The 47,970-nt window shown below is 54.5% G+C and carries 43 protein-coding genes (1 of these 43 only partly in view); 27 read left to right on the top strand and 16 right to left on the bottom strand.

What is annotated here, in order from left to right; genetic code table 11:
* The 16 genes from BBD38_RS12410 to BBD38_RS12335 all read left to right on the top strand — a co-directional run.
* The coding region (locus BBD38_RS12410; RefSeq protein WP_147568165.1) for a sugar phosphate isomerase/epimerase family protein at window positions 1-394 on the top strand (394 nt) is incomplete at its 5' end.
* Between the two features lie 29 nt (window positions 395-423).
* Window positions 424-1,497 (top strand): sugar ABC transporter substrate-binding protein, encoded by a 1,074-nt coding sequence (locus BBD38_RS12405; protein WP_066688717.1) that lies wholly within the window; start codon window positions 424-426, stop codon window positions 1,495-1,497.
* Between the two features lie 153 nt (window positions 1,498-1,650).
* Window positions 1,651-2,589: an ABC transporter permease gene (locus BBD38_RS12400; protein ID WP_172807840.1), complete on the top strand. Its 939-nt coding sequence runs from the start codon at window positions 1,651-1,653 to the stop codon at window positions 2,587-2,589.
* A 10-nt stretch (window positions 2,590-2,599) separates the two neighbouring features.
* Complete coding sequence (locus BBD38_RS12395) at window positions 2,600-4,105, top strand: sugar ABC transporter ATP-binding protein (protein ID WP_066688716.1); 1,506 nt, start codon at window positions 2,600-2,602, stop codon at window positions 4,103-4,105.
* Window positions 4,105-5,073 carry an ABC transporter permease gene (locus tag BBD38_RS12390; protein WP_066688714.1) on the top strand — a complete coding sequence of 323 codons (969 nt, stop codon included), beginning with the start codon at window positions 4,105-4,107 and terminating at the stop codon, window positions 5,071-5,073. Before BBD38_RS12395 ends, BBD38_RS12390 begins: the two co-directional genes overlap by 1 nt.
* Before the next feature lie 11 nt (window positions 5,074-5,084).
* On the top strand, window positions 5,085-6,497 hold the full coding sequence (locus BBD38_RS12385) for an L-fucose/L-arabinose isomerase family protein (protein ID WP_066688712.1): 1,413 nt from the start codon (window positions 5,085-5,087) through the stop codon (window positions 6,495-6,497).
* Window positions 6,498-6,698: 201 nt separating this feature from the next.
* Window positions 6,699-7,547, top strand: coding sequence for a DUF5685 family protein (locus BBD38_RS12380; RefSeq protein WP_066688710.1), 849 nt, complete (start codon window positions 6,699-6,701; stop codon window positions 7,545-7,547).
* A 10-nt stretch (window positions 7,548-7,557) separates the two neighbouring features.
* Window positions 7,558-8,142 (top strand): J domain-containing protein, encoded by a 585-nt coding sequence (locus BBD38_RS12375; protein WP_066688708.1) that lies wholly within the window; start codon window positions 7,558-7,560, stop codon window positions 8,140-8,142.
* Between the two features lie 9 nt (window positions 8,143-8,151).
* Complete coding sequence (locus BBD38_RS12370) at window positions 8,152-8,688, top strand: hypothetical protein (RefSeq protein ID WP_147568164.1); 537 nt, start codon at window positions 8,152-8,154, stop codon at window positions 8,686-8,688.
* A gap of 84 nt (window positions 8,689-8,772) precedes the next feature.
* Window positions 8,773-9,231, top strand: coding sequence for an FHA domain-containing protein (locus BBD38_RS12365; protein WP_066688705.1), 459 nt, complete (start codon window positions 8,773-8,775; stop codon window positions 9,229-9,231).
* On the top strand, window positions 9,221-10,471 hold the full coding sequence (locus BBD38_RS12360; RefSeq protein WP_082989669.1) for an FtsW/RodA/SpoVE family cell cycle protein: 1,251 nt from the start codon (window positions 9,221-9,223) through the stop codon (window positions 10,469-10,471). Before BBD38_RS12365 ends, BBD38_RS12360 begins: the two co-directional genes overlap by 11 nt.
* Window positions 10,468-11,850: a peptidoglycan D,D-transpeptidase FtsI family protein gene (locus tag BBD38_RS12355; RefSeq protein ID WP_066688704.1), complete on the top strand. Its 1,383-nt coding sequence runs from the start codon at window positions 10,468-10,470 to the stop codon at window positions 11,848-11,850. The genes BBD38_RS12360 and BBD38_RS12355 overlap by 4 nt, the downstream gene beginning before the upstream one ends.
* Window positions 11,851-11,972: 122 nt before the next feature.
* Window positions 11,973-13,799: an excinuclease ABC subunit UvrC gene (gene uvrC / locus BBD38_RS12350; RefSeq protein ID WP_066688730.1), complete on the top strand. Its 1,827-nt coding sequence runs from the start codon at window positions 11,973-11,975 to the stop codon at window positions 13,797-13,799.
* A 100-nt stretch (window positions 13,800-13,899) separates the two neighbouring features.
* Complete coding sequence (locus BBD38_RS12345; RefSeq protein ID WP_066688702.1) at window positions 13,900-15,207, top strand: sensor histidine kinase; 1,308 nt, start codon at window positions 13,900-13,902, stop codon at window positions 15,205-15,207.
* A complete protein-coding gene (locus BBD38_RS12340) occupies window positions 15,182-15,979 on the top strand; it encodes a response regulator (RefSeq protein WP_066688700.1) in 798 nt (265 codons plus the stop codon). Before BBD38_RS12345 ends, BBD38_RS12340 begins: the two co-directional genes overlap by 26 nt.
* 101 nt (window positions 15,980-16,080) lie before the next feature.
* Window positions 16,081-17,991 (top strand): sensor domain-containing diguanylate cyclase, encoded by a 1,911-nt coding sequence (locus BBD38_RS12335; protein WP_066688697.1) that lies wholly within the window; start codon window positions 16,081-16,083, stop codon window positions 17,989-17,991.
* Window positions 17,992-18,220: 229 nt separating this feature from the next.
* Here BBD38_RS12335 and BBD38_RS12330 read toward each other — a convergent pair whose 3' ends face one another.
* The 7 genes from BBD38_RS12330 to BBD38_RS12300 form a co-directional block, all read right to left on the bottom strand.
* On the bottom strand, window positions 18,221-18,484 hold the full coding sequence (locus BBD38_RS12330; protein WP_066688695.1) for an HPr family phosphocarrier protein: 264 nt from the start codon (window positions 18,482-18,484) through the stop codon (window positions 18,221-18,223).
* On the bottom strand, window positions 18,481-19,440 hold the full coding sequence (gene whiA / locus BBD38_RS12325) for a DNA-binding protein WhiA (protein ID WP_066688693.1): 960 nt from the start codon (window positions 19,438-19,440) through the stop codon (window positions 18,481-18,483). The genes BBD38_RS12330 and whiA overlap by 4 nt, the downstream gene beginning before the upstream one ends.
* A 13-nt stretch (window positions 19,441-19,453) precedes the next feature.
* The gene (gene rapZ, locus BBD38_RS12320; protein WP_066688692.1) at window positions 19,454-20,317 is read right to left on the bottom strand and encodes an RNase adapter RapZ; all 864 of its coding nucleotides are present in this window, start codon (window positions 20,315-20,317) and stop codon (window positions 19,454-19,456) included.
* Window positions 20,318-20,392: 75 nt separating this feature from the next.
* Window positions 20,393-21,100 carry a PHP domain-containing protein gene (locus BBD38_RS12315; RefSeq protein WP_066688686.1) on the bottom strand — a complete coding sequence of 236 codons (708 nt, stop codon included), beginning with the start codon at window positions 21,098-21,100 and terminating at the stop codon, window positions 20,393-20,395.
* Window positions 21,100-22,014, bottom strand: a complete 915-nt coding sequence (murB, locus tag BBD38_RS12310) for a UDP-N-acetylmuramate dehydrogenase (protein ID WP_066688684.1) — start codon at window positions 22,012-22,014, stop codon at window positions 21,100-21,102. Before murB ends, BBD38_RS12315 begins: the two co-directional genes overlap by 1 nt.
* Window positions 22,011-22,931 carry an HPr(Ser) kinase/phosphatase gene (hprK, locus tag BBD38_RS12305; RefSeq protein ID WP_066688682.1) on the bottom strand — a complete coding sequence of 307 codons (921 nt, stop codon included), beginning with the start codon at window positions 22,929-22,931 and terminating at the stop codon, window positions 22,011-22,013. The genes murB and hprK overlap by 4 nt, the downstream gene beginning before the upstream one ends.
* 13 nt (window positions 22,932-22,944) lie before the next feature.
* The gene (locus BBD38_RS12300) at window positions 22,945-23,733 is read right to left on the bottom strand and encodes a Cof-type HAD-IIB family hydrolase (protein WP_066688680.1); all 789 of its coding nucleotides are present in this window, start codon (window positions 23,731-23,733) and stop codon (window positions 22,945-22,947) included.
* Between the two features lie 488 nt (window positions 23,734-24,221).
* Here BBD38_RS12300 and BBD38_RS12295 point away from each other — a divergent pair, with 488 nt between their 5' ends.
* From BBD38_RS12295 to xylB, 5 genes are all read left to right on the top strand, one after another.
* Window positions 24,222-27,668: a DNA polymerase III subunit alpha gene (locus BBD38_RS12295; protein WP_066688678.1), complete on the top strand. Its 3,447-nt coding sequence runs from the start codon at window positions 24,222-24,224 to the stop codon at window positions 27,666-27,668.
* Window positions 27,669-27,971: 303 nt separating this feature from the next.
* Window positions 27,972-28,943, top strand: coding sequence for a 6-phosphofructokinase (gene pfkA / locus BBD38_RS12290; RefSeq protein WP_066688676.1), 972 nt, complete (start codon window positions 27,972-27,974; stop codon window positions 28,941-28,943).
* Between the two features lie 65 nt (window positions 28,944-29,008).
* The gene (locus BBD38_RS12285) at window positions 29,009-30,073 is read left to right on the top strand and encodes an iron-containing alcohol dehydrogenase family protein (RefSeq protein WP_147568162.1); all 1,065 of its coding nucleotides are present in this window, start codon (window positions 29,009-29,011) and stop codon (window positions 30,071-30,073) included.
* A complete protein-coding gene (locus BBD38_RS12280; RefSeq protein ID WP_066688674.1) occupies window positions 30,060-30,893 on the top strand; it encodes an HAD-IIA family hydrolase in 834 nt (277 codons plus the stop codon). The genes BBD38_RS12285 and BBD38_RS12280 overlap by 14 nt, the downstream gene beginning before the upstream one ends.
* A gap of 16 nt (window positions 30,894-30,909) precedes the next feature.
* Window positions 30,910-32,409 (top strand): xylulokinase, encoded by a 1,500-nt coding sequence (xylB, locus tag BBD38_RS12275; RefSeq protein WP_066688673.1) that lies wholly within the window; start codon window positions 30,910-30,912, stop codon window positions 32,407-32,409.
* Between the two features lie 182 nt (window positions 32,410-32,591).
* Here the strand turns inward: xylB and BBD38_RS12270 are convergent, their stop codons facing one another.
* From BBD38_RS12270 to BBD38_RS12260, 3 genes are read right to left on the bottom strand one after another with little or no spacing between them, the layout of a single operon-like run.
* The gene (locus BBD38_RS12270; protein ID WP_066688672.1) at window positions 32,592-33,164 is read right to left on the bottom strand and encodes a hypothetical protein; all 573 of its coding nucleotides are present in this window, start codon (window positions 33,162-33,164) and stop codon (window positions 32,592-32,594) included.
* Window positions 33,157-33,945: an ion transporter gene (locus BBD38_RS12265; RefSeq protein ID WP_066688670.1), complete on the bottom strand. Its 789-nt coding sequence runs from the start codon at window positions 33,943-33,945 to the stop codon at window positions 33,157-33,159. Before BBD38_RS12265 ends, BBD38_RS12270 begins: the two co-directional genes overlap by 8 nt.
* 12 nt (window positions 33,946-33,957) lie before the next feature.
* The gene (locus BBD38_RS12260) at window positions 33,958-35,052 is read right to left on the bottom strand and encodes a ligand-gated ion channel (protein ID WP_066688668.1); all 1,095 of its coding nucleotides are present in this window, start codon (window positions 35,050-35,052) and stop codon (window positions 33,958-33,960) included.
* A gap of 259 nt (window positions 35,053-35,311) precedes the next feature.
* Here BBD38_RS12260 and BBD38_RS12255 point away from each other — a divergent pair, with 259 nt between their 5' ends.
* The 4 genes from BBD38_RS12255 to BBD38_RS12240 all read left to right on the top strand — a co-directional run bounded on the left by BBD38_RS12255 (window position 35,312) and on the right by BBD38_RS12240 (window position 37,972).
* Window positions 35,312-35,818, top strand: coding sequence for a GNAT family N-acetyltransferase (locus tag BBD38_RS12255; protein ID WP_066688666.1), 507 nt, complete (start codon window positions 35,312-35,314; stop codon window positions 35,816-35,818).
* A 34-nt stretch (window positions 35,819-35,852) separates the two neighbouring features.
* Complete coding sequence (locus tag BBD38_RS12250) at window positions 35,853-36,362, top strand: DNA-deoxyinosine glycosylase (RefSeq protein WP_066688665.1); 510 nt, start codon at window positions 35,853-35,855, stop codon at window positions 36,360-36,362.
* A 129-nt stretch (window positions 36,363-36,491) separates the two neighbouring features.
* Entirely contained in the window at window positions 36,492-37,232 is a 741-nt protein-coding gene (locus BBD38_RS12245; protein ID WP_066688664.1) for a cation:proton antiporter regulatory subunit, read from the top strand.
* A 17-nt stretch (window positions 37,233-37,249) separates the two neighbouring features.
* Complete coding sequence (locus tag BBD38_RS12240; RefSeq protein ID WP_066688663.1) at window positions 37,250-37,972, top strand: lysoplasmalogenase family protein; 723 nt, start codon at window positions 37,250-37,252, stop codon at window positions 37,970-37,972.
* Between the two features lie 60 nt (window positions 37,973-38,032).
* Here BBD38_RS12240 and BBD38_RS12235 read toward each other — a convergent pair whose 3' ends face one another.
* The 3 genes from BBD38_RS12235 to BBD38_RS12215 form a co-directional block, all read right to left on the bottom strand.
* The gene (locus tag BBD38_RS12235) at window positions 38,033-39,706 is read right to left on the bottom strand and encodes an outer membrane protein assembly factor BamB family protein (RefSeq protein ID WP_172807839.1); all 1,674 of its coding nucleotides are present in this window, start codon (window positions 39,704-39,706) and stop codon (window positions 38,033-38,035) included.
* Window positions 39,707-40,220: 514 nt separating this feature from the next.
* Window positions 40,221-41,615 (bottom strand): NADPH-dependent glutamate synthase, encoded by a 1,395-nt coding sequence (gltA, locus tag BBD38_RS12220; protein ID WP_066688654.1) that lies wholly within the window; start codon window positions 41,613-41,615, stop codon window positions 40,221-40,223.
* A 1-nt stretch (window position 41,616) separates the two neighbouring features.
* On the bottom strand, window positions 41,617-42,468 hold the full coding sequence (locus BBD38_RS12215) for a sulfide/dihydroorotate dehydrogenase-like FAD/NAD-binding protein (protein WP_066688646.1): 852 nt from the start codon (window positions 42,466-42,468) through the stop codon (window positions 41,617-41,619).
* Window positions 42,469-42,741: 273 nt separating this feature from the next.
* Here BBD38_RS12215 and BBD38_RS12210 point away from each other — a divergent pair, with 273 nt between their 5' ends.
* Window positions 42,742-44,139, top strand: coding sequence for an MATE family efflux transporter (locus BBD38_RS12210; RefSeq protein ID WP_066688645.1), 1,398 nt, complete (start codon window positions 42,742-42,744; stop codon window positions 44,137-44,139).
* A 13-nt stretch (window positions 44,140-44,152) separates the two neighbouring features.
* Window positions 44,153-44,776, top strand: a complete 624-nt coding sequence (locus BBD38_RS12205; RefSeq protein ID WP_172807838.1) for a TetR/AcrR family transcriptional regulator — start codon at window positions 44,153-44,155, stop codon at window positions 44,774-44,776.
* 98 nt (window positions 44,777-44,874) lie between these two features.
* Here BBD38_RS12205 and BBD38_RS12200 read toward each other — a convergent pair whose 3' ends face one another.
* From BBD38_RS12200 to BBD38_RS12190, 3 genes are all read right to left on the bottom strand, one after another.
* On the bottom strand, window positions 44,875-45,390 hold the full coding sequence (locus tag BBD38_RS12200; protein ID WP_066688640.1) for a ferritin: 516 nt from the start codon (window positions 45,388-45,390) through the stop codon (window positions 44,875-44,877).
* A 73-nt stretch (window positions 45,391-45,463) separates the two neighbouring features.
* A complete protein-coding gene (locus tag BBD38_RS12195; RefSeq protein ID WP_172807837.1) occupies window positions 45,464-46,408 on the bottom strand; it encodes an alpha/beta hydrolase in 945 nt (314 codons plus the stop codon).
* A gap of 211 nt (window positions 46,409-46,619) precedes the next feature.
* Window positions 46,620-47,970 carry the 3' portion of a bifunctional metallophosphatase/5'-nucleotidase gene (locus tag BBD38_RS12190; protein WP_066688636.1) on the bottom strand. Its footprint extends 851 nt past the window's final position, so the window shows 1,351 of its 2,202 coding nt (coding positions 852-2,202); its start codon lies beyond the right edge, outside the window; the stop codon is at window positions 46,620-46,622.

The raw sequence follows: 47,970 nt of genomic DNA, 5'->3' as shown, positions 1-47,970 counted from the left end.
CATCAACAGCGCCGCGGAGGCGGTGCGGTTTGTGGAAGACATCGGCAGGGAAAACGCCAAGGTGATGCTGGACTGCTTCCATATGAACATCGAGGAGGATTATCTCGGGGACGCGATCCGCGCGACGGGAAGCAATCTCGGGCATTTCCACATCGGGGAAGCGAACCGGAAGGTTCCGGGGAAAGGACACATGCCGTGGGCGGAAATGGGCGAGGCGCTGCGCGACATCGGATACGGGGGCGCGGTGGTAATGGAGCCGTTCGTGAAGCCGGGGGGCACGGTGGGAAGCGACATCAAGATATGGCGGGACATCTCGGAAGGTGCAAGCGAAGAACAGATGGACGCGGACATCCGGGAATCGCTGCAATTTGTGAAAAAAGTATTTTTGGGGTAATCCAAAATAAAAATACCAGGAGGAAAAAAATGAAAAAGTTATTGATTGTAGTATTGGCAGTTGTGATGGCAATGACCGTATTTGCGGGTTGCTCCTCGGGCGGGGGCACGGCGGCGACGGAATCGCCTGCCGCGGCAACAGAACCGGCTGCGGGCGCGGATGCGGAAACAAGCGGCGCAGCGGCAGGCGGGGATGAAATGAACGTGGGCTTCTCGTTCGCATCCAAAGAGACGACAATTTACCAGGCGTTTGAAGATTATGCGGTAAAACAGGGCGAAGCGAATGATCCGAAGATCAGCTATTCCTTTACGGTTGCGGATGCGGACGTCAGCAAGCAGGCGAACAACATCAAGGACCTGATCGCCAAAAAGCCGGATGCGATCGTGATGATGCCGCAGGACTCCAAAGCAATTGTTTCCAGCATCAAGGAAGCGCACGCGGCCGGAATCCCGGTTATCACCTATAACCGCGCGGCAACCCCGGATGCGGATGAAAAAGCGGACGCGCATATCGGCCTTGACGCGGTAGACCAGGCATATACGACGACAAAGTATTTGATCGAGCTGATGCAGAAGGACGGCGTGGAACCGAAGCTGATTAACGTCATGGGCGACCTGGTTGACGAAAACGCGATCAACCGCGACAAGGGCTTTAAACAGGCCTGTGAAGAAATGGGCATTACCCCCCTGCAGGACGTTCCTTCCGAGTGGGACCCCGATAAGGCGCTGTCCGGCCTCACGGCGGCCCTCCAGGCACACCCGGACGCCAACGGAGTATTCGTTGCTTCCGATATGCTGATGCCCGCCGTACAGTCGGCGCTCGAACGTGTAAACAAGTGGGCTCCCTACGGTGAAGAAAACCATATGTATATCGGCACGCAGGACGTTGCCCCCAACGGCGCGGCAATGCTTGAACAGGGCTATAACGACGTCAGCACGGCGTTCGATATCGACGCGATGACGGTGGCCCTCACAGAGGCGCTTACAAAAATCCACAATGGCGAAGACCTCGGGAATGAGGAAATCCTCGTAAAAGGCAAGGTATGCACGCCGAACAACCTGGACGAATGCCAGAATGTATGGGGCTTTGTATACGACGAATAAGGGACCGGGGGATGCGCGGGGGAAGCTTTTCCCCCGCACATCGCCGCATTTTGGATCACCCACAAAGATTTGGAATTATTTTCGGGAAAGAGAGGAATAAGGCATATGAGCAATTTACAGGCAAATGCAGCGGCAGGCCGCAGGAGCTCATTTTTGTCAAAACTTCGGATCAGCAAAGCAAACATGGTCATGCTTGTGGTCATTGCGGGCCTGATTATCGCGATGGCGATTGGAATTAAAGGTTTTTTTGACCCAACCAACCTTCTTAATATTGTGGTGCAGACAAGCGCGGTCGGCGTTCTTGCGGTCGGCATCACCTTCGTACTGGTCACGGGCGGCATGGACCTTTCATTGCCCGCCGTGATGGCGGCGTCCGCAGTCATCGGCGGCGATATCATGATTAAAACGAACAATATTGCGCTCGGCTGCCTGACGATGCTGGGGGTAGCGGCTGTTTTCGGCGTTATCAACGGCCTTGCGGTGGCCAAGGCAAAAATGGTGCCCTTTATCGTAACGCTCGCGACGCAGGTAATCGCGAACGGCCTGGCGGTATTTTATACCAATGCGGAAAGCATTTACGGCCTTCCGGACGAGTTCGTCTCCACACTGACGGCAGGGATCGGCGGCGTACAGATCGCGCCTATCGTCATCCTGATTATCGTAGCGTTTATCGCGAATTTCCTGCTTGCCCGCACGATGTTCGGGCGGTGGGTTTACCAGCTCGGCACCAATGAAGAAACGGCGCGCGTTTCGGGCACGCCGGTGGTTAAGACGAAATTCATGGTATATATCGTAAGCGCCCTGATGGCGGGCGTAGCGGCAATTCTACTGACGGCGCGGCTCGGGAGCGCATCTGCCTCCATGGGCGGGGACACGATGGTGCTCGACGTCATCAGTTCGGCGGTCATCGGCGGCGTCAGCATCTATGGCGGAACGGGCAGCGTGGTCGGCGCGGTTATGGGCGCGCTTTTCATCACCCTGCTGTCAAACGGCATGAATCTTCTGGAAGTCTCCTATTATGTCCAGATGGTCATTAAAGGCAGCGTAATCGTGGCCCTGACCTTTGTGGATACGCAGAGAAAACGGTTGTAGGAGGGGAAAAATGGAAAATGCATCGTTACAGCTCAGGAATATTGTAAAACAATTCCCCGGTGTGCGCGCCCTCGACGACGTGACGGTATGCGCAAATGCGGGGCAGTCGATGGGCCTCATCGGCATCAACGGCGCAGGGAAATCGACTCTCATGAATATTATCGCGGGTGTCCTGAAACAGGATTCGGGCGAAATTATACTCGATGGAAAAAAGGTGGAGATCAATAACCCCCGCGACGCGGAAGCGGCGGGAATCGCATTCATCCACCAGGAGCCGGTGGTGTTTGAAACCATGACGGTTGCGGAAAATATGTTTATCTCCCATCTGGTCAGCAAAGAAAAATCGCCTTTCCTCGATTACGCCTATATGGAAACCGAAGCGAGGAAATACCTGGATATTCTCGGCAGCACAATTTCACCCAAGGCGAAAATCAGCAGTATCCCGATCGGCGACCGGCAGATTATTGAAATTGCCCGCGCGCTTGCGGCAGGCGCAAAATACCTGCTGTTTGACGAGCCGACATCCTCGCTTACCTTCAAGGAGAAGGAAAAGCTGTTCGAGGTGATCGGCTCGCTGAAAAAGCGGGGTGATACCATCATATTCATCTCCCATTTCCTCGACGAGGTCGCCGAAATCTGCGAGACCGTAACCGTGCTGCGCGACGGCAGGGTATCGGGCAGCGGAAACATGGCGGATTTCTCACGGGAGGATATCATCAAGTTTATTATCGGGGAATCCAAGGAAAAGGAAATTCCCAAGAGAACCGCACAGGTTGGGAATGTGGTGGTAAAGGCGGAGCATATTTCGGGGGAGAAGCTCCCGCACGATGTGTCTTTTGAGGTACACAGCGGGGAAGTGCTCGGAATTTGGGGGCTTATGGGCTCCGGCCGTTCCGAGACCATCCGCGCGATGTTCGGGCTGGACGCGCGGGCCGGCGGCAGGGTGTCCCTCAATACGGACGGGGAATTGAAGCAGGTCTCCAGCACGAAATTGCTTGAAAAATCAGGATATGTTACGGAGAACCGGCACAAGGACGGCCTTTTCCTCACGCAGCCGCTGTGGAAAAACAATTCCGCGGCAAGCCTGCGGCAGTTTGCAAGCAAAGCGCTCAAGGTGCTGAACCCCAAAAAGGAAATGGCGGCGGCGGACGAAATGAAAGAGCGGCTTAATATCAAGGCGCCGGATATGAAGATACTGGCCTCCCAGCTTTCGGGCGGAAACCAGCAAAAGGTTGTGTTCAGCAAATGGCTGCAGAGGCGCCCGGACTTTTTCGTACTGGACGAGCCGACGCGCGGCGTGGATGTCGGTTCAAAAAATGAAATTCATGTAAAGGTGGCCGAGCTTGCAAACGACGGCGCGGCGGTGCTGCTGATTTCTTCGGAAATAGAGGAAATCCTCACGCTTTCGGACCGGGTGCTTGTCATGAATAAGGGCAGGATTGTCGCCGAGGTCGGCAAGGAAAATATGGAACGGCAGAACCTGATGGCCTTGTGCGTAGGGGAGGAGGAACAATAATGGGACGTGATTTAGGTACGGCAGCCCTGACGGGAGGCAAAGGATTCGGAAAAACGCTTTCCAATTACGGGTTTTATATTGTGTTTGTGGTGGTTGTCGTCATTTTCGGATGCGCGACGCCCACCTTCCTGACGGCGTTTAACATCCAGCAGCTGCTTCTTTCAAGCTGTGTATCGTTCATCATTTGCACAGGGCTGACATTTATTATCTTGACGGGCTCGCTCGATATGTCCGTCGGCTCGAATGCGTTTGTATCGGCGGCGACCGCGGTGATCCTGATGAAGGCGGGCGTGCCCATCCCGGCGGCGCTTATCGTATGCATCCTCGTAGGCGCGGGCATCGGGGCGGTGAACGGCCTTATGGTATCGAAGCTGAAAATGAATTCCATGCTGACGACGCTCGGCATGATGATCGGCCTGCGGGGCGTGGCCCTGCTGATTTCCAAAGGACGGCAGGTGTTCTTTGACAGCTCCATCAAGGAAGCGGGGATGTTCCAGGTGTTTGGCTTCCTGCCGGTGATTGTGCTGATCGGCATTGTGATGCTGATCGTCGGGCAGGTCGTGCTGTCGAAAACGCGGTTCGGGCGCAATGTGATCGCCATCGGGTGTTCGCAGCAGGCGGCGGAAAAAATGGGAATCAAGGTTGGAAAAACCATGATGACACTGTTTGTATTCTCGGGCATCTGCTCGGCCATCGGCGGGATTGCGGCCATGATTAACGTCGGCGCGGTACAGCCCTATATGGGCGTGGGCCTTGAATTCACAACGGTTACGGCAATTGTGCTTGGCGGCACAAGCCTTTTTGGCGGCAAGGGCTCCCTCATTCCGGGAACCATCCTCGGCATCCTTATGCTGGTGATTATCGAGAACGGCCTGGGGCTCCTCGGGGCAAGCCCGTTTATCTATCCGTTTGTACGCGGCCTGATTATATTTATCGCAATGTTTGCAGATTCAATTAAAAACAGATAAGGAGAAAGACAATGTATAGGAAACCGAAGCTTGGGCTTTTAACGATTTCGGACAACCGGGAAAAAGCGCATAACAATCTGTATGCGATGAACAAGGAGTTTGAAGAAAAGGTCGTCTCGCAAATCCGCAGTACGGGAGAAATTGACCTTGTGGTGGCGGACGTCATTGTTCATACCGCGAAGGAAGCGGCGGACGAGGCAAAAAAGCTGATGGCCGCGGATGTGGACGGCGTAATCTTCAACTTTACGATTTGGGTTTATCCGAACCTCGCGGTGATCGCGGCACGGTTCATCGACAGGCCGCTGCTGATGCTTTCCAACCTGAACCCCGAATATGCGGGGCTTGTGGGTATGATGGCAAGCGCGGGCAGCCTTGACCAGCTTGGCGTCCGCAATTACCGCGTGTGGGGAGACGTCGCCCAAAAGGAAGTGATGGATAAGATTTTGAGCTTTGCGAGGGCCGCCAAGGTCGCGACTTCCCTCAAGGGAAGCGTATACGGAATGATCGGCGGGCGCAGCATGGGTATGTACACGGGCGTTGCCGAGCAATCCGTATGGATGAAAAAGTTCGGCATCGATTGCGAGCATATTGACGAGATGGAAATCCTGCGCCTCGCGGAGCTGATCGATAAAGACCGGGAACAGCATGCGTTCGAGTGGCTGACCGAAAACATCGGCTGCATCCATTATGACGGGGAAGGACTCACGGAAGAAAAGCTGCGTTTCCAGATACGCTGCTACCTGGCGACAAAAGACATGGTGCGGGACCGCGAGCTTTCCTTCATCGGCATCAAATGCCAGCCGGAAATGGGCAACCATTTCGTGACGCAGTGCCTGTCGCAGGCGTTCCTCAACGACCCTTACGACATGGAGGGGGAAAAGGATATTACGCCCACGGCCTGCGAAAACGATATGGACGGCGGCCTTACCATGTATATTATGAACCTGCTGACGGGCGCGCCGCCCCTGTTCTTCGATTTCCGCCATTACGATACGGAAAACGACGTGTTCGTATTCTCAAACTGCGGTTCACAGTCCACCTATTATGCGGGACTGTCGGACGACTACCGGGAAAACCTCAGGAATGTTGAATTTTATGCGCAAACCCCCGACTTTTTTGAGGCCGGCGGAGCGACGGTGCAGTATATGGCAAAGGCCGGGGAGCTTACCTGCGCACGGCTGACGCGCAGCAATGGAAAATACCGGATGGTTATTTTCCCGGCAAAAACGCTGGAATTCCCGCGCGAAAAGATGGAAGAGACGCAAATCAACTGGCCGGCGGCGTATATCAAAATCGGCGTATCGGCGGAGGAGTTGATTAACCTCTACGGTTCCAATCACGCGCACGGCGTGCGGGGGAACTGTGTGGAAGAACTGGTTAAAATCTGCGAAATGCTGGATATTGAACCGATTGTCCTGCAATAAACAAGTCCTCTTACTGAATGGGGAGAACGGTGCCGCCCAAAAAGGTTAACCTCCTATGGGAAGCGCGGCGGCGTTCTCCCTGTTGATTTTCTGTTATTCCGGAAACCGGGAAATATGAACAATCTTTTAAAAAATGCGTGAATAAAGCGCATTTTTTTTTGAAAAGTGGAAACGCTGATTTTTTGATGATATAATAACTCTATGTTTGGATATATTGTGCCTCTTACCGGGGAGCTGAAAGTGCGTGAGCTGAATGTGTACCGTGCGTACTACTGCGGACTGTGCAAGGCGCTGAAAAGCGAGTACAGGAAGACGGCGGTGCTCAATTTCGACAGCGTTTTTTTATACCTGCTTGCGGACGGCCTGCGCGGGGAAGCGGGGGAGCCGCAAATGGAGAAATGCGCGCTGCATCCGGTGAAAAGGCGTCCGGCGATTGTTACACCGGCGGCAGGATATGCCGCGGATATCAATATCCTTATGGCGTATTACAGCGCGGAAGACCACGAGCGCGACGGCAGGCGGGGCATGCGCTTTGCGCGGATGTTCCTGAAAAAGGCGTATGCAAAGGCAAAAGAGCGGCATCAAAACGTGGTGCGCACCGCGGATGAAACCATCGCGGAGCTTGTGAAGCTGGAGCAGGAGCATTCCCCCAACACGGATGCGGCGGCGGATTCGTATGCGCGGCTCCTTGGAACGGTTATGACGGACGCGGACGTGCTGCAGTCGCATATCCTGTACGACCTTGGATACAGCCTCGGGCGGTGGATTTACCTCATCGACGCGGCCGAGGATTGGGAAGAAGACGTAAAGCGGGACAATTACAACGTATATGCGTGCAAATACGGCAGGCCGGACGATGCGGTGCGCGTGCAAATCGAGCAGAGTTTATATTATACGCTGGCCCAGGCCGCGGAAGCGCTTTCGCGCCTGGAACTGAAACGGAACAGGGAATTATTGGAAAATATCATCTACCTCGGGTGCAGGGAACAGACGCACGCAGTCCTTACGGACGGGCGCAGGCTCACCGCTCCGGTAGAAAATAAGATATAAAGGATACGGGATGAATCCATACGAAGTGCTTGGCGTTTCGGAAAACGCCACAGACGAAGAGATCAAGGCGGCGTACCGCAGGCTGGTCAAAAAATATCATCCGGACCGATTTGCAAGCGATCCGGAAAAGCAGGCGGCTGCAAGTGAAAAATTAAAGCAGGTCAATGCGGCGTACGATATGATTACAAAAATGAAGCAGGGGAATTACACCCAGGCGGGCGGTTCGCCGCAGTTTGCGGCTGTGCGCGCGGCCATCCAGCGCGGCGAGCTTGCAAACGCGGAAGCCATGCTGAACCGCATGGGCGAGCGCCCTGCGGAATGGCATTTTTTGATGGGCGTAATCCTGTTCCGGCGCGGGTGGTATGACGGCGCGGCGGAACACTTCAATATCGCCTACCAGATGGAACCGGGAAACGCGGAATATGAACAGGCCATGCGCACGATGACGCAGGCGACGGGCATGTATATGGATTTTGGAGACAGTGAGGGAGCGGACGGCTCGAGGAAGATGTGGGGCATCTGTTCAACCTGCCTGTGCATTGGGTGCCTGGCGGGCGGAATGTGCTGCCGGCCGGCGCTGTGCTGTTATATTTAAGGGGTAAGCATGATAAGAGGTTATGGCAAGAGAACAAACAAGGGAAGCCTTGTGGTCATGTTTGCGGCGTTTACGCTGCTTACGTTATATTTGGCGGATATATTGCCCGTCCTGCGGATTACGATGTATTTCATTTCCTCGTTGTTTGTTATGGGCGTCATGGTGGAGCGCATGCCCGCCGCGGCGATTATTTCGTTTATCTGCATCGTATTTTTGGGCTTTTTGATCCTGCCTGTGAAAACGGGCGTTTTGCCGTACCTGTTCTTTTTCGGGCATTATGGAATTTTCAAATATTTTGTGGATGCGGACCGCAGGGGCAACCTCAATCTTTTGAAAAAGCTGGTATATTTCAACGTATTTGCGGCGCTGATTTATTTCCAGGCCGGTGCGTGGATGACGGAGCAGTTCCCCTTTGCGGTGCCGTGGTGGGGGCTCGTGATTGCCGGAGAGCTTGTGTTTTTGCTTTATGATTGGTTATTTACCAAGATTACGCAGTGGTATTACGGGTCCGTGCGGAACAAGCTGCTGAACACGGGCGAGTTCTGACGCATATGCGGAAACGGCTTTTCAGGTTATGGAATGAAGCGCCCTTCCAAAGAAAAGGAACGGGGCTAAGCAAAGGAGTTTTCTATGGAATCGGCTTATGAAGTTGCGGCATATGCGCTGCGGTATTGGTTTATTGCCGCGGTGCTCGTGATTCTCATTGCGGTGATTTATATTTCCTATAAGGAATACCAGCAGAAAAAATTCGTGATGACGGAAATCAGCCAGTTCGGCGGCTATATGAAAATCATCGGCGGGCCGCGCGAGTTTATCGGCGACCGCTTCGGCCTGCGCGAAAACAACACCATCGGCAGTGATTCGCGCTGCGATATCGTCCTGCCGGACAGGACCGTGAAAAGGAACCATGCGGTTATTTTCCAGGATGGGGATGATTATTACCTTGAACCTGTGGCAAAGGCACCCACTAAAATCAACGGGCGCAAGGCGATCAATGCGCACAAGCTGAAAACGGGCGATTCGGTGTCGTTCGGGGATGTGGAGCTGCGCATCTACTTCAAGAGGACGAGGATAGAGCATGATAATTAAGAGATTCGGGGCGGGGATTATCCTTGCCTTCATGATATTGTTTTTATTGTCGGGCATGTTCCTGCTTTCATTCGCGGGCGGCACGTTCAATATGGAGGCGGTAATCCTCGGTATTATTTTCGCCGTATTCATTGTTGCGCAGTATAATATCCTCAAGGGGATATTCAAGCATCTGGAGCGCTTTGCGCTGCTGATCGCGGACTTCCTGTGCATTATCAGCATTGTGATTTTATACCGCATCAACCCGGATGTGGCGCAGAAGCAGCTGATCTGGATTCTGATCGGCAACGTATGCATGATCGTCGCCATGCTGGTCATCAAACGATCGCATGATTTCGGGAAAATCAACTGGATATTCATGATCCTTGCGGTGGGAATGCTGGGGATGACCCTGATTTTCGCGAGCAGGATCGGCGGCGCCAAAAACTGGATCAATATCGGGCCGTTTTCCTTCCAGCCCAGTGAATTCGCAAAAATACTTTTCTTGATCGTCACCGCGTATTTCCTTTCCTCGCGGGACAGGAAACGCGATATGTGGCCGTATTTTGTGTTTACCATCGCGTGTGTCGGCCTTTTGGTGCTCTCGCGCGACCTTGGCGCGGCGCTCCTTTTCGCGGGCACCTTCCTGATCGTGTTCTATGTGGGAACGGGCAGCGTGGGCATCACGCTCGGCGCGACCGCGGCGTTCGCGGGCGGCGCGTTCCTTTCCTATAAGATGTTCGACCATGTGAAAACGCGCGTGGAGGTATGGCAGGACCCGTGGGCGACCTATAACGACAAGGGCTACCAGATCGTGCAGGGGCTTCTTGCCATTGCGAGCGGCGGCCTGCTCGGCACCGGGCTTGGCCTCGGCATGCCCGAGGTAATCCCGGTGGGCACCTCCGACTACATTTTCGCGGCAATCGCCGAGGAATTCGGTATTATTGTGGCAATCGGCATCATCGCGCTGTACCTTGTGTTCATCATCCGCGGTATTTTGATCGCGATGGATGCGCGTACAAAATTTGATAAGCTGCTTGTCTTTGGCGCGACGGCAATGCTTTCGCTGCAAAGCTTTATTATCATCGGCGGGGTCATCAAGCTCATCCCGCTCACGGGAATCACAATGCCCTTTGTAAGCTCGGGCGGCAGCTCGATGCTGTCCGCTATGATGCAGCTTGGCATCATCGAGGGAGTGGCCCTCAAAAACGGCGAATATGAGGAAGCCGAGCTCGAAGAGATGGGAGGCGGCGTGGCATGAAGAAAAAACCGAACCTGAAAAAGAATATGCGCGTGATGCTCGGTGTTTTCTGCTGCCTGTTTGTGCTGCTGGGTTCTTACCTTTTGTATTCAACGGTGGTATACGGAGACCAGTGGTTCACCACGCCGTATAACCCGCGCATCTCGGCGTCCAAAAATATCGAAAATGCGGGCTCAATCTATGACCGCAACGGAATCCCGCTGGCCTATACGGAAAACGGGGAGCGGAAATATGCGGAGGGCGAGGATATGCGCCGCGCGGTCAGCCATACGGTGGGCGATATTTACGGGAAATCGCTCGGGGCGGAGACGCTGTTCGCGAAATACCTTTACGGCTACGACCAGAACGTGGTGGATAAGCTGAACAGTGTGCAGAGCGGCCAGAAGGGCGGGGACGTATACCTTACCATCGACGCGGAGCTGTGCGAATATATTTATGACAATATGCGTCCGGAACCGGGCGCGGTGGTGCTGATGAATTACGAGACGGGGGAAATCCTTGCCAGCGTTTCCAAGCCGACCTTCGACCCCTATACGGCGAAGGAAGATACGGAAGAGTCGGGCGCGAAGTTTGTAAACCGCGTAACGCAGGGCCTGTATCCGCCCGGCTCGACGATGAAAATACTCACGGCCGCGGCCGCGCTTGAAAACGGGGTCACCGGCCTCGAGGTCGACTGTACGGGCGAGGCGATCATCGAGGGACAACGGGTCACCTGCACCTCGGAGCACGGCCATGTGGATTTTGGGACGGCGTTTGAAAAGTCGTGCAATATTTACTTCGGTGAGCTCGCGGTGGAGCTCGGCGACGACGCCATGCTCGAAACGGCGAATAAGTTCGGGTACAATTACAACTTCAAATTCCCGGATTTCACGTTATACAACAGCCAGTTCAACGTGTCCGGCAACAAGGGCGACCTCGCGTGGGCGGGAATCGGCCAATACGAGGACCTCGTGACCCCCATGCACAATATGATGATTTCAGCGGGTGTGGCCAACGGCGGGGTCATTATGCAGCCGAACACGTTAAAGGACGTGAAGTATGGCGGGAACAGCTCCTATCACTATACGCCCACCGAATTCCGCACGATTATGCCGCAAAACGTGGCGGCGCAGATTACGGAATATATGCGTAATACGGTGGACCACGGCACGGCGACAAGCGCAGATATCGGAAATGCGACGGTGTGCGGCAAAACGGGCACGGCGGAATATGTGGAAGACGGCGAAGTGCATAACCATTCGTGGTTCGTCGGCTTTGTGGAAGACCCGGCGCATCCGCTTGCCATCGCGGTAATCGGCGAGGGGGCGGGCTTTGGTTCGCGCTACGCGACGCCGCTTGCCGGGGAGATACTCGAGCATGCGATTGAGATGGGTTACTGAGGGAGCGAATATTGAATAGTTAAGAGTTAATAATGAAGGAGCCGCCTTCGGCGGCGATTATAAATGTCGCGGAGCGACGCCATACTTATTCACTATTACTTATTAATTGTTACTTGAAACATATGGAATTAACGGAAAACCTGCAAAAAAAAATTAAAAACCTGCCGCAGAATCCGGGCGTGTATATCATGCGCGACGCGGACGGAGAGGTTATATATGTGGGCAAGGCGCGGGTCCTGAAAAACCGCGTGAGCCAGTATTTCCGCAAGGAAGCGCAGAAATACGCGAAGGTGGCGGCAATGGTCAGCCATATCGCGGATTTTGAGTATATCATTACGGATACGGAGCTCGAGGCGCTGATCCTCGAGTGCAACCTCATCAAGAAATACCGCCCCTATTATAATATCCTGCTCAAGGACGATAAGCATTTTCCCTATGTGCGTGTGGACCTCAACGAAGATTTCCCGCGCGTCACGGTGGTACGCAGCGTGAAAGACGACGGCGCGAAATATTACGGGCCCTTTATCGCGGCGCATGTCATCCGCGACGTGCTCGACCAGATATACCGCCTGTATCCGCTCCGAAGCTGTAAAAACGATATTCCGCGCATGATCGCCCGCGGCGAGCGTCCGTGCCTCAATTACGAAATGGGCCGGTGCATCGGGCCGTGTACGGGAAAGGTTTCAAAAGAGGAATACGACAAGCTGGTGAAGGAAGTCATCAGCGTGGTGTCGGGGGGCAACCCCGCGGTGCGCAAAGAGCTCGTGCGCAAAATGAATGAAGCCGCTGAAAACATGAACTACGAGCAGGCGGCTCTCCTGCGGGACCGGATTGCCCTCATCGACCGCATCCGCGAGAAACAGCGCGCGGGCTTCCCGAATTTGGACGACAAGGATGTATTTGCCGTAGAAAAAGGCCTCAAAACGGCGGTCGTGCAGGCGTTCCTATTCCGCGACGGTAAATTGAACTATGCGCAGAAATATTATTTTGACTATGACGGAGAGCCGCTTTCCGAAATCATGAGCGAATTCCTGCAGCAGTATTACGCGGAAAAAAGCGGCGTTCCAAGGCATATTTATACGCTGCCCCGGCCCGACGATGCGGAGCTCCTGCAAGAGTGGCTCAGCGAAAAACGCGGCTCCAGGGTGGAGATCAGGGAAGCGGTGCGCGGGGATAACCGCAAGCTTGCGGAGCTTGCAAGGAAAAACGCGGGCGATGCAATTAAGATCAAGGAAGGCATGCAGGCGCAGCGCGAGGCGGCGGCGGGCAACCTTGCCAAAGCGCTCGGGCTTGACGCGAACCTCCACAGGATCGAATGCTACGATATTTCAAACACCCAGGGCACGGATAACGTCGCCTCTATGGTGGTGTTTACGGACGGCAGGCCGGACCGCAAAAAAAACCGCCATTTCCGCATCAAATCCTTTGAAGGAGCGGATGATTTCGCGTCCCTGAACGAAGCGCTCACCCGGCGGCTCCTGCGCGGCCTGAAAGGGGACGAAAGCTTCCTGCCCATGCCCGACCTCATTATTATCGACGGCGGCAAGGGCCAGCTGCACGCGGCGCGCGACGCACTTTTTTCACTGGGATGCGAAGAAATACCAATCGTAAGCCTGGCAAAAAAGCAGGAAGAAATTTTTGTGCCCGGACGGGATGAAAGCATTCTCCTCAAGGTAGGAAGCCCGGAATTCCGGCTTGTGACGGGAATTCGCGATGAAGCCCACCATTTTGCGATTTCCTATCACCGCAAGCTGCGCGAAAAACGGCATCATACGGGCGAGCTGGATAAGATCGAGGGAATCGGGCAGACGCGTAAACGGGCCTTATTAAAGGCGTTCGGCAGTGTGAAAAATATCAAATCGGCAACCCTTGAAGAATTAAAAACCGCAAAGGGGGTGCCCGCGAACATTGCGGAGGCGGTGCACCGCTATTTCCATCCGGAGCAATAAACTCCCTTCCTTCGCGGGGGTTAATGCGCATAAACAATCCATATAAGGTAATGTATTATATTGGGCGTGCGGTTTTTTGGCGGGAAGGAGAAATGCCTCTATGAGCACAATCGGCTACATTAACGTTTCGCTTGAAATATGGGGGAGCATTTTATGCCTTGTCGTCGCCCTGTGCATGCGCATCGGGAAAAATGCCAAAACCCGGCCAAGCCGTATTTTTTTCCGCGTGCTGCTCTTCAACATAATCGTGCTCGTAAGCGATGCGGCGGCCTGGCTGTTCAAAGGGCATACGGACCCGGCAAGCTATGCCGGCGTCCGCATTTCAAACTTTTTGGTCTTTGCATGCGGCTACCTGCTCCTCGCAGCGTTCACAAACTACCTTACCAGCTATATCGGCGGGAGGACGGCGGTTTCCCGCATTCCGCTCCGCCTGGTCCGGATCATGGGCGTGGTGGCGCTTGTCTGCGTGGTTATCTCGCAGTTCAACCATATGTTTTATTCGTTCGACGCGAACAATATATACCACCGGGAGAGTCTCTTCTGGCTGTCTCAGGTTTGGGGGATTGCCGGGATGTGCGTCAATGCAAGCCTGCTGGTCCGTTACCGGAAGAGCCTCAGCCGTATAGAGCATATTGCCCTGTCCTCATATATTATCCTGCCCGTGGCGGCCATGTGCATCCAGCTTACCGTCTATGGAATCGCGCTTTTGAACCTTGCGACAACCATTGCAATCCTGGTCGTTTTTTTATTGGTCCAGACGGAACAGGCGAGGCTGCTGCAGGAGAAGGAAACGGAGCTTGCGGATTCCCGCATTGCCGTGATGCTTAGCCAGATACAGCCTCATTTCCTGTACAATTCGCTGACCGCCATCAGGCAGCTGTGCGACAGCGACCCGGCCGGGGCCAAGGAAGCCGTTGCAGAATTTTCGGGCTGCCTGCGCGGCAATCTCGACGCGCTTACGGCAAAACGGTGCATTCCCTTTGAACGGGAAATGGAGCAGGTTAAAAATTACCTGTCCCTCGAGAAAAGGCGGTTTGGAAGCGTTTTGCAGGCGCGCTTCGACCTTGGGGCGACGGGGTTCCTGATCCCGCCGCTGACAGTGCAGCCGGTGGTGGAAAATGCCGTGCGCCACGGTATTACCCAAAAACCGGGCGGCGGCACGGTGCATATTTCGGCGTATGAGGAGAAAGACGCTTTCGTCGTCACGGTGGCGGACGACGGCGTGGGCATCGATCCGGCATATATGGAGGATGGGAAAAACCATGTGGGGCTTGAAAACGTCAGGAAACGGGTAGAGGCAATGTGCGGCGGCAGGGTCGCCGTGGAAAGCAGGCGAAACGAAGGCACGATGGTCAAAATTACCATCCCGAAGGGAGAAACATATGCGGCTGATTGCGGTGGACGATGAGCGTTTCGCGCTTATGGATATAATGGAAGCGATCCGAAAGGCGGTGCCCGGCGCGGAACCGGAAGGCTTTTCCAGCCCGGAAAGCGCGCTTTGCTGGGCGCGGAGAAGCCCGGTCGACGTAGCGTTCCTTGATATTGAGATGGCCGGAGTAAACGGGCTTGAGCTCGCCCGGAGGCTGAAGGATATCCGCGGGGAGACGAACATTATTTTTGTGACGGGCCATTCGGAATACGCGGTGGACGCTTTCAGTATGTTTGCCAGCGGCTATTTGCTGAAGCCCGTTGCGGCAAAGCAGATTGCCGCGGCGATGGAGCATTTGCGCAACCCCCTCCGCAGGGAGGACGGGGAAAAACGGATACGGGTACAGACCTTCGGCAATTTCGAGGTTTTTTGCGACGGGCGGCCCCTCCATTTTTCGCGCAGTAAAGCGAAGGAGCTTTTTGCCTACCTGGTCCATAAACGGGGAACGGCATGTACAACGCGGGAGGTTGCGGCCGTGCTGTATGGCGACCAGCCGTATACGCCTTCCCTGCAAAAGCAGGTGCAGACGGTGCTGTCCGCCATGATGCGCACCTTTCAGGAGAACGGTGTTCGCGGTTGCATTATTCGCGGCTATAACCGAACGGCGGTCGACGTCTCCAAAATCGATTGCGACCTGTACCGTTTCCTCAGCTGGGATGCGGAAGCGGTCAACGAATACATGGGCGAGTATATGACAAGCTACAGCTGGGCGGAATTTGTCACGGGTTACCTAGACAGCCGCATAACCTGAAACGATGGGAGAGGCCTGAATATACAAGATCAGGCCTTTTTTGATGTTCTTTTGATGTAGTTTCAAACGTATACTGTAATGAAGTCGGGGGGAGAACTGTCATGAAAAAAAACATATTGCTGCGTACAAACCTGTTTGTATGCATTGTAATTATCCTGGGATTTGTTACAACCTCGATTATCAGCTATCAGTCCAACCAGGGGATTTTCCGCAAGAATGTGGAGAGCGTTACGACCCTTACCGCGGAAGGAATCTACCACCAGATCGACGCCACGTTTATTAAGCCGGTCAATATTTCGCTTACGATGGCGAATGACAGCCTCTTAAAAGAGCTTCTCCTAGGGGAAGAAACGCGGCAGGGCGACCAAACGTTCGCGGATGACATGCGCGGTTACTTGGACGCATACCGGCAAAAATACGGTTACGATTCGGTGTTTTTGGCGTCCGCGCAGACAAACAGGTATTACAATTTCAACGGGCTTGACCGGACGCTGCAGCAGGGCGACCCGGAAAACGAATGGTTTTATGATTTCCTTGAATCGGATGCGGAATATTCCCTGAACATCGATAACGATGAGGCAGGCGCGGCGGGGAACGAGATCACTGTTTTTATCAACTGCAGGATATACGGGCCGGACGGTAAAACGGCAGGCGTTGTGGGGGTCGGCTTCCGCGTAAGCGAGCTGCAGGAGCTGTTCAAAAGCTATGAGGACAAATTTGGCGTGAAGACCTGCCTGACCGACGAAACGGGAACGGTGCAGATTTCCGGCAGCGGGACGGCATATCATGCGGTCGATTTTTTTGAATCCTGTCCATACCCGGAATTGAAGGAACAGGTGCTCGAAAGCCGGGACGGGGCGGAGACCTTCTGGTATTCCACGGAAAAAGGAAGCGGATACCTCGTCAACACCTATGTGGAGAACCTTGGCTGGCACCTCCTGGTGGATCACGATACGACCGCCATAGATCAGGCGCTTGCACGGCAGTTCTTGTGCGGGCTCGTGGTGATACTCGTGATTATTGCCGCCGTGCTGATCCTCATCACGAAAGTGATCCGCAAATACAACCGGAGGATCACCGACCTTACGGTGGCGAAAGAGCTGGAACACCATGACATGTTCCAAAAAGCGACGGAACAGCTTTATGAAAACATTTATGAGATAGACATTACCCACAACCGGGCGGCGAGCGAGGAGACCGAGAATTATTTTGAAAGCCTGGGCGCGCCCGTGAACGTGCCGTATGACGACGCCCTCCGGGTCATCGCTGAAAAACAAATCAAGGAAGAATTCCGGAAGGGATATATCGATACGTTTTCACAGAAATCCGTCCTGCAGGCATACCGGGACGGCGTGGAAAACCTCCGGTACGATTTTATGATCAGCACCGATGGGGAGAATTATTACTGGATGCGTATCCTCGCCCAGATTTTTCATTGGGACGACGACGATTCGGTACGGATGCTGGTCTACCGTCAGAATATCGACGAAGAAAAAAAGCGGGAATTGTACCTTTACGACCAGATGCAAAAGGATTCCCTGACGGGCCTCGTCAACAAAGCGGCCACCCAGGAGCACATCCGGGCGCTGCTGCAAAAAAAACCGAAGGACCGGTTTGCCTTTTTTATCCTGGATATGGATAATTTCAAAGGGATCAACGACCGTCTCGGCCATGCGGTGGGCGATTCCGTGCTGGTCGGCTTTGCAAAGGCCCTCCGGGCGCAATTCCGGGAAGACGACGTGGTGGGACGGATCGGCGGGGATGAATTTGTAGCGTTCATGCCCGTCCCGAACCGCGAGGCGGCACAGCGGAAGGCGCGGGAACTCGTAGCAGGCCTCCGCGGAAGCAGGGAGCTTGCAGCCGGAACCTGCCGGGTTACCGTCAGCATTGGCGTAGCCCTTTCACCGGAAGCGGGAAGGGATTTTGAAACACTTTATAAAAATGCGGATTTTGCCCTGTATCAAACGAAAAAGCGGGGACGGGACGGGTTTGCGTTCTATGAAAAAAGATAAGCGGCAGTAGGCTTTCCGTCGCGCGGGGCATTGCGCTTTATAATTCCGAAACGGATATGGTGTTCGGTAATGTCTTTAAGCGGGCGGACGAAGCGATGTACCAGAACAAAGCGGATATGAAAACGCCCGGAGACAAATAGGACGAAAAAAACGGCACAGCGGATATGGATCGCTGTGCCGTTTAAAAGATCGATATTACCATGCCTGCCGGGGCAGGCATGCGCCTTGCTTATTCCCCGAAATTATTGTCAACAAGCTCCGCAAGAGCTTCCACAGCGTCCTTCTCATCGCCGCCGTTTGCGAATACATAAATGGATTCGCCCTTTTTCACACCCAGGGAAAGCAGCCCCATGATGCTCTTCGCGTTGATTTTTTTGTTGGAAAATTCGATCAGAATCTGCGAATCGAACTGGTTTGCAACCTGCACAAAGCTGGCAGCTGCTTTTGCTTTCAGACCGTCATTGTTCTTGATGATGAGTTCTTTGTAAATCATTTCAAATCCTCCCTTTGTTGCTTAGTGTCGGTTGGCCGTGGGGACGCTTCATGGAGCTCCTGCGCAATCGCGTTGATTTTGCGAAGCCGGTGATTCATCCCCGATTTAGTCGTCCCGCAAAGTTCGCACAATTCACCGAGAGTCGCCTCGGGATTGGCAAGCCTGAGTTCCGCCGCCTCACGCAGTGGGTCGCTTAAATGCTTGAGGCCGATCGTCCGTTCTATCTTGTGGATATTCATAACCTGCACCGTGGCAGCATTAACGGTTTTATTGATATTGGCCGTATCGCAATTTACAGCCCGGTTGACATTATTGCGCATTTCTTTTAATACGCGCACATTTTCAAAATTCAAAATAGAAGAATAAGCGCCTATCATTGCAAGCAACGCGGCAATCCCGTCTCCTTCATTTAAGTATACCACAAAATTTTGCCTGCGGTGAATTATTTTTGCCCGAATTTCATTTTTTTCGAGAATTGAAAGCAGCACCTGCGCAAACGCCTCGGAATTCGTAACAAATTCGGCATGGTAATTCTTTTTGGGATTGGAAACCGTGCCTCCGCCCAAAAACGCGCCGCGCAGGATCGCCGCCCGGCAGCATTCCTTCTCCAGCATTTCCCTTGGAGGGACGGCGTCCGTGAGCAGGTTTCCTTCAAGGCCCAGCACGGATAAAAGCAGGGCCGCGTCGGTGACGACAATCGTATAGCTGTGCTTTTTCTTCAGCAGGTTATCCTTAATTTCAACCTCGGAATCAAGCTTCAGGATGCGTGTCACCGTATCATAGATTCGCTTGGCGACCGCCATGTTTTCGGTATTGTATTTAATGCGTACGCCGCCGCTCGTAATGGAAAGATTCCCGCAAATCAGGGTAATGGCGCAAAGCTCCGCGACAATACAGCAGCCCTTTTCCTCCGCCTGCGTACAGATTTCATCTTTTGCAGCCATTGAAAACGACATAGTCCCCTCCGCGTCAGCAATTTTTCTCCAGGGTCAGGTCGCGGTGCTCGAGCGTCACCCGCATGCCTTTTTCAGACAGGCGCCGGTATAGCTCCTCCGCAATCGCGACGCTGCGGTGCATGCCTCCCGTGCAGCCAATACCGATCACAAGCTGGTTCTTATCCTCGCTTACAAAGCTCGGCGCAAGCGTTTCCACCATTTTCACCAGCTCCGTAAGGAAAAACTGCGTCTGGTCGAAGGAAAGCACAAAATCGCGCACATCCTCGTCGAGGCCGGAATGCCTGCGCATACCCTCCACATAAAACGGATTTTCAATAAAACGCATATCGAACACCATATCCGCGTCCAGCGGAATCCCGCGCTTATATCCGAACGAAATGATGGAGATCAGCAGCCGGTTGTCGTGGTCCGCAGAATACATGGTATCGATCATTTTTTTCAGCTTCATGACATTATAGGAAGAGGTGTCCACCACGTGGTTTGCCATGTCTTTCAACTGCTGGAGCTTGCGCCGTTCCATGTGGATTCCGGACAGGATTTCGCCGCTCCCCGAAACGGGATGGCTCCTGCGCACCTCCTTGAAACGCTTTACGAGCACTGCATCCGAAGCGTCGAGGAAGAGGATGTCGAGGTCAAGGTCCATCGTTTTCAGCTCGTCGATGGTCGCGTAAATCGAATCAAAAAAATCACCCATGCGCGTGTCCACCGTCACGGCGACCTTATCCCGGATATGCGTGCTTTCCATGCACAGCCTTGCAAACTGGGGGATCAGCTCGGGCATCAAATTATCGACGCAATAATACCCGAGGTCCTCGAGCCGCCGCAGCGCCGAAGACCTGCCCGCACCAGATAAGCCTGTTACAATCGTAAACTTCATAATTCTCCTTTGCGCGTTTCCATTATCTGCTATTTTGAGGCTTACGCGCACCCGGCGGGGGCGCGTTTTGCTTTCTTATTCCGCGTTGATAACCTGCTCCGCCGTGATTCCCGCGGCTTCCGCCTTTTTAAGGGCGGGCAGGAAATCGCCCACGCGCCCGGGGGAATGCGCATCGCTGCCCACCGAAAATTTCACGCCCGTTTTGGCACAGGCGGAAAGCTCCTCCGGCGTAAACTCCGGATGCTTGGCGTTGATTTCCATCACAACGCCTTTTTTCGCGGCATATTCCGCAAGCTTAAGCAAATCCACGGGCAGTCCGTAGCCCGGATGTACGATGATGTCGATGGGGTAACGGTCCATCGCGTTCAGGTAAGCCTGGGTGTTGCGCTCCACCGCTTTTTCCGTGCTGCGTTTAAACAGCATCATATTAAAGCGGTCGGAAAGCGTTTTATAGCGCACCAGCTTATGGTATCCCATCAGGAATACGTCGAAACGGTCCTTCCACTGCTCCGGGAAATCCACGTCGCCCTCCGAGGAAAGCAGGTTCATTTCCACACCCGCAAGCACCTCGATGTCGTTTTTGTAGGCTTCGCGCACCGTCTCGATATCCCGCAAATAGGCTTCCACATCCTTGATGTTGTAGCACATATGGAGCGGTCCGTGGTCGCTGATCGTGATCCGCCTGAGGCCAAGGGCAATGGCGGCCTTCACATTATCCTCCACGGTGCCCGTGCCGTGGCTGTGTACCGTATGCGTGTGGGTATCCGCAACAATTTTTAACATTAAAACTCTCCAAGCATTTTCACTTCCGGCTCGAGGATCACGCCGGTTTCCTTTAAGACGACCTCTTTAACATGTAAGATCAACTCATAAATATCGCGTGAAAAAGCGTTCCCTGTATTGATGATAAACCCGGCGTGCTTCTCCGAAACCTGCGCGCCGCCGATGGTAAAGCCCTTAAGGCCGCAGGCTTCGATCAAGGCTCCCGCATAATTCCCTTCCGGGCGCTTGAAGGTGCTGCCCGCGCTCGGGTAGGCGAGGGGCTGTTTCTCCCGCCGCCGGGCGTTCAGCTCGTTCATTTTATCCATGGATAACTGCGGGTCGCCCTCCGGCAGGGAAAATACCGCGCCGAGGATAATATAGCCCTTTTCCATTGCCGCGCTGTGCCGGTAGGAAAACTTCATTTCCGCAGCCGGAATTTCCCGGATTTCAAGACCGCTGTCCATCACGCGTACGGACGTCATGTAATCCTTCATCTCACCGCCGTATGCGCCCGCGTTCATGTATACCGCGCCGCCGAGGGCGCCCGGGATTCCACCCGCGAATTCAAGCCCCGCAAGCCCCGCGCGGATTGTCTCGAGGCACAGCGCCTTGAGTGGCACGCCCGTCTGTGCGGTTACGCTGTTTTCCCGCACGGAAACGCTGTCCATGCCGTCCGAAAGCTTTACAACCGCACCCCGCAGGCCCTCGTCGGAAACGAGCAGGTTGGAACCGCGCCCGATGACAACATAAGGAACATCCTCCCCGCGCAAAACGCGCAGCACGGAAACAAGCCCTTCCTCCGTTCGGGGAAGGAGCATCAGGTCTGCCGGACCGCCGGTTTTAAAGGTCGTGTGCGCGGCCATCGGTTCATTTTCACGAACGCCCGCCTCCCCGAGCAAGGAAACAAAACGCGCGGTAAGATGCTGGTAATTCATGCCTGGTTAATCACATCCATAATATTCTGGGCGAGCCATTCCCCGCCGCCCTGGCCAATGCTTTTGAGGCGGAAGTTCATTGCCGCCACCTCCATGACGATTGCAAGGTTGCGGCCCGGACGCACCGGAAGCGTAATCTGCGGCACCTTCACGCCGAGAAGCGTGATGTGGTTATCCGCCGTGCCAAGGCGGTCGATATCCCGCACATCGCCCGGCTCGAGGTGAATCGCCAGTTCAATCGATTTTTCCCGGCGGATGGAGCCCATGCCGTACAGCACGGAAACGTCGATAATCCCAAGGCCGCGTATCTCCATCATGTGCCGGATAATATCCGGCGACTGGCCGATCAGCGTATCGTCGGACAGCTTGTGGATTTCCACTACATCGTCCGCGACAAACCGGTGGCCCCGCTTCACAAGCTCGAGCGCGGTTTCGCTCTTGCCCACGCCGCTGTCCCCGGTGATGAACATACCGACGCCGTAAACGTCCATCAGGCCGCCGTGGCGGGAAATGACGGGCGCGAGCAGCGCGTCGAGGTAGATTGCCGTTTTATGGGAAAGCTTGGTGGTCGTGAGTCCCGACATCAGCACCGGAACGTCATATTTGCGCGCGCAGTCGAGGAACTCGTCCGGCGGCGTCAGGTTCCGGCCGATCAGCACGCATGGGATCGGATGGGAAAAAAAGCGGTCGAGGCGTTCCATCCGCGTTTCCGGGTCGAGCGTCTGCAAATATGTCATTTCCACCATGCCGAAAAGCTGGATTCTGTTGACCGCAAAATACTCAAAAAAACCGCTCATCTGCAGTCCCGGCCGGTTGAGGTCGCTCGAATCAATTTCCGCCGTATCACGGGGGCCCATATAGACGATGTTCAGGTTAATCGCCTTTGCGAGGTCCGTGATTTTAATCGTACGTTTCATACCATATCCACCCTCATATCATATATTTTTCTATCGCGAGCGCGACGCCGTCCTCATCACAGGAGGCGGTCACGTCGTCCGCGGCTTCCATACAGGCGCTGCACGCGTTTTTCATGGCAATGCCCATGCCCGCCCACTGTATCATGCTCTCGTCAATTTCACTGTCGCCGATGGCCATCACCTGCTGCCTTTCTATCCCCAGCTTTTTGGCGAGGTACTCAAGGGCGTTCCCCTTGGTTGCGGCGGGGTCCATGATCTCGAGGAAATCGCTCTGGGATTTTTTGACCACCAGCTCCGGGAACATGGCGGAAAGCTCGCTGCGGTATTCCTCCAGCTTTTCCGGCGTATCGATCAGCAGGATTTTGGCGGCGAGGATCATTTCTGTGTCCATCAGGTCCGGAGCCTCGATACCGCCGTAATTGCATACCCTTTCGTAGTAATCGGAATATTCGGTCCTGTGGAGGAAAAAATAGCCCTCGTCCGTATAAACCTGGAAATATACCCCGTGCGTCACGGCCCAGCGCATCACCTGCTTGGTGGTAATGGGGGAAAGGTATGCGGAATAAATCATCTTTCCGTCCGGGTCCGCGACCTGTCCGCCGCCGCAGACAATCGTGTAATCCTTGTTTTGCAGGGTCTCGTTGAATTCGGTTACCCCGGGGTAAGCCCTGCCGGACGCGAGGATAATGTGCGCCCCTTTTTCACGCGCCGCGTCGAGCGCCTCCCGGTTCCTCTTGGAAATTTGCTTTTCATAGTCGAGCAATGTGTCGTCAAGATCAAGTGCGATCAGCTTGTAAGCCATAAAAAATCTGCCTTCCTTTTTCTGTAAAATCACATTTCTATTATACAATAACCGCTTGGGATTGGAAAGCGCAAAAACCCGCCGGGCTGTCCAGAATTCCCAAAACGCCGCCAGGCGGCGGGCTTCCTCACCAGCAAAATTGTGAAAATCCCGATGGACTGGATATCCTGTCCCGTCCTTTGCAATTTTTGCCTCCTTGCGCCTATGGGCGCTCCTTCCTTCGGCGCGGGGATTGGAAAATTGCATCTTATGCGGCAAAACATTAAAGAAATTTTTACACAATTTGGAAAGGGCGCGTGTTATACTGGATGTAAGAAATAGCTGCAGGATAATTCAAACAGGCATTGTCCTTTTTAATGCTTCCTGCCGGGAACAAATTGTTTGCGGGGGCCTTTTGCGCGAAGCAAAATAACCTTAAGCAGGGATAACAAACCAAAAAGGGGAAAGCGTTTTCCCCTCCTGGAAACGGCTGAAAGGAGCGCTGCGGGGTGGTCGATTTTACACATTTACATGTTCATACGGAATACAGCCTGCTCGACGGCGCGGGGCGCATCGGCGACCTCGTCGCCAGTGCAAAAAAACAGGGCATGGACGCGCTTGCCATCACCGACCATGGCGTGATGTACGGCGCGCTCGATTTTTACGAGGCGGCGAAGAAAGAAGGCGTCAAGCCGATTATCGGGTGCGAGGTTTATGTGGCGCCGGGCAGCCGGTTTGAAAAGACCTCGCTTTCGCGGGAATACGCGCACCTTGTGCTGCTGTGCAAGGATATGACGGGCTATAAAAACCTGATGAAGCTGGTTTCGGCGGGTTCGCTCGAGGGCTTTTATTATAAGCCGCGCATCGATTACGAGCTGCTTGCGGAGCATAACGAAGGCCTCGTGTGCCTGTCCGCATGCCTTGCGGGCGACGTACAGCGCCTGCTTGTGCAAAACGATTATAAGGGCGCGAAGCGTATGGCGCAGCGCCTTAAAGATATGTTCGGCGGGGACTTTTACCTCGAATTGCAGGACCACGGCATTCCGGACCAGCAGCGTATCAATCCGCTGATTTTAAAGCTCGCGGACGAGCTTTCCATCAAGGTCGTCGCGACCAACGACGTGCATTATGTGAACCGTGAGGATTCCTACGCGCAAAAGGTGTTGATGTGCATCCAGACCGTCACCACCATAGACCAGCCCAGCAAAATGGCGTTCGAGACGGAGGAATTTTATTTAAAATCCCCCAAGGAAATGAGCAAGCTTTTCCCGTATATCCCGGAGGCCCTCGCCAATACGCGGGAGGTTGCCGACAAGTGCAACCTTGAATTTGAATTCGGCAGCAACCACCTGCCTGAATTCAAGGTGCCGGAGGGCTATACCAACCGCGAATATTTGAGGCACCTTGCGGAAACGGGGCTCCGTGAACGCTATCCGGACCTTTCGGATGAAATCCGCGAACGCTTTGATTACGAGCTTTCCACTATCGACAGCATGGGCTTTACGGATTATTTCCTCATTGTGTGGGATTTTGTAAATTTTTCAAAGGAAAACGGCATTATGGTCGGCCCCGGGCGCGGGAGCGCGGCGGGAAGCATCGTGGCCTACAGCCTTGGAATCACGAATATAGACCCGATCAAGTATAACCTGCTGTTTGAGCGCTTTCTGAACCCGGAGCGCATCAGCATGCCGGATATCGACATCGACTTCTGTTATGAACGGCGGCAGGAGGTCATCGACTATGTCACGCAGAAATACGGAAGCGACCATGTGGCGCAGATCATTACCTTTGGCACGATGGGCGCGCGCCTTGTGATCCGCGATGTGGCGCGCGTGATGAACGTGAGCATTGCCGACGCGGACAAGCTTGCCAAAATGGTGCCTTTTGAACTCAAAATGACCATTGACAAAGCGCTTGACCGCAACCCGAAGCTGAAAGCGGAATATGAGAACAACCCGGATGCGAAGCGGGTGATCGACGTGGCCCGCAAGCTGGAAGGCATGGCGCGGCACGCGTCCACGCATGCGGCGGGCGTGGTGATCGCGGACGCGCCCATCACGGATTACGTGCCCCTGCAGAAGAACCCCAAGGATGAAAGCGTGATGACGCAGTACACCATGAAGAAGCTCGAAAGCATGGGGCTTCTCAAGATGGACTTCCTCGGCCTGCGCACGCTTACGGTAATCCGCGACGCGGTCCGCATGATCGAAGAAAACCACGGCGTAAAGCTTGATATCGATCAGCTCGATTTAAGCGACAAAAAGGTCTATGAGCTGATGTCGTCCGGCGATACGCTGGGCATCTTCCAGTTTGAAAGCGGCGGGATGCGGCGGCTGCTCCAGGAACTGAAACCGGAATGCCTCGACGATATCATGGCGGCAAACGCGCTTTTCCGTCCGGGCCCGATGGAGAGCATCCCGGATTATGTGCGCAGCAAGCACAATCCCAAAAGCGTGCATTACCTCCACCCCATGCTCGAACCGATTTTGAAGGACACCTACGGCTGCATGGTCTACCAGGAACAGATCATGCGCATTGTGCGCGATGTGGCGGGCTATTCCATGGCCAGGAGCGACCTTGTCCGCCGCGCCATGAGCAAAAAGCAGCAGAGCGTGCTGGAAAAGGAACGGGAAGTATTCATACACGGCGAAGAAGAAAACGGCACTGTCACAGTGGATGGCGCGGTGCGCCGCGGTATGGACGAGAAGACCGCGAACGAGCTTTTTGACCAGATGATGGCGTTTGCAAATTATGCGTTCAATAAATCCCATGCATGCGCGTACGCGGTGGTCGCCTTTGAAACGGCTTACCTCAAATGCTATTACCCGGTGGAATTTATGACCGCGCTCCTCAACAGCTTTATCACCAATAAGCAGAAGCTGGGCGAATATATCCAGACCATCAAAAACGAAGGAATCAGGATATTGCCGCCGGATGTCAACAAGTCGGGCATGCACTTCACCACGGAGGAAGGCTGCATCCGTTTCGGGCTTTCCGCAATCTCCTATGTCGGCGAGGCGATCGACGAGGTCATTACGCGGCGCGGCGGCGGGTATCAGGATTTTACGGACTTTGTGGAAAAAAATACGGACGTCCTCAACAAGAAGCGCCTTGAAAGCATGATTCTTTCCGGCTGCTTCGATTGCTTCGGGGTAAAGCGCGCGCAGCTGATGGCGGTGTACGAGCAGGTGCTCGGCGATGCGACGCAGCTCAAAAAACGGCAGGCCACCGGGCAAATGTCGCTCTTTGACAGCATGGAAGGGGATTTTGCCCCGCTTACGGTACAGCTTCCGGAAATCCCCGAATACGGCGAGGCGGAAAAGCTCTCCTATGAAAAGGAGATGACCGGCCTTTACATCAGCGGGCACCCGCTGGACGAGCTTGCGGATGTGCTGGTCAAGCGGCCCGTATCCATTGCGGATATCATGCAGACCGCGGGCGACGAAATAACGATGTATGAGTACGACGGCCGGGAGGTGGAGCTCCTCGGCATCGTGACCTCGGTGCGCGTGCGGCCCACGCGGCAAAAGAAAATGATGGCGAATTTTGTGCTCGAGGATTTGTACGCGCAGATGAACATGATCGCCTTCCCGAACGTCTATGCGGACGCGGAGGCCTTCCTCAAAACGGACGCCATCGTGAACGTCAGCGGCAGGGTCACGGTGGGGCAGAACGGCATCGAATTCCTCGCAGGCAAAATTACGCGCTATGTGCCGGACGATGCGTTTTTCGCGGGCAAGCAGTTGTATGTGAAGATCGCGCAGGACAAAAGCTGCGACGTTGACGGCCTGATGCGCATCATGGGGCGCTACCCGGGCGGCAGCAGCGCGGTGGTCTATGTGGAAAAAACAGGGCAGAAATATAAGCTGTGCGGCACGCGCAGCGTGGCCTACCGGGCGGAGCTGATCGAAGAGCTGGAGCAGTATCTCGGCAAGGAAAACGTGGTTGTGAAATAACAGGAACGTGTAAAACGCTCCCCGCCGCCCGGCGGAGGGGCGTTTTTTGCATACCGCCGGGGGGAAAAGCGCAGGCGGGAAAAAAGCGGTGGTACATTTTACATTTTCGGTCGTTTTATATTGTTTTTTTCTGATTTTTTTGTTAGAATACGTATTGATTGCGGATGTTTTGGAAAAGAGCATAAATCCCGGTTTTTTTCAAGGCCGCGGAGGATAAGCTGTAAGGGATGGAAAAGGCGTGTGCTCGCGCACACAAAGGATGAGAAATTTTAAAAGAAAGTTTAAATAAATGGTGATTGTGCTATGAAGAAAAGAATTGGAATACTGACAAGCGGCGGGGATACGCCGGGTATGAACGCGGGGATACGCTCCGTGGTAATGGCTGCCGATGCGGCGGGCTTCTCGGTCATGGGAATCACAAAGGGCTATGCGGGCCTTATCGACGGCCGCGTAGACCGCATCAAAACGGAGGATGTGGCCGGAATCGTCGAAAAGGGCGGTACGATCCTGAAAACGGCGCGCTGCGAGGAATTTAAAACGCAGGAGGGCCAGCAAAAGGCGCTCCAGGTCATCAAGGCGTTCGATATTTCGGGCGTGGTCGTGATCGGCGGGGACGGTTCGTTCCAGGGAGCGAAGGTTCTTTCGCACCTCGGCGTTCCGACGATCGGCATTCCCGGAACGATCGATAACGACCTTGCGTATACGGATTTTACCATCGGCTTTGATACGGCGGTAAACGGCGTTGTGGGGGAAATGTCGCGGATTCGCGACACCATGAATTCCCACGAGCGCGTGGGCGTAATCGAGGTCATGGGCAATAAGTGCGGGGATATCGCGCTCTATGCGGGCATCGCGGGCGGCGCGGAGCATATTATTATCCCGGAAGTGGAATTCGATATCGATTATATTTGCGATAAAATCATCGGCAACCGCATCAAGGGCAACATGACGAGTATCGTCCTGATCGCCGAGGGCGCGGGCAAGGGCGAAGCGGTTGCGAATTATATGCGCGCCAAGGCGAAGCTGGACGCCAAGGCCATTGTGCTCGGATACATCCAGAGGGGCGGCGCGCCGTCCGCGGCAGACCGGCTCCGCGCGACCAGCATGGGCGTGCGCGCGGTGCAATTGCTCGAAAAGGGAATCGGCAACCGCGTCGTAGGCATCCGGGATAACAAGATTATTGACGAAGATATCGACGAGGCGCTTTCCAAGGAATTGATTTTCCGCAAAGACCTCTATGATGAGTTCAAGATTATGTCGGAGAATATGCAGTAAAAAAGTTTCAGGGAATAGTCAAAAAAGGCTTTGAAAAAGCCTTTTTTGACTATATAAGTTTTTTTGTGAGGTGGAATGCCATCAATACGTTCGCAGTACCGGAAAGCGTGAAAATAGGCAGCGGGATTCTGTATCCGCAGCTGGAAGGATTTTTAAAACCTACGGACCGCGTGATGCTCATTGTCGACCGGGTTGTCGACGAGCTTTACGGGCAGGATGTTTACGCGTTTTTAGAGGGCCGCTGCAAAGCGGTCAAACGGGAATTTGTGCATGCTGGCTCGCTGAGGGAGGCATTCCTGAAATCCTATTACATCGTGAACCGCGATTTCGACGCGGTGATTGCGATGGGCGGCGGCAAGGTGCTCGACGTGGGGAAATATGCGTCCTCCATGTCGAAACGTCCGTTTATCAGCATTCCGACGTCCATTTCCCACGACGGCGTGGCGTCGCCGATCGCTGTTTTGAAATGCGACCACAATTCGGTGCGCAGCCTTGATTGTAAAATACCGTCCTGTATCATTATGGACCTCGACATCATCAAAACGGCGCCCGAAAAGCTGATCCTTGCGGGCCTCGGCGATCTTGTTTCCAATATTACGGCCCTGCGGGACTGGGAAAAGGCGGTCCATGCGGGGAAAGCCAGGATGGATGATTTTGCCTATATCATTTCCGGCACGGCGGTGCGCGCGATCCTGCAGTATACGCATCCGGATATCCGCGATACGGCGTTCCTCACGCAGCTTGCGGAATCCGTGGTTCTTTCCGGGCTTGCCATGAACATTACGGGCAATACCCGTCCGTCGAGCGGCGCGGAGCATCTCATCAGCCATGCCATCGACCAGACGGGCAAGGGCACCCTGCACGGAATCCAGACAGCGGTGGCCAGTATCCTCGTGGAATACCTCTACGGAGGGAATTACGAATTTATCCGCGATTACCTCAAACAGGCCGGGCTGCCGACGACGTTTGTGGAGCTTGGGCTCGCCTACGGGGATTATGTCCAGGTGATGCGCGCGGCACGGACGACACGCAAAAACAGGTATACGATCCTCGATGAAATTCCTTATGACGACGCTTACCTGAAAGAAATTTACGATGTGGTTTACGGAGGGACGAATGGCAGGACGTGAGAAACGGGGACGGGTGAACCCGAAGGCGGCGGAGCTTCGCGATATCGAATGTTTTGTGCTTGATATGGACGGAACGATCAACTTGGGAGAAAACCTGATTCCCGGCGCGAAGGAATATATCGAATATATGCAGAAAAATGGCGTGCCTTTTTACTTTTTCACCAATAATTCCTCAAAGGCGCCGGAGGATTATGTCAAAAAGCTGGAACGGCTCGGCTTTACGGGCATGACGCGCGAAAATATTATGACGTCCGGCGACGTGATGATCCATTACCTGAAAACCCACGGCGGACAGCGGATTTACCTTGCCGGGACGCCCGAGCTGGAGACGCAGTTCCGGCAAGCGGGTTTCACCCTGCTGCCTTCCGATACGGAAACCGCGGATTTTGCCGTGCTGGGGTTTGATAAAACCTTTAATTTTGAGAAAGCGGATGCGATTTCGCGGCTGGTTACCGCGGGCGTTCCCTTCCTTGCGACCAATATCGACCGCGTGTGTCCCCTCGAGGATGGGAAATTCTGCCCGGACTGCGGTTCAATGGCGTGCATGATTACGCATGCGACGGGCATCGAGCCGAAATTTGTAGGCAAGCCGTTCAAAGAGACGGTGGATTATATCCTTGCCAAAACGGGTTCGCCGCGGGAAAAGACGGCGATGGTGGGCGACCGCTTGTATACGGATGTGAAGACCGCCGTAAACGGCGGCATTGTGGGCGTCGCGGTGCTTTCGGGTGAAATCACCTATCAGGACATTGAAGACGGAGACGTTGCCCCGGATTATATCCTGGACAGCGTGTACGATATCTATATGGCAATCAAATAAAAGGAGGGAAACCAGAATGAAATATTTAATGGGAATCGATGTAGGAACGAGCGGCGTAAAATGCCTGATTATAGACGAGGAAGGGAAGGTTATCCGTTCGGTGACGAAATCCTATCCGCTGTATACCCCGAAGCCCGCGTGGTCGGAGCAGGACCCGGCGGACTGGTGGAAGGGCACCAAAGAGGCCTTGGAAGAGCTTCTTGCCGGGGTGGACAAAAAAAGCCTTGCGGCGGTCGGTTTTTCGGGGCAGATGCACGGCCTCGTTGCGCTTGACAAGGATAACAATGTGATCCGCAACGCAATCCTGTGGAACGACCAGCGCACAGGCGAGGAGTGCGAAGAGATCATCGCGGCGGCGGGGGGCCTCGACGGGCTTGTCGGCTATACGAACAACACGATGCTCACGGGCTTCACGGGCGGCAAAATTTTATGGGTCAAAAAACACGAGCCGGAAAATTTCGCGCGCATCGCAAAGTTTGTAATGCCCAAAGACTATATCCGCTATTGCCTGACGGGCGAAATTTCGACGGATGCGTCCGAGGCGTCGGGCACGGGGCTTTTCGACGTAAAGGAACGCAAATGGGCCGACGGCCTGATTGACAGGCTGGGGCTTGACCGTTCGATTTTCCCGAAGGTATACGAATCGGACGAGGTAACGGGCCATGTGACGGCGCAGGCGGCGGCGGAAACGGGAATCCCGGAAGGCCTCCCGGTGTATGGCGGCGGCGGCGACGCGGTCATACAGAATACGGGCATGGGCATCATCCGCGAAGGCACGCTCGGCGTGGTGATGGGGACCTCCGGCGTTGTCGCCACGGCGATGAACAGCTTTGGTAAAAACGAAGGCGGAAAGCTCCAGTTCTTCTGCAACAACGCGGCCGGGAAATATATGGCATTCGGCTGCCAGCTTTCCTGCGCGGGTTCCATGGAATGGTATAAAAACACCTTTTATGCGGAGAGCGCCGCGCCCTTCAAGGAAATCAACGAAGGGGCGGAGGCTTCCAGCATCGGTTCAAACGGAATCGTATTCCTGCCCTACCTTTCAGGCGAGCGCTGCCCCTATCCGGACGCGGATGCGCGCGGCGTGTTCTATGGGCTGTCCCTGCTCTCAAACAAGGGAGATATGGCGCGCGCGGTCATGGAAGGCGTAACATTCGGGCTGTACCAGATGTACGAGTTGATTATGAACACCAACCCCGAGCTTAAGATCAATGAAGTAATCCTGTCGGGCGGCGGCGCGAATTCCACGCTGTGGAAACAGATCGTGGCGGATATCTTCAATCTTCCGGTCAAGATACTCGCGGGCGCTGCCGAGGGCGGCGCATACGGCGGCGCGCTCGTGGCAGGCGTGGGCGAGGGAATCTATAAAAACCTTGAAGACGCGGAAAAGGTGCATTCGGTGAAGGAGATCGTGGAGCCGGTTCCCGGCAACCACGAAAAATATCAAAAGGTCAAGAAAATTTACGATAAGCTTTATTACGACCTCAAGGACACCTTCAAAATGTCCGCGGAATAAACGAAAACCAAAAAAGGGGCTATCTCGGGGGAAAACCCGGGACGGCTCCTTTTTGATTTGCCGGCCTATGCCGCAGGGGCCATGATTCGCCGCGGAACGCGACCCTTTTATTATTCCTTATTACCTGTTATTTATTCAGTTTTCAGGTATCGAACCCGTTTTATGGACCGGCAACAGGGCTGTCACCCGGCCCGCAGGGCCGTGCCCGGCGCCCGCAAGACCTTGGGAAGAACGCCGTATGCGCACGCGACAATTGCCGCCGACGCGAGGACATCGTAAATCTTAATGACAAATGTGCCGAAGAAGCACGCAAGGGCGTTCGGCCAGCCCCAGGCCGACGCGATGCCGTAATAATAGGCCTCCCATCCCGATTCGGAAATACCGCCCGTGCGCCAAAGGGTGAGGAGCGTGGAAATCGCCGCCGAAACGACGATAACAAGGACGATTGTCGAAACGATCCGCTGCCGCAGGGATTTATCCTTCCTGCGCATGTTGAGCCCTACAATCAGCGCGACCGCCGCGCTGACCGCATAGTAAAAGAGGGAGCTTGCGGTATAATCGAACACGGCGATGCAGAAGTTGTTGACGAGGCCCACCAGAAGCCCGGCCGCGGGCTCGAGCATCAATGCGGCGAGGGCCGTGCCCGTCATATCCAGCCACACCGGCAGGTGGAAGTGCGACGCGATGCCGTGGAGGATAAGGTTCATCGCCACGCCGGTCGCCATAACAATCAGGTAACGCATTTTGTTATTCATGTGCTTCCTCCGTTTCCCTGTCGGCCTCGAGCACCCGTTCTACGATGGATGAATTATCGTCCCGGGGCGGCTTGCCCTCCTGCTCGCGCTTTTCCTTGTCCTTATTAATCTCCTCCACAAAGCTCGCGGTAATGATGCCCGCCGGCAGCGAAATCACGGCCACGCCGAACAGGGAAGAGATCATGCTGATTAGCTTGCCGACGTTGGAAATGGGGTAAACATCGCCGTACCCCACGGTCGTGAGCGCCGTCGTCGCCCAATAGAGCGCGTCGAAAAAGGAATCGAAGGTATCCGGCTCATAGGCGAACATTGCAAGTGCGGAAATGAAAATATAGGCGAGCGCAATGACAAGGACGGAGCACAGCGTCCGTTTTTCCTTTTTGAAGGCGTTGAGGATGTAGGTAAAGCTCTTGGAATAGTGGAACGCCTTAAAGATGCGGAGCATACGCAAGATGCGCCAGCCCTGGCCGATCAGCCCAAGCGACGGCAGCAGGGACACGAGGTCGATGATCGCAAAAGGCGTGAACGGATAGAGGATAAACGCCTGCGGCGATTTGCGCCCGCTGATATAGTCATAGGAAATCCAGCGGAAAATATAATCGAAAAACAGGATATAAACCGTGACAATGTCGATCGTGTCAAGGACGGAATTGCTTTCCTTGAACATCAGCGGGCAAATACTCACAATGGCCACAAGCATAATGAAAATGTCGTACGCCTTGCCGAGCCTGTCCCCCGGTTCCGCCTTCCGCACGATCCGGTAAAGCTGTTCCCTTAACATCCGCGCCGCCCCCTAAACAAACATGTAGGCGCAGAAGGGCAGCAGGGTGTTGCCGAGCAGCGTCAATACGAGAATAATATAGAAGAGGATTCGTCCATACTGCTGGGAAAACTCCTTGTCCTCATATTTCTTGCGGACGCGGTTGATATTGATGATAACAATTGCGCACATGAGGATCATCATCACGCCCCACAGGTTGACGAATTCCACCAGCCCGGTCTGGAGCGCGTCGGGCAGCAGGTTCGCGCCGACCATGACGTTGGCGACTGTGCCGAAAAGCGCGGCCGGAATCATCGCCAGGGGGTCCACATGGTGGTAGGTGCAGATAAAGAGCGTGATAAGCACCCAGGTAAGCGTCCCCACAAGGGCGATAAAGCATTTCACGTACAGCCCCGCGTCCGCGCGGTTGATTTCCAGCGCGGTCACATGCTCGGACGTAATGAGGTCCCCGCCCGCCGGGACCTCCGGGTCGCCGTGCGCGTTTTCGTACTCCATCGCGTAAGACCCCGTCGCCGACCGTATCACGTCAAAGCCGGAAATACTGAGGTTCTGGTTGAGGCCGCTGTCCGCCGTGTCGGGCACAAAAACCACATCGTCTACAGTATAGTTTGATTCGAGATAGATGCGGAGCTGGTGGCTTTCGAGCGGGAAGCGGATGGTCCAGTAATTTTTGGTAATGGTGGCGTCGCAGCGCACAAGCTGGTAGTTCATGTTCCCCTCATGATAGTCCTTCACATACTCCATTTTGTTCATGAAGCCTTTATAAACGCGGAAGTTTCCTGCCATATCGAGCTTTGGATCGCCCTCCCACCTGAACCACGCGAGGAACACCACGCGGAAATTGCAGGATTTGAGGTTGATCTCCTTGAGGTTTTCAATATAGGTCCCCACCGTTACCCGCGTGGCGTCCGCGCCGTATTCCTCAACCTTTTGCGCAAGGTCCTGCGGCACCTCGAGCGCATCATACCAATAGCCGTCCTCGGCTGTCTTATCCCGGTACAGGGCGCTGCAGGTAAGCCCGAGGAAGGTACCCGCAATCACCAGGATCATAATGATGCTGAACAGCAGCTTTTTTCGCTGCCATGTCTTCATTTCCTTTAATTTCATAATTCCTCCAAACAGGAACGGCCCCCGGAAAAGGTTACCGGCGTATATGGCGTGTCCAGCCCGCCGCAGGGCGTCCTGCGAAATAAAATACCTACTAAAAAATGTATACAATGGTCACCAAAACATTTTAATGCCAATGTCCCGAAATGTCAATCATGCAAGATTCATGCCAATTTTGAAAGCAGCGGAAAAGCCGGTTGCTTATTGACTCCTTCCGGTGCGGATGATACGATGGAAAAAATGCAAAAGGGGTGGCAGGATGGATTTTGTGTTAAGGAAGTGGACCGAAGAAGATATTGCATGCGTCCAGAAATACGCCAACAACGAAAAAATCGCGGCCAATTTAAGGAATGCGTTTCCTTATCCTTATGCAATGGACGACGCCGGGGCGTATATCCGTTCCTGTATTGAAAAAGACGGGCAGGGGCAGGTGGTGCGCGCCATTGTTGCGGACGGGCGCGCGGCAGGCAGCATCGGCGTTTTTTTCGGGACCGACGTATACGAAAAAAGCGCGGAAATCGGCTATTGGCTGGGCGAGCCGTTTTGGGGGCATGGAATCATGAGCGAAGCGGTAAGCCGTATATGCCGGTATGTATTCGCGAAATACGAAATCGAACGTATTTACGCGGAGCCCTTCGCGCGAAACCGGGCCTCGCGGCGTGTGCTCGAAAAAGCCGGGTTCATATTGGAAGGCGTTCTCAGGGACAGCGTTTACAAAAACGGCGTGCTGCAGGATTCCTGCATGTATGCGCTTCTCCGGCAATAGCGGGATACAAGGGGCTATGGTATAATAGCGTTATATGAAAAGCAAACCGGAAAAGCTTTGCCATCCCCTCGCGCCGGTATGGAACGAGGCTTCTAAAATATTAATCCTGGGAACGTTTCCGTCGGTAAAGTCGCGGGAGGCCGCGTTTTATTACGGAAACCCGCGCAACCGCTTCTGGAGCGTGCTGGCCGCGGTGCTCCAGGAACCCGAGCCGCGGGATGTCCCGCAAAAAAAGGAATTCCTGCTGCGCAACGGAATCGCCGTGTTTGACGTGCTGAAATCGTGCGAGATACGCGGAAGCTCGGATGCGTCGATCAGGAAGCCGGAGCCAAACGACCTTTCGGAAATTTTTTGCGCGGCAAAAATCCGCGCTGTGTTTACAAACGGGAAAAAAGCGTATGAATATTATATGAAGTACTGCTTTGCGGATACGGGCAGGGAAAGCGTCTGCCTTCCGTCCACAAGCCCCGCAAACGCGGCGATGTCGCTGGAAAAGCTTGCCGCCGCGTGGTCGGCTGTGCTGCCCCCATTGAATGGACAATAAATAACAAATACGGGTAATTCATTGCAGTTTACGGAAAAGCGCCCGCGGTCAGGCCGGGGAAGGGCCTTCTAACCGCAAGCGGCGAATCGGGATATTATAAGGAAGTTATCATCCGGCAGGAGGAATATTATGACCCTTTCAGTTTCTATTTCACTGTTTTTCGCGGTGGCTGTTCTCTACATTTTAATCATCGACGTTTTCACCATCCTGTTCCGGATGTCGGGCATGACGGAGGAAAAAGCAAAGTTCCAGGTGATCTCGCTGCTCACGAACAGCGGCTACACCACAAAGGAAAGCGAGCTTGTGGTAAACAAGCTCGTGCGCAGGCGGCTCGCACGCACAATTATGCTGTTCGGCTATATTTTTTCCGTGACGATCGTCACGGCCTTTGTCAATGTGGTGATGAACCTGCCCAAAGCCATCCAGGAGGATTTTTGGACGCTCACGGTCATCCTGGCAATCATCTTTGTGGCCTTTATGATTGCCAAGCGCGTTCCCGGCATCAAACAAAAATTCAACGATATTATCGAAAAGATGGGCCGCAAATTGATGTTCCGCGGGAATGTGAATATTGTCAGCGTGGTCGACCAATACGCAAAAGGCGTGGTGGCGGGCGTCAGCATCGCGGCGGTGCCGGGCCGCATACAGGGAAAAACGCTCGGCCAGCTTGATTTTGCCGCGGATTTTGGCGTACGCATTATCCTGATCCAGCGGGAGGGCAAGGTGCTCGACTATATCACCAGGGATACGGAAATCATGAAAGGCGATAAGCTTGTGGTTTTTGGCAAGCTGGAGCAAATTATGGATTTATTTACCGTCACCAAGGACGGGCGGCAAATCGAAGGCTCCAGGGAAGCGGAGGTTCAATAGCGGAAAGGGGTACGGTCATGGCAGTATGGATTGTTGTTGCGGCGGTTTATTTTGTTTTGCTGGGCTTTTATGTCAGGGAGGACCTTCACGGCAGCTTTGCCCGCGCGACAAAGCTCAAGATGACGCTGAGCAGTCTTTTTTGCGCCGTGGGCGTCGCGGGGATCATACTGTGGTCGCTGGCCCTGCCGCCCGTGCCGGTTGGAGCGGCGCTCATCGTGTGCGGGCTGTTTTGCGCGCTGGTGGGGGATTATTTCCTTCGTTTTATCCAGCTTGACGCGAAAAAATTCAACTGCGGCGTTCTCTTTTTTGCGGGCGCGCAGGCGTTCTTCCTTGCATCCATGTTTTTGGTGCAGGGAATCGATTTTGTGGAATTCGTGATTATGGCCGTGCTGCTTGTGGCGGCGCTGGTCCTGATGAAAAAACAAAACTGGCAGCTTGGGAAGGCGCAGGGGCCGCTCACGGTCTATATGGTCCTGCTGTCCCTGATGATGGCGAAGGCGGTGGTGACGGCAATCGTGCCCACGGCCGCGTCCCCATCCGGCTGGATGCTGCCCGTGGGGCCGTGGCGCGTGTCCTATGTGCTGATGGCCTCCGGCGCGGTGCTTTTCTGGATTTCCGACCTCCTGCTGGGAATCTGGAATTACCACAGCAGGAAAAATGCAATCACGGCATGGAACTCCATCACTTATTTTACGGGAACCTTCCTGATTGCGCTCAGCCTGCAGCCTGTATTTGCATAAACAGCGAAATGAAAAAACGGGGTGCGCTCCTGTGCAGCGCGCGCCCCGTTTTTAAGTACGCTATTTAATGGTTATCCCCATACCGCCGGAAATTGCCGTGTTGCCCAAAATGACGGGCGCGCTGTCCGTGCCGTCCAGTCCGCCGAGCGAGCCGAGCGCCTCGCCGGAGCCTCCGTCGAGCAGCGCCGCGTTTCCGTCTCCCGCCGCCAGCAGGCAGCCGGTTCCGTCGGCGGAATATGCCGCCGCGGGCGTAAAGGCGGATGCAAAGTCCATATCCTGCTGCCATTTGATTTCCCCGGTATCTGCCGCAAGCGCCGCAACCAGCGCATGCTCACCGCTGCCCTGCGCGACGGTGCAGAAAACCATGCCGCCCAGCGAGCCTTTTCCGGGCGCCGGGGTCGAAAAAATACCGCCGTCCGCGCCGCACGGGAAATCCCGCTGCCAGATGATCTCGCCTGAAAGGCCCTTGATTTTGTAAACGGAAGCGTTTCCATCTGCCGCCTTGCAGCCGATATAGAGGTAAATGCCGTCCGCCGCTTCTTCCACCAGCGGGGAAGAGGCAATCCCGCCACCTGTTTTTTGTATGTAAACGGGCTTCATTGTATTGAAATCCACACACTGAACATAACCGCCGCTATCCGTAATAAATGCGTAATTGCGCCACGCCGCGAGGCCTGTGACGGCAAAAGAGGCGGGGGCTGCGCCCTCCGCGCCGCCCGTGACGCTGTACCGGTATTTTACCGGTTCGTCCGGGCTTATGGAGACGGTTCCCGCCGCCCGGTCAAAATCGGAATTCAGGTCCATCGTATACAAAATGCCGTTTTCGCCAACCCAGATGAGCGCATCGGCGTCCGCGGCAACCAGGGGCGCGCAGGAAAATCCGCCCGTCCCGTCGAGCAGCGAAAAAGAGTCTTTTCCGCCGCCGTATTGATAGAGAAGTTCCCCGGTGAGCAGGCTGTAAACGCCCATGCATGCGTTTTCCGCGTTCCCGCCAATATACACGAGCGGATAGCCGCGCGGGTCAAGGGACAGCGCCCCTCCCGGTGTAAAACCAAGCGAAATGGGGTCGCGGGTGGCGCTTCCGTCGGCAAGGTCCGCAAAGGAAAGCGTTCCGTCGGTCCCCGGTAAAAGTACTTCCGTAAGTCCTGCTTTTGCTGCTTTTTCCGGATAGAGGTTCATCATTTGACGCATGTCGTCGTCCCACTTGACGGCAAGCGGCTGGGCGGCTAAAGCGGGAGCGCCGCCTTCCCGGGGCCATGCCTTTTCCAGCTTATGATCCGCTGCGGAAAACCTGCCGAAGCTCCGGGTGTTCCGGTAGTGGTTCCCGTCCGCCGTCACAATTCCGGCGAGCGGCGTATATTCGCCCGCAACCGGGAAAGAGATTGTTTTTGTACGCGATAAATCGGTCGCCGCCGCGCCGTCCTGTTCGATTTCGGAGGTAAGGCCAAAAGCGGCGGGCTGTGTCGTATCCACTGCCGCAGGCGCCGCGGATTCCTCCGCCGTCTGTACGGGGGCCTCATATCCCGCTGTAATCTCGGCTGGGGCAGGTGTGGAAGGGGAAGGGTCTTTTCCTGCAAAAAAACCTGTTTTGGTCAAAAACATGACGCCCAAAACGACGGCGAAAATAATTGCCGCGAAAATAAGAATCAGGAGAACCAACCTTCCAATCCGCAGGCGCCCCCTGTGCCGCCGACGCGGCCGGTATGAATGATAACGATTGAAACGATGAGCCATACCCCCAAACTCCTTTGCCTGCAAGATACCGCTATTATACCGCAAATACCCGGACGGATAAAGCATTGTGTGAAGGACGGCAGGGAAAAGTATGGCGTATCAAAAAAAGAAACAAACATTTTATGCATGAATTTCAAAGAATATGCATTCGCCTTTTTGTAAAGGACAGGAAAAATCCAGGTCAGGTTCCGGAAAAATCCACCGGGGTTTTCCGCAGGCAAAAAACCCGCATATTTCCGCGAAAAAACAGAATTATCCACAGAAGATTGTGGATAACTTTTTACCTAAAAAATGTTTTAACAAAGCCGTTTTTTGGGTGGAAACGGAACGAATTGAAAATGAGTTATCCACAAATGTGAAAAACGCATGGCTGTGCGGAAAACAGCGTGTCAATAGGGGAAATCAAAAAAAATGAAAAAATCACGTTTTTCTCACAGAATAATAATTTTTATGCATGGAAATGAATAAAAAAACTGCGGCGAAAAGCCGCAGTTTTCATTTTAGGAACAAAACGCTATTTACTTAAATAACCATCTATGCTGTTTGCCGCCGTCTTGCCTGCGCCCATCGCAAGGATGACCGTCGCCGCACCCGTCACGGCGTCGCCGCCCGCGTACACGCCGGGAATAGAGGTTTCGCCTGTTTCTTCATTGGTAATGATCCCGCCCCAGGGCTGTGTTTTCAGGTCGGGCGTAGAATTCTTAATCATCGGGTTGGGGGACTGCCCGATCGCAACAATCACCGCGTCCACAGGAAGCGTATATTCGCTGCCTTCGATCACCACCGGGCGGCGCCGTCCGGACGCGTCCGGTTCCCCAAGCTCCATGCGCACATCCTTCATGCCAACGACATTTCCGTGCTCGTCGCCCAAAATTTCGGTGGGCGCTTCGAGAAGCCGGAAATCGATGCCCTCTTCCTTTGCATGGTGCACCTCTTCAAGACGGGCGGGCATCTCCGCCTCGCTCCTGCGGTAGACGATATAGACATGCCCGGCCCCGAGGCGCTTTGCGCAGCGCGCCGCGTCCATCGCCACGTTTCCGCCGCCAATAACGGCGACACTCTGATACGGTTTGATCGGGGTGTCGTAAGACGGATACTGGTATGCGTGCATCAGGTTGATGCGCGTCAAAAACTCATTGGCCGAATATACGTCGTTGAGGTTTTCACCGGGAATATTCATAAAGGACGGAAGCCCCGCGCCGCTGCCGATAAAGATTGCCTCATAGCCCATTTCCTTCAGCTCGTCAATGGTAAGGATTTTCCCGATTACCATATCGAGTTTGATTTCCACGCCCATCTCCTTCAGGACGTTGATCTCGAGGTCGACGATTTCTTTCGGGAGACGGAATTGCGGAATCCCGTATTTCAGCACGCCCCCCGCGGTATGGAAGGCCTCGAAGACCGTAACGTCATACCCCTTCTTGGCAAGGTCGGAAGCGCATGTAAGCCCGGCCGGGCCGCTGCCGATGACCGCCACCTTTTTTCCCTTTTTGGGGGCGATATTTTTCGCGCCGAGGGCGCCCTGGCTCATCGCGAAATCTGCCGCGAAGCGTTCAAGGCGGCCAATGCCGACAGGCTCGCCCTTTTTGCCGCGTACGCAATACTTTTCGCATTGGCTTTCCTGCGGGCACACCCTCCCGCATACGGCGGGCAGGCCGTTCGTCTCCGTGATTTTCTGGTAAGCGGCCATAAAATTGCCTTCTTTGATTTCGTGGATAAATTCCGGGATGTTGACCTGCACGGGGCAGCCGGATACGCACGGTTTATTTTTACATTCCAGGCACCGGTTGCTTTCCTCCTGTGCCATTTCGGGCGTGTATCCCAGCGCGACCTCTTCAAAATTGGTCGCGCGTACCTTGGGATCAAGCTCGGGCATTTTTACCTTTTCAAGCGACATATTTCTTTCCATGTTATTTGTCCTCCGCCTTATCTGCCATCTGGATCAGCCTGCAGTCTTCCTCGCGTTCCTTCATGCCGTCATACATGGAAAGACGGCGCATCGCCGCGTCGAAATCCACCTCGTGTCCGTCGAAGTCCGGGCCGTCGATGCATGCAAACTTGGTCTCGCCGCCCACTGTAAGCCGGCAGCCGCCGCACATCCCCGTGCCGTCGATCATAACGGGATTCATGCTCACGATGGTCTTGATGCCGTATTCGCGGGTCAGCTTGGAGACAAATTTCATCATGGGAATCGGGCCGATGGCGACTACGATATCGTATTTTACGCCATCCTCGATTTGCTTTTTCAGCGCGTCCGTCACAAAGCCGTGTATGCCGAACGTACCGTCGTCCGTCGTGATGATGAGGTTGTCCGAAGCCTCCGTCATTTCCTTTTCAAGGATAATGATATCCTTCGTCTTAAAGCCCGCGATCATATCCACGGAAACGCCCATCTGCTTCAAATGCTTTGCCTGCGGAAGCGCAATCGCGCAGCCGAGGCCGCCGCCGATTACCGCGGCTTTTTTTATGGATGGGTCAAAGTGGGACGCAACGCCGAGCGGCCCCACCACGTCGAGGATTTCCCCGCCTTCCGGGAGGGAACCCAATTGCTGGGTGGACCTGCCAACCTGTGCGAAAATGATGGTCACGGTTCCCGCCTCGCGGTCAAAATCCGCGATGGTGAGAGGAAAACGCTCGCCCTTATCGTGCGTGCGCAGGACAAGGAACTGGCCGCTTTGCGCTTTTTTTGCGATCAGCGGGGCGTCGATGACCATCTTGGTGATGCCATTTGCCAATGTTTCTTTCTTCAAAATTTTAAACATAATGTTCTCCCCATTATATAAGATTCACATAAGATTTGAAATTTCGTACCCCGGGGTGCCGGGAGCCAGGCAATATGCCTGAAACAAAACCGTGCGGGAAAAGCCGCAAGCGAAAAACGCGCGGCCCGATTCCCGGCACCCTAATATTATAAACGAAAGGGCCGGGGAGTTACAAGTGCCAAATAAACGGTTGACATTGGGAGATTGGCATAATAATATGATAAATGTAAATGAACACGCGTTCAGTTTGCAAATTCCGCAGGAGAAAACGAGATGGAACAGACAATAGATAAACGCGCGGAAATGATGGGGACGGCGAAGGTTCCCGGCGCAATCGTGAAACTTGCAGTACCGGCCGTTGTCAGCATGGTCGTCATGGCAATTTACAACATGGCGGACACATACTTTGTCAGTATGTCGCCGGAGGGGTATCTCGGTACCGCGGCGGTTTCGGTCTATATGCCGATCATGCTTTTAACGCAGGCGCTTTCCATCCTCTTCGCGGCGGGCGGGGCGGCATATCTTTCGCGACTTCTCGGCGCGCAGGAAAAGGAAAAGGCGGGGCGCACGGCGACGACCACCATCATCCTTTCCTTTTTATCCGGGGTCTTTGTCGCGGTGGCCGGCGGCCTTTTTGCCGAACCCATCCTGCTTGCGCTCGGCGCTTCCGCGGATACCATCGACCTTGCGCTCGATTATGCGCTGATCCTGCTCCTTGCCTCGCCGGTGCAGCTTACCAATATGGCGTTCAACAACCTGCTGCGCGCAGAGGGAAGCGCGGTGCAGTCCATGGTGGGGATGGTAATCGGCGCGGTCCTTAATATGATCCTCGACCCGGTTTTCATTTTCACCCTCAATATGGGCGTTATGGGCGCCGCTGTCGCGACCGCGATCTCGCAGGTTGTCGCCTTCGTAATCCTTTCCTCCAACTACTGGCGGAAAAAGACGGTTGCAAAATTCCGCCTGAAGGGGTTCCGGTTCGAGGGGAAAATTATTTCCTACATCGTGCGCGTCGGGTCGTCTACGTTTTTAACGCAGCTTCTCGCGGCGATCGGTTTCGCCGTTATCAACGTATGCGCAAAGCCGTACGGGGACGCGGCAATCGCGGCCTTCGGCATCGTAAACCGCATCCAGTTTTTAGGATTTGCGCTGATGTTCGGGTTTTCGCAGGGCTACCAGCCGGTGGCGGGCTATAATTTCGGCGCGCATCAATTCGACAGGCTCAAAACCGCGATGAAATTCGGAATCGTGGTTGCGCTCTGCATCGGGGCCCTGGTGACGCTCGCGTGTTATGCCCTCGCCCCGCAGATGATGGGCCTGTTTACCACGGACGCCTATGTGATGGAAATCGGCGTGCCCGCGCTCCGCTGGTTCACCGCCGGTTTCACAATTACCGCATTTACACTTATTATGCTGATGACGCACCAGGCGTTCGGCAAGGCGGGCGGCGCGCTGGTCCTGTCCATTTCGCGGCAGGGCGTGTGCCTGATTCCTACGGTGCTTGTGCTGGCAAACGTGCTGGGGCTTTTTGGAATCATGCTGTCGCCGTTGGTGGCGGATGCAATTTCAGGGGTTATTGCCGTGGTGCTGGCCGCCAGGATATTTAGATTCATCAGGAAGACAAAAGAGGAATACGCGCTGGGGCTTCTGGACCCGGATGCGGAACAATAAGGAAGGAACGGTTATGCCCAAGAAAATAGAGGATGTAACACAAAAAATCATCAATGCGGCGCTCGAAATTTACCACCGGGAAGGATACGACAGCCTTTCCATGCGCCGGATCGCCGAGGTCAGCGGGCTTTCGGTGGGAACGGTATATACGCATTTTGACGACAAGGAGGCGCTGCTTGCCCAGGTGCTTGCCGGGGAAATCGAACAGATTATGAACGATTTTATGCGGAATGTGTTCGGCAAGGAACCAAAAGAAGCGCTTTATGGGGCAATTTATTGCTTTATCGCCCGCATGGTGGAAACGCCGCAGGACGTGATAAACCAGGTTGTAAATTTTGAGTCGGATAAGGAATATATCGAGCGCACGCTGTTCGGCATCCGCCGGCAGGTGCAGGAATTGCTGATCGAGCTCATTACACGGGTGTTTTCCGAGTGCGGGACAGAGCTTACCGGGGAGGACGGACGGGTGCTTTCCGAGCTTTTGTTCGGTATGCTGAATGCCATTTCCCTCTATGGCGCGGGCGATATCGACCAGCGTTCCATCCTTGTATACGATATGTTCATCGCGTATGCGGAAAAGCAAAGCAAGGAAAAAAAGACGGTTCGCAAAAAGCGTGTTAAAAAAGCGAAGGCCTGAGCCGCGGAATGCCCGCTGCCGGAGGGCGGGGCCGCACGGGCCGGATATTTTGAAATAAAAAAGAACGCGGTGCTTGCCGCGCTCTTCTTTTATTTCGCTCAGTTTGCAGCCTGCGCCGCGGGCGTATAAACCCTTGCCGCCGCCTCGCTGTCCATATAAAGGATGCCAGCCTCACTGTTTCCGCTGATTTTCAGCTTTTCAATCAGGCCGTTTGCATTTTCTTCCTCCTCGACCTGCTCGGTTACGAACCACTGCAAAAACTGCTGTGTTTTGAAATCGCGCTCATCGAGGGCGCTTGCCATCAGGTCGTTGATTAATCCCGTCACCTTTTGCTCGTGCGCCAGTGTCTTTTCAAAAATATCCATGGGCGATTTAAAATCCGTATCCGGCGCTTCGATTGCCCGGAACTCCGCATTCCCGCCCACACGCAGGATGTAATTCATGAGCATCGTCGCATGGTCGCGTTCCTCCTGCGCCTGCACGGTGTACCAGTTCGCGAATCCGTTTAAATTCTTGGATGTAAACCATGCGGCCATGGAGAGATAAAAATAAGCGGAGAAAAATTCATTCTTCACCTGTTCGTTGAGCATGTCTTCCATTTTTTTGCTGATCATAATAAACTTACCCCCTTAAATAATGTAAATTTAATTCGACAATATTATAATACCACGCAGCGGAAAAGAAAAACTATTTTTTTGTGCGTTCCAGGAATTCCATAAAAAGCCCGAAAGCGTGCTGCGCCGCCGCCCGCCGCATATTGAATTGGTACTCGTGGGGAAGGAGCGTCACGGAACGCGGATAAAACGTGTCTTCAACAGGCGTCCCGCAGTCCCGGAGCGCTTCCGCGTATGCCATTCCCTGCTCGGTAAAGGTGCCGATGTTGCCGTCGGTCAGGAAAACGGGAGGGAACCCGGAAGGCGGAATATGGCGCAGGACGGACGCTTCCTCAATCTCCGGGCCGTGCCGCCACTCCGCATTTCCCGTCACGCCCCAGAACACGCGTTTTACAACATACGAGACAGGCGTATGGGAGTCGAAATTCCCGGCATACGCCGCCGCGTCATAAAGGCCGCAAAAAAGGCCCATCCCGCGGATGCATTCGCGGGGCACGACCTGGGGAATTTTAACTTTCTGCGCATATTCCGCATCGATTTGCGCTGTTACAAACTGCGCCGACATCTGCGCCCCGGCGGAATCGCCCGCGAAATATGCGCGGGAAAGATCGATATTAAACGTATCCGCCCGTGCAGCAATGAAAGAGCAGGCGTCGGCCGCCGACCGTACCCCGGCCGGATAAACCGCCTCGGGCGCAAGTGGATAGTTGACATTCACAACAATATATCCCCGCGCGGCGATTTGGACGCAATAACCCTCCACGTCCGCCTTGTCGCCCGCAATATAGGCGCCGCCGTGGAGCCAGAATACCACAGGCAGCGGCCCGGAAGGGGCGGCGGGGGAAATCACATCGAGCGTGCATTTTTTATTGGAAGGGCCGTAACGGAGGTCGCGCGCAATCTCCACGCGCGCGCGGAGGGCGGAATAATTTTTGGGCCGTATATAGGTGCCGAACCGGAACAAATTCCTCAGGAACCAGCACGCGGGCCGGGGAGAAAAAGGCCAAAGCAGCAGCACAAAAGAAAACCCTGTTAATATCGCCTTTGCGATCCATTTCAGCACAATAGTCACGACGTCTGGTGCACACTTCCCTTCTGCGCCTTTTTACTTGAAATCTTTGCGGAACCGGTATTGGAATAAGATTTTCTCCATCGCGGCACAACCGCTTTTAGCGGTTCGCAGCCGGGGCCCGCCGCACAAAAAAACCGCGGCGGAATAAAAGGCTTTTTTATTGCTGCTTCCGGTTATTCTGCGCGCCTTTTTTGGTAACGAGGAAAAACACAACCCACACGGCGAACACAAGGACCAAAACCGCAATCCCGGGGAAGAACGGATGATCGGTGGTGGGGTTGTCAAAAATAGTCGCGGCATTGAGCAGCTTTGAATTCAAAAGATAGGTAACTCCCGAGTTTGCGGGAAAAGTCACATTACCGTCCTCATCCACCTTGATCCCGTTTTCGTCCAGGGGAAGGATGTCGCGGTTAATATCATAATAGTACAGGTATACCAGTGAGCCGGGCGCATAAACGTCGCCCACGTAAATGCTGATATCGGTATCCGGCGGCAAAGCGTCGTTCCGCGTCAGGTTCAGGAAGACGGCGTTTTTATCCGCCGACGACGCGGTGCGCTTGCCCTGCGGCGGCTCCTGCGAAACACTCGCCGAAAGGTTAATGTTCATGGGTACGGAAAGCTTAAGGCCGTTGAAGCGGAAAGAATAGGGACGTTCGCTGTTGATGGTGAACGTCAGGTTCCTGTCCTGCCCGATCAGCGGATAAATCACGCTTTCCGGCACAACCGACGCCTGGTTGAGGAATACGTGCACATCCTCCGGCACGTTTGCCTGCAGTTTGGAAATAATGTTATCCGTATCGATGGTTTCTTCCCAGATCGTAAGATTGGAAGAACCGGATAGGCGTTCAAGTTCCTCGTCCGATTTGCTGTCCAGGTAATCGGCCACAACGTCAAACAGCGTAGGCCCTTCCTCGAGGACGGGGGAAGTACATTCATAGCCGTCCCCGCCGTAATAAATGAAGTCGGGCAGCGCAACGGTAAAACGGTCGGTATCGGAAACCTCCTTGCCGTCCCTTGTGAGCCGCTGGACCACCGCCGCGGATTTCCCCTCGTCATTCAGGTATTTCCGGGCCGAAACCTCAAATCCCGCAAACTGGGGGAACGCGCTCTCGCCAAGCAGCATGCGTGAATTAAGCAGCGTTTTCAGCTCGGCGCCCGTCATCTCCGTGGTAACGATATAGCTGTCGTAGGGAATTGAGTTGTAGAGGGTTCCGAAAGAAACCGGCCCCTCGGGAATGGAAGCGGAAATAATGCCGCTGTTGATAAGCGCAATATCGGCCCCTGTGGCCTCACACATTGCCCGGGTGCACAGCTGCCCGAAATTTGTGCTGCCGTTGCGGATATACGCCTGTTCCGCGTTGAGGAAGACAGGCGTGGAAGTAAGGTTCCTTCCCATGACGGGCTGCTGCTCTTTTTCGTATTCGATAATTGTTTCCGCAATATTCTTATCCGGTGAAAATGCGGCGGCTTCCCCGGCGTCAACCAGGCGGCTGCTTACGCCGGTCAGG

The organism is Christensenella intestinihominis (assembly GCF_001678845.1).
In the GTDB taxonomy this organism is placed as follows: Bacteria; Bacillota; Clostridia; order Christensenellales; family Christensenellaceae; genus Christensenella; species Christensenella intestinihominis.
The sequence above is the reverse complement of the archived record's forward strand: the minus strand, read 5'-3'. Positions and strand labels throughout refer to the sequence as shown.

Bases quoted from the DNA above. Each gene is read 5' to 3' on its own strand.
- BBD38_RS12250 (WP_066688665.1), top strand. From the start codon at position 35,853: ATGAAAAGCAAACCGGAAAAGCTTTGCCATCCCCTCGCGCCGGTATGG.
- whiA (WP_066688693.1), bottom strand. From the start codon at position 19,440: ATGTCGTTTTCAATGGCTGCAAAAGATGAAATCTGTACGCAGGCGGAG.
- BBD38_RS12270 (WP_066688672.1), bottom strand. From the start codon at position 33,164: ATGAATAACAAAATGCGTTACCTGATTGTTATGGCGACCGGCGTGGCG.
- BBD38_RS12345 (WP_066688702.1), top strand. From the start codon at position 13,900: ATGAGCACAATCGGCTACATTAACGTTTCGCTTGAAATATGGGGGAGC.
- BBD38_RS12330 (WP_066688695.1), bottom strand. From the start codon at position 18,484: ATGATTTACAAAGAACTCATCATCAAGAACAATGACGGTCTGAAAGCA.
- pfkA (WP_066688676.1), top strand. From the start codon at position 27,972: ATGAAGAAAAGAATTGGAATACTGACAAGCGGCGGGGATACGCCGGGT.
- BBD38_RS12395 (WP_066688716.1), top strand. From the start codon at position 2,600: ATGGAAAATGCATCGTTACAGCTCAGGAATATTGTAAAACAATTCCCC.
- BBD38_RS12365 (WP_066688705.1), top strand. From the start codon at position 8,773: ATGGAATCGGCTTATGAAGTTGCGGCATATGCGCTGCGGTATTGGTTT.
- gltA (WP_066688654.1), bottom strand. From the start codon at position 41,615: ATGGAAAGAAATATGTCGCTTGAAAAGGTAAAAATGCCCGAGCTTGAT.
- hprK (WP_066688682.1), bottom strand. From the start codon at position 22,931: ATGAAACGTACGATTAAAATCACGGACCTCGCAAAGGCGATTAACCTG.
- BBD38_RS12315 (WP_066688686.1), bottom strand. From the start codon at position 21,100: ATGTTAAAAATTGTTGCGGATACCCACACGCATACGGTACACAGCCAC.
- BBD38_RS12370 (WP_147568164.1), top strand. From the start codon at position 8,152: ATGATAAGAGGTTATGGCAAGAGAACAAACAAGGGAAGCCTTGTGGTC.
- rapZ (WP_066688692.1), bottom strand. From the start codon at position 20,317: ATGAAGTTTACGATTGTAACAGGCTTATCTGGTGCGGGCAGGTCTTCG.
- BBD38_RS12340 (WP_066688700.1), top strand. From the start codon at position 15,182: ATGCGGCTGATTGCGGTGGACGATGAGCGTTTCGCGCTTATGGATATA.
- BBD38_RS12405 (WP_066688717.1), top strand. From the start codon at position 424: ATGAAAAAGTTATTGATTGTAGTATTGGCAGTTGTGATGGCAATGACC.
- BBD38_RS12255 (WP_066688666.1), top strand. From the start codon at position 35,312: ATGGATTTTGTGTTAAGGAAGTGGACCGAAGAAGATATTGCATGCGTC.
- BBD38_RS12385 (WP_066688712.1), top strand. From the start codon at position 5,085: ATGTATAGGAAACCGAAGCTTGGGCTTTTAACGATTTCGGACAACCGG.
- BBD38_RS12390 (WP_066688714.1), top strand. From the start codon at position 4,105: ATGGGACGTGATTTAGGTACGGCAGCCCTGACGGGAGGCAAAGGATTC.
- BBD38_RS12215 (WP_066688646.1), bottom strand. From the start codon at position 42,468: ATGTTTAAAATTTTGAAGAAAGAAACATTGGCAAATGGCATCACCAAG.
- BBD38_RS12205 (WP_172807838.1), top strand. From the start codon at position 44,153: ATGCCCAAGAAAATAGAGGATGTAACACAAAAAATCATCAATGCGGCG.
- BBD38_RS12235 (WP_172807839.1), bottom strand. From the start codon at position 39,706: ATGGCTCATCGTTTCAATCGTTATCATTCATACCGGCCGCGTCGGCGG.
- BBD38_RS12300 (WP_066688680.1), bottom strand. From the start codon at position 23,733: ATGGCTTACAAGCTGATCGCACTTGATCTTGACGACACATTGCTCGAC.
- murB (WP_066688684.1), bottom strand. From the start codon at position 22,014: ATGAATTACCAGCATCTTACCGCGCGTTTTGTTTCCTTGCTCGGGGAG.
- BBD38_RS12360 (WP_082989669.1), top strand. From the start codon at position 9,221: ATGATAATTAAGAGATTCGGGGCGGGGATTATCCTTGCCTTCATGATA.
- BBD38_RS12260 (WP_066688668.1), bottom strand. From the start codon at position 35,052: ATGAAATTAAAGGAAATGAAGACATGGCAGCGAAAAAAGCTGCTGTTC.
- BBD38_RS12240 (WP_066688663.1), top strand. From the start codon at position 37,250: ATGGCAGTATGGATTGTTGTTGCGGCGGTTTATTTTGTTTTGCTGGGC.
- BBD38_RS12380 (WP_066688710.1), top strand. From the start codon at position 6,699: ATGTTTGGATATATTGTGCCTCTTACCGGGGAGCTGAAAGTGCGTGAG.
- BBD38_RS12245 (WP_066688664.1), top strand. From the start codon at position 36,492: ATGACCCTTTCAGTTTCTATTTCACTGTTTTTCGCGGTGGCTGTTCTC.
- BBD38_RS12355 (WP_066688704.1), top strand. From the start codon at position 10,468: ATGAAGAAAAAACCGAACCTGAAAAAGAATATGCGCGTGATGCTCGGT.
- xylB (WP_066688673.1), top strand. From the start codon at position 30,910: ATGAAATATTTAATGGGAATCGATGTAGGAACGAGCGGCGTAAAATGC.
- BBD38_RS12210 (WP_066688645.1), top strand. From the start codon at position 42,742: ATGGAACAGACAATAGATAAACGCGCGGAAATGATGGGGACGGCGAAG.
- BBD38_RS12335 (WP_066688697.1), top strand. From the start codon at position 16,081: ATGAAAAAAAACATATTGCTGCGTACAAACCTGTTTGTATGCATTGTA.
- BBD38_RS12200 (WP_066688640.1), bottom strand. From the start codon at position 45,390: ATGATCAGCAAAAAAATGGAAGACATGCTCAACGAACAGGTGAAGAAT.
- BBD38_RS12280 (WP_066688674.1), top strand. From the start codon at position 30,060: ATGGCAGGACGTGAGAAACGGGGACGGGTGAACCCGAAGGCGGCGGAG.
- BBD38_RS12375 (WP_066688708.1), top strand. From the start codon at position 7,558: ATGAATCCATACGAAGTGCTTGGCGTTTCGGAAAACGCCACAGACGAA.
- BBD38_RS12265 (WP_066688670.1), bottom strand. From the start codon at position 33,945: ATGTTAAGGGAACAGCTTTACCGGATCGTGCGGAAGGCGGAACCGGGG.
- uvrC (WP_066688730.1), top strand. From the start codon at position 11,973: ATGGAATTAACGGAAAACCTGCAAAAAAAAATTAAAAACCTGCCGCAG.